This window comes from Halomonas sp. 25-S5, from assembly GCF_029889845.1.
Lineage (GTDB): Bacteria > Pseudomonadota > Gammaproteobacteria > Pseudomonadales > Halomonadaceae > Halomonas.
Genome location: NZ_JARANV010000027.1, coordinates 1 through 52,210, shown reverse-complemented (window position 1 = coordinate 52,210; position 52,210 = coordinate 1). Strand labels below are relative to the sequence as shown.

51 protein-coding genes and 3 pseudogenes are annotated in these 52,210 nt (G+C 59.6%); 28 read left to right on the top strand and 26 right to left on the bottom strand.

The genetic code is table 11. The annotated features are described in order from the left end of the window. Positions 1-442 precede the first annotated feature (442 nt). The 8 genes from OP498_RS16060 to OP498_RS16025 all read right to left on the bottom strand — a co-directional run bounded on the left by OP498_RS16060 (position 443) and on the right by OP498_RS16025 (position 8,918). Complete coding sequence (locus OP498_RS16060) at positions 443-1,165, bottom strand: cytochrome c biogenesis CcdA family protein (protein WP_280549202.1); 723 nt, start codon at positions 1,163-1,165, stop codon at positions 443-445. A gap of 123 nt (positions 1,166-1,288) precedes the next feature. After that, the gene (locus OP498_RS16055; protein WP_280549200.1) at positions 1,289-2,368 is read right to left on the bottom strand and encodes a YncE family protein; all 1,080 of its coding nucleotides are present in this window, start codon (positions 2,366-2,368) and stop codon (positions 1,289-1,291) included. A gap of 195 nt (positions 2,369-2,563) precedes the next feature. Further along, complete coding sequence (locus OP498_RS16050) at positions 2,564-3,298, bottom strand: phospholipase D-like domain-containing protein (protein ID WP_280549198.1); 735 nt, start codon at positions 3,296-3,298, stop codon at positions 2,564-2,566. Positions 3,299-3,426: 128 nt separating this feature from the next. Further along, positions 3,427-3,765, bottom strand: coding sequence for a cation transporter (locus OP498_RS16045; RefSeq protein WP_280549196.1), 339 nt, complete (start codon positions 3,763-3,765; stop codon positions 3,427-3,429). A gap of 493 nt (positions 3,766-4,258) precedes the next feature. After that, positions 4,259-5,137 (bottom strand): VTT domain-containing protein, encoded by an 879-nt coding sequence (locus tag OP498_RS16040; RefSeq protein WP_280554386.1) that lies wholly within the window; start codon positions 5,135-5,137, stop codon positions 4,259-4,261. 284 nt (positions 5,138-5,421) lie between these two features. Beyond that, on the bottom strand, positions 5,422-5,988 hold the full coding sequence (locus OP498_RS16035; RefSeq protein WP_280554385.1) for a hypothetical protein: 567 nt from the start codon (positions 5,986-5,988) through the stop codon (positions 5,422-5,424). 58 nt (positions 5,989-6,046) lie between these two features. Further along, positions 6,047-6,982 (bottom strand): 2-dehydropantoate 2-reductase, encoded by a 936-nt coding sequence (locus OP498_RS16030; protein WP_280554384.1) that lies wholly within the window; start codon positions 6,980-6,982, stop codon positions 6,047-6,049. Positions 6,983-6,998: 16 nt separating this feature from the next. Further along, positions 6,999-8,918, bottom strand: coding sequence for a DNA topoisomerase III (locus tag OP498_RS16025; RefSeq protein ID WP_280554383.1), 1,920 nt, complete (start codon positions 8,916-8,918; stop codon positions 6,999-7,001). 119 nt (positions 8,919-9,037) lie between these two features. Here OP498_RS16025 and OP498_RS16020 point away from each other — a divergent pair, with 119 nt between their 5' ends. Both OP498_RS16020 and OP498_RS16015 read left to right on the top strand, forming a co-directional pair. Beyond that, positions 9,038-9,211 carry a hypothetical protein gene (locus OP498_RS16020; protein WP_280554388.1) on the top strand — a complete coding sequence of 58 codons (174 nt, stop codon included), beginning with the start codon at positions 9,038-9,040 and terminating at the stop codon, positions 9,209-9,211. A gap of 84 nt (positions 9,212-9,295) precedes the next feature. Beyond that, entirely contained in the window at positions 9,296-11,125 is a 1,830-nt protein-coding gene (locus OP498_RS16015) for an SEC-C domain-containing protein (protein ID WP_280549175.1), read from the top strand. A 16-nt stretch (positions 11,126-11,141) separates the two neighbouring features. Here the strand turns inward: OP498_RS16015 and OP498_RS16010 are convergent, their stop codons facing one another. Then, positions 11,142-12,503, bottom strand: a complete 1,362-nt coding sequence (locus OP498_RS16010; RefSeq protein ID WP_280549174.1) for an MFS transporter — start codon at positions 12,501-12,503, stop codon at positions 11,142-11,144. Between the two features lie 374 nt (positions 12,504-12,877). On the opposite strand from OP498_RS16010, the gene rfaH reads away from it, so the two are divergent. The 3 genes from rfaH to ccoM all read left to right on the top strand — a co-directional run bounded on the left by rfaH (position 12,878) and on the right by ccoM (position 14,213). Further along, the gene (rfaH, locus tag OP498_RS16005; protein WP_280549171.1) at positions 12,878-13,420 is read left to right on the top strand and encodes a transcription/translation regulatory transformer protein RfaH; all 543 of its coding nucleotides are present in this window, start codon (positions 12,878-12,880) and stop codon (positions 13,418-13,420) included. A 41-nt stretch (positions 13,421-13,461) separates the two neighbouring features. Beyond that, positions 13,462-13,968 carry a peptidylprolyl isomerase gene (locus tag OP498_RS16000; RefSeq protein WP_280549170.1) on the top strand — a complete coding sequence of 169 codons (507 nt, stop codon included), beginning with the start codon at positions 13,462-13,464 and terminating at the stop codon, positions 13,966-13,968. Positions 13,969-14,096: 128 nt separating this feature from the next. Then, positions 14,097-14,213, top strand: a complete 117-nt coding sequence (gene ccoM, locus OP498_RS15995; protein WP_280549169.1) for a cytochrome c oxidase subunit CcoM — start codon at positions 14,097-14,099, stop codon at positions 14,211-14,213. A 108-nt stretch (positions 14,214-14,321) separates the two neighbouring features. On the opposite strand, the gene OP498_RS15990 is transcribed toward ccoM, so the two are convergent. The 6 genes and pseudogenes from OP498_RS15990 to OP498_RS15965 all read right to left on the bottom strand — a co-directional run. Further along, positions 14,322-14,837 carry a lytic transglycosylase domain-containing protein gene (locus tag OP498_RS15990; protein ID WP_280554387.1) on the bottom strand — a complete coding sequence of 172 codons (516 nt, stop codon included), beginning with the start codon at positions 14,835-14,837 and terminating at the stop codon, positions 14,322-14,324. Positions 14,838-14,991: 154 nt separating this feature from the next. Then, positions 14,992-16,713 carry a proline--tRNA ligase gene (locus OP498_RS15985; RefSeq protein WP_280554381.1) on the bottom strand — a complete coding sequence of 574 codons (1,722 nt, stop codon included), beginning with the start codon at positions 16,711-16,713 and terminating at the stop codon, positions 14,992-14,994. Positions 16,714-16,856: 143 nt separating this feature from the next. After that, positions 16,857-17,612: a DUF3307 domain-containing protein gene (locus OP498_RS15980; RefSeq protein ID WP_280554380.1), complete on the bottom strand. Its 756-nt coding sequence runs from the start codon at positions 17,610-17,612 to the stop codon at positions 16,857-16,859. Continuing rightward, positions 17,609-18,244, bottom strand: a complete 636-nt coding sequence (locus OP498_RS15975) for a hypothetical protein (RefSeq protein WP_280554379.1) — start codon at positions 18,242-18,244, stop codon at positions 17,609-17,611. Before OP498_RS15975 ends, OP498_RS15980 begins: the two co-directional genes overlap by 4 nt. Before the next feature lie 112 nt (positions 18,245-18,356). Continuing rightward, positions 18,357-19,535, bottom strand: coding sequence for a VWA domain-containing protein (locus OP498_RS15970; protein ID WP_280554377.1), 1,179 nt, complete (start codon positions 19,533-19,535; stop codon positions 18,357-18,359). A gap of 3 nt (positions 19,536-19,538) precedes the next feature. After that, positions 19,539-19,874: pseudogene (locus OP498_RS15965) on the bottom strand (ATP-binding protein); the annotation flags it as partial. Between the two features lie 48 nt (positions 19,875-19,922). Between OP498_RS15965 and OP498_RS15960 the strand changes: the two are divergent. From OP498_RS15960 to OP498_RS15890, 15 genes are all read left to right on the top strand, one after another. Next, on the top strand, positions 19,923-21,098 hold the full coding sequence (locus OP498_RS15960; RefSeq protein ID WP_280554376.1) for a site-specific integrase: 1,176 nt from the start codon (positions 19,923-19,925) through the stop codon (positions 21,096-21,098). Between the two features lie 688 nt (positions 21,099-21,786). Next, a complete protein-coding gene (locus tag OP498_RS15955; protein WP_280554374.1) occupies positions 21,787-23,250 on the top strand; it encodes a hypothetical protein in 1,464 nt (487 codons plus the stop codon). 287 nt (positions 23,251-23,537) lie between these two features. Further along, a complete protein-coding gene (locus OP498_RS15950) occupies positions 23,538-23,759 on the top strand; it encodes a hypothetical protein (protein WP_280554373.1) in 222 nt (73 codons plus the stop codon). Between the two features lie 240 nt (positions 23,760-23,999). Continuing rightward, positions 24,000-24,449, top strand: a complete 450-nt coding sequence (locus OP498_RS15945) for a hypothetical protein (RefSeq protein WP_280554372.1) — start codon at positions 24,000-24,002, stop codon at positions 24,447-24,449. 655 nt (positions 24,450-25,104) lie between these two features. Beyond that, positions 25,105-25,473, top strand: coding sequence for a hypothetical protein (locus tag OP498_RS15940; protein ID WP_280554370.1), 369 nt, complete (start codon positions 25,105-25,107; stop codon positions 25,471-25,473). After that, positions 25,466-25,774: a hypothetical protein gene (locus OP498_RS15935; protein ID WP_280554368.1), complete on the top strand. Its 309-nt coding sequence runs from the start codon at positions 25,466-25,468 to the stop codon at positions 25,772-25,774. Before OP498_RS15940 ends, OP498_RS15935 begins: the two co-directional genes overlap by 8 nt. A gap of 3 nt (positions 25,775-25,777) precedes the next feature. Further along, entirely contained in the window at positions 25,778-27,082 is a 1,305-nt protein-coding gene (locus OP498_RS15930; protein WP_280554366.1) for a hypothetical protein, read from the top strand. 2 nt (positions 27,083-27,084) lie between these two features. Next, positions 27,085-27,435, top strand: coding sequence for a hypothetical protein (locus OP498_RS15925; RefSeq protein WP_280554364.1), 351 nt, complete (start codon positions 27,085-27,087; stop codon positions 27,433-27,435). 20 nt (positions 27,436-27,455) lie between these two features. Next, positions 27,456-27,824 (top strand): hypothetical protein, encoded by a 369-nt coding sequence (locus OP498_RS15920; protein WP_280554363.1) that lies wholly within the window; start codon positions 27,456-27,458, stop codon positions 27,822-27,824. After that, positions 27,814-28,140 carry a hypothetical protein gene (locus OP498_RS15915; protein ID WP_280554362.1) on the top strand — a complete coding sequence of 109 codons (327 nt, stop codon included), beginning with the start codon at positions 27,814-27,816 and terminating at the stop codon, positions 28,138-28,140. The genes OP498_RS15920 and OP498_RS15915 overlap by 11 nt, the downstream gene beginning before the upstream one ends. A gap of 26 nt (positions 28,141-28,166) precedes the next feature. After that, positions 28,167-29,180, top strand: coding sequence for a major capsid protein (locus OP498_RS15910; protein WP_280554360.1), 1,014 nt, complete (start codon positions 28,167-28,169; stop codon positions 29,178-29,180). Between the two features lie 78 nt (positions 29,181-29,258). Further along, positions 29,259-30,779, top strand: a complete 1,521-nt coding sequence (locus OP498_RS15905) for a phage terminase large subunit (RefSeq protein WP_280554358.1) — start codon at positions 29,259-29,261, stop codon at positions 30,777-30,779. 20 nt (positions 30,780-30,799) lie between these two features. Continuing rightward, positions 30,800-32,710, top strand: coding sequence for a tape measure protein (locus OP498_RS15900; RefSeq protein WP_280554356.1), 1,911 nt, complete (start codon positions 30,800-30,802; stop codon positions 32,708-32,710). 5 nt (positions 32,711-32,715) lie between these two features. Beyond that, positions 32,716-32,916: a hypothetical protein gene (locus OP498_RS15895; protein ID WP_280554355.1), complete on the top strand. Its 201-nt coding sequence runs from the start codon at positions 32,716-32,718 to the stop codon at positions 32,914-32,916. A 761-nt stretch (positions 32,917-33,677) separates the two neighbouring features. After that, on the top strand, positions 33,678-34,250 hold the full coding sequence (locus OP498_RS15890; RefSeq protein WP_280554353.1) for a hypothetical protein: 573 nt from the start codon (positions 33,678-33,680) through the stop codon (positions 34,248-34,250). Positions 34,251-34,356: 106 nt separating this feature from the next. On the opposite strand, the gene OP498_RS15885 is transcribed toward OP498_RS15890, so the two are convergent. The 4 genes and pseudogenes from OP498_RS15885 to OP498_RS15870 form a co-directional block, all read right to left on the bottom strand. After that, positions 34,357-34,650: a hypothetical protein gene (locus tag OP498_RS15885; RefSeq protein ID WP_280554352.1), complete on the bottom strand. Its 294-nt coding sequence runs from the start codon at positions 34,648-34,650 to the stop codon at positions 34,357-34,359. A gap of 246 nt (positions 34,651-34,896) precedes the next feature. Next, a pseudogene (locus tag OP498_RS15880) lies at positions 34,897-35,454 on the bottom strand (MoxR family ATPase); the annotation flags it as partial. A gap of 113 nt (positions 35,455-35,567) precedes the next feature. Then, positions 35,568-36,464 carry an NAD(P)-dependent oxidoreductase gene (locus tag OP498_RS15875; RefSeq protein WP_280554351.1) on the bottom strand — a complete coding sequence of 299 codons (897 nt, stop codon included), beginning with the start codon at positions 36,462-36,464 and terminating at the stop codon, positions 35,568-35,570. Positions 36,465-36,527: 63 nt separating this feature from the next. Next, positions 36,528-38,321 carry an ABC transporter transmembrane domain-containing protein gene (locus OP498_RS15870; RefSeq protein WP_280554348.1) on the bottom strand — a complete coding sequence of 598 codons (1,794 nt, stop codon included), beginning with the start codon at positions 38,319-38,321 and terminating at the stop codon, positions 36,528-36,530. 158 nt (positions 38,322-38,479) lie between these two features. Here OP498_RS15870 and trxC point away from each other — a divergent pair, with 158 nt between their 5' ends. After that, positions 38,480-38,917 carry a thioredoxin TrxC gene (gene trxC, locus OP498_RS15865; RefSeq protein WP_280554346.1) on the top strand — a complete coding sequence of 146 codons (438 nt, stop codon included), beginning with the start codon at positions 38,480-38,482 and terminating at the stop codon, positions 38,915-38,917. Here trxC and OP498_RS15860 read toward each other — a convergent pair. The 3 genes from OP498_RS15860 to OP498_RS15850 all read right to left on the bottom strand — a co-directional run bounded on the left by OP498_RS15860 (position 38,832) and on the right by OP498_RS15850 (position 42,048). Next, positions 38,832-40,145, bottom strand: a complete 1,314-nt coding sequence (locus tag OP498_RS15860; protein WP_280549151.1) for a GGDEF domain-containing protein — start codon at positions 40,143-40,145, stop codon at positions 38,832-38,834. The two genes, trxC and OP498_RS15860, sit on opposite strands and share 86 nt — an antisense overlap. A gap of 243 nt (positions 40,146-40,388) precedes the next feature. Then, entirely contained in the window at positions 40,389-40,973 is a 585-nt protein-coding gene (locus OP498_RS15855; protein WP_280549149.1) for an NAD(P)H-dependent oxidoreductase, read from the bottom strand. A 67-nt stretch (positions 40,974-41,040) separates the two neighbouring features. Next, a complete protein-coding gene (locus OP498_RS15850; RefSeq protein ID WP_280554345.1) occupies positions 41,041-42,048 on the bottom strand; it encodes a nucleoid-associated protein in 1,008 nt (335 codons plus the stop codon). 207 nt (positions 42,049-42,255) lie between these two features. Here OP498_RS15850 and OP498_RS15845 point away from each other — a divergent pair, with 207 nt between their 5' ends. Beyond that, positions 42,256-42,828 carry a hypothetical protein gene (locus OP498_RS15845; protein ID WP_280549145.1) on the top strand — a complete coding sequence of 191 codons (573 nt, stop codon included), beginning with the start codon at positions 42,256-42,258 and terminating at the stop codon, positions 42,826-42,828. 11 nt (positions 42,829-42,839) lie between these two features. On the opposite strand, the gene OP498_RS15840 is transcribed toward OP498_RS15845, so the two are convergent. The 4 genes from OP498_RS15840 to OP498_RS15825 all read right to left on the bottom strand — a co-directional run bounded on the left by OP498_RS15840 (position 42,840) and on the right by OP498_RS15825 (position 45,157). Further along, on the bottom strand, positions 42,840-43,601 hold the full coding sequence (locus OP498_RS15840; RefSeq protein ID WP_280549214.1) for an ABC transporter permease: 762 nt from the start codon (positions 43,599-43,601) through the stop codon (positions 42,840-42,842). 11 nt (positions 43,602-43,612) lie between these two features. Continuing rightward, complete coding sequence (locus OP498_RS15835; RefSeq protein ID WP_280549212.1) at positions 43,613-44,536, bottom strand: ABC transporter ATP-binding protein; 924 nt, start codon at positions 44,534-44,536, stop codon at positions 43,613-43,615. A gap of 7 nt (positions 44,537-44,543) precedes the next feature. Next, positions 44,544-44,750, bottom strand: coding sequence for a DUF6494 family protein (locus tag OP498_RS15830; protein ID WP_280549143.1), 207 nt, complete (start codon positions 44,748-44,750; stop codon positions 44,544-44,546). 128 nt (positions 44,751-44,878) lie between these two features. Next, positions 44,879-45,157, bottom strand: coding sequence for a peptidylprolyl isomerase (locus OP498_RS15825; protein ID WP_280549141.1), 279 nt, complete (start codon positions 45,155-45,157; stop codon positions 44,879-44,881). A gap of 397 nt (positions 45,158-45,554) precedes the next feature. Between OP498_RS15825 and OP498_RS15820 the strand changes: the two genes are divergently transcribed. The 6 genes and pseudogenes from OP498_RS15820 to OP498_RS15795 form a co-directional block, all read left to right on the top strand. After that, complete coding sequence (locus OP498_RS15820; RefSeq protein WP_280554344.1) at positions 45,555-47,027, top strand: N-6 DNA methylase; 1,473 nt, start codon at positions 45,555-45,557, stop codon at positions 47,025-47,027. Then, positions 47,024-48,307, top strand: a complete 1,284-nt coding sequence (locus tag OP498_RS15815) for a restriction endonuclease subunit S (RefSeq protein ID WP_280554342.1) — start codon at positions 47,024-47,026, stop codon at positions 48,305-48,307. The genes OP498_RS15820 and OP498_RS15815 overlap by 4 nt, the downstream gene beginning before the upstream one ends. Continuing rightward, the gene (locus OP498_RS15810) at positions 48,304-48,486 is read left to right on the top strand and encodes a hypothetical protein (protein ID WP_280554341.1); all 183 of its coding nucleotides are present in this window, start codon (positions 48,304-48,306) and stop codon (positions 48,484-48,486) included. Before OP498_RS15815 ends, OP498_RS15810 begins: the two co-directional genes overlap by 4 nt. Then, a complete protein-coding gene (gene rhuM, locus OP498_RS15805; protein WP_280554339.1) occupies positions 48,483-49,472 on the top strand; it encodes a RhuM family protein in 990 nt (329 codons plus the stop codon). The genes OP498_RS15810 and rhuM overlap by 4 nt, the downstream gene beginning before the upstream one ends. Before the next feature lie 119 nt (positions 49,473-49,591). Then, positions 49,592-52,006, top strand: coding sequence for a DEAD/DEAH box helicase family protein (locus OP498_RS15800; protein WP_280554338.1), 2,415 nt, complete (start codon positions 49,592-49,594; stop codon positions 52,004-52,006). An 80-nt stretch (positions 52,007-52,086) separates the two neighbouring features. Further along, a pseudogene (locus OP498_RS15795) lies at positions 52,087-52,210 on the top strand (IS3 family transposase); the annotation flags it as partial.

Below are 52,210 nucleotides of genomic sequence, written 5' to 3'. Positions count from 1 at the left end.
TTATCGATCTGATGAGGCGAATAGCCCGCTATTTAACGAATCAGATCGAATGAAGTTGGCCGAAAGACCGGTTCTCGCAGTAGATCAGCGTTAAGTCCGACAGGCTCCTAGCTTCCGCCACTGCCCCCAGCGAGGAATAATCATCGGTACCCGCTGCTCAGAGGCGCGATAGGCGTCAGCGAACCGAGCCCGCATCTGCCGTTCCTCGCGGTGGGCTAGCCATGTATAGACAAGCACGACCACCGGAAACAGGCCGGCCGAGGATAGCGTCAGTCAATGCACCACGCCTTCGCCGAACAAGGCGATCGAGTCCGGCTGGCACGAGGGTACGCCCTACGTGCAGGCCTACCAGCCACTGGAGGCACAGGAGAACGTCATGGCAGTGGACGGCGATCCGTGGAGATGACGAAGGAGACGCTGCTTATGCGGTTCGGTTGGCCCCTCAACCGATTGTGGCCAGGGCCGGGAACCAGTCCACCAGGATGCTGGAGAGCCGGGTAAGTGTCCCGGAGACGATCAGCAAGCCCATTAGGACCAGGATCACGCCGGCGACAGGTCGCGCATAGGCACTCCACTTGCCGAGGCGGCCCCGGTAGTGGCTGAACTTGTTGAGCAGCAGAGTGCTGGCCAGGAAGGGCATGGCCAGGCCCAGGGAGTACGTCGCCAGGTAGAGCATGCCGGCCTGTGCATTGGCAGTGGTCGAGGTGGCCATCAGGATCGCCCCCAGGATTGGGCCGATGCAGGGCGTCCAGCCGATGGCGAAGGAGACGCCGAAGAAGGTCGCCGCCATGGGGGAACCCCCTCTCGGCTCGGGTGACCACTGGAAGCTTCGCTGCAGGACGGGTAGTCGGAACATGCCCGTCATGAACAGGCCGAGCACGATGACGATGCTACCGGTGATCCAGTTGAGCTCCTGGCGATAACCGCGCAGGAGCTGGCCAATGCTGGTGACACCCAGGCCCATCAGGATGAAGACCACGCTGAAGCCGAAGACGAAGAAGGTGCTCAGCAGCAACGCCTCGAAGCGCCGGTCCGCCTTGCCGGCACTGCCGCCGGTGACCACCGACAGATAGGCGGGCAGCAAGGGCAGGGTGCATGGCGAGAAGAATGACAGCAGCCCACCGAAGAGGGCGCCGATCAGGCCGATAGAGGAGAGCGTGTCCACGGGGCAATCTACCTGGATGCTATGAAGTGGAAGGAGATCGACCGGCAACCGTCAGGGTTGCCGGTCTGGTTCGGTGAGGCAGCGCCTGCTGGAGGGAGGCGCACATAGGGCAGGCAGTCATCTTCACCTTGGTCGCGACACCTCGAGAGAGATCTGATGACCGATGCCCCCCAGTTCCACTGTCTGCAGTACCTCGAGGGAATCCGGGTCGAGGATCCACAGGTGGGGTTCTGCGCGGCTGGTGACCAGCACCCGACCATCGGTAGTTGCCACGGCGAGATGGTAAGGGGCCGGAGACAGCTCGGCACTATGCCGTGTGCCGTCATTGAGGGAGATCCTGACGATGCGATTATCGCCTTGACTCGTCGCATAGAGTCTCTGGCCATCCGGGCTCAGGTCGATGCCATGAGGTGCCGCGCCGATCTCGTATTCTTCGGCCACACGCCCGGTCGGAAGATCCACCGCCATGACTCTCCCTCCCTCAACATCGTTAACGTATAGGCGTGCCCCGTCCTCCGAGAGCACCATGTGCTCCGGGCTTCCGCCGACGTGGATATTACGCTGCACGAACCAGTGCTGAGTATCGACCTCGCTAATGGTGCCGTTACCCGCATTGCTGACCAGTATCGGGCCACCCGCTTCCTGCTGAACCAGGTAGTTGGGGTTGGGCCCCGTGGGCAAGGAGGCTATCACCTGGCCGCTTTCCAGCGACACCACGCTGATGCCTCCGCCGATGGGATGGGTCGAGACGGCATGGCGTCCATCGCGTGTGACCAGTACATGGTGCACGGGTGACGGCACCTCCAGGGTCCTGCTGATGCGGCTCGTGGCCGTGTCGGCGACGTAGAGCAGGCCGGTACTTGCTTCCTCCAGGGAGACCGTTCCGCCATCGCCATGATGGGCCGCGTGCTCGTCTTCCGTCACCCCTTCGGGGCGAGCGATCTCGCGACCGGACTCATGAGGGGTGAGACTGCCAAGGATGAGTTGCTGGCCGTCGGGCGTGAGGGCGGAGCCGTGCGTGTTGATCGTATCGGTCACGGTCGATACCACCTCCAGACGATCCAGGTCGATGATACCCACGGCATCTGCCGTCCCCATCGGCACGAATGCCCGGTCGTTGGCCGCCATGACGGCAGTCGAGGCTCCCAGGGCGACGCCGGCCATGAGACAAGCCAACCACGGTCTTTGCAGAGAGTTCTTCATGAGATGCATTTCCTGGATGTTGAGGCCCCGGCGGGACGTAGGGGACTACCAGCAGGTGGTCGGAATGTCATGGGGGTGCTTGTGGGGTAACACAATAGACCACTGGCGTGACCGCCCTCTTGATGCGTGTCAATTCAGAGGCTTCCGCCCCCCGGTGTCTTCCCAGTGCAACCCGCAACGGGAATGGCGTCGATATCATAGCCAATGCCTTGCACTCCATCCGATGAATTCAGCCATTCGAGCGCTCAATGGCCGCCGCAACCAAGGTTCTCTCTGAACCTCAATCGACTCGTTCAAGTCAATCTCGAATATTGTCGCCAGGGCGGTGTTCAGTGACTGGCAGTCTGCCGCCAGAGTGAGTTCGTAGTTGATGAACAGGCTTCGGTAGTCGAGGTTGGCAGACCCCACCGTACTCCAGTCATCGTCCACGATAAGAGTCTTGGCGTGTAATACACGGGGCTGGTACTCGAATATCCGGATTCCTGCAGCCAGCAACCTGGAATAGGTCGCTCGTGAGGCCCACTGGACAAAAGGCACATCGTTCTTTCCCGGTACCAGCACTCTGACATCGACACCATCTGATGCCGCGCGGCACAAGTCACGCTGGGTTCCCGCATCCGGAAGAAAATATGGCGTGGTCAGCCACAGCCGATTGCGTGCAGCCTTGAAACGGTCTTTAAGATGGCAGCGCAGGCGATAACGGCAGGTATGGCCGTGATTGGTGAGCAGCTCTATAAAGTGGACCCCGGCGGGCCGGACAACTCGCCCGGCGAATACGCGAACCTGCTCGGCTTCGACAGCCACCTGATCCACGGTCTCGACCGGCCAGACGGCATCGGCACAAGGTCGCCACCAATAGGGCGCGCTCTCTGTCGCGGGCGACCAATGGAAGCTGCGCTGCAGGACGGGAAGTCGGAACACGCCCGTCATGAAAAGGTCGAGAACGATGACGATGCTGCCGGTGAGATGGCTTTCACGTTATCGGCATTCGGTGACACACCCCGTCAGCTCGGCGGCGATCCGTACGATATGGTGGTGGCGGGTGATGACCGGAGCCGTCAATGGCAGCTCCACGGCTCCTTACTGGCATTGTCCTTGATGTTCTGGTCGACGAACCGGTAGTGGTCTTCCTTGAAACGTGTCCACCAGTCGTTGCTGATCTCGATGGCGTGCCGGTCGAGGATCGCCTCGATATGGTCGATGCATAGCCGCGACGCATCATAGGCCAGGCTGAGCCTGCGCTTGTCGGTGTCGTAGTCGACTCTGTCAACCCCGTACACCTCATCGATCTCCCCGATGGCGAGGCCTAACGCTTCCTCATTGCAGGGTTCGAGCTTCAGCTTGCGAGTCACTAGGTTGACCTCGGAGACGCCGAGGCGGCGCTCTTGCTTCGACATGATGCACACTCCCCTCTATCTTTTTTCGTCCTGCACGGTCAGGTGCTTGTCGGGCTGAGGCGAAGGCATTGTCCAGCACCGACACCGTGCTGATCGACCTGGCGACATTGGTACCAGTCCCCATGGCGATACCGACCTGCACCACCGCATGCATCGTCTTCACCTTGCCGGCCTTCTGCTCCGGCAGCACCGCAGCTTGGCTCAGGCGCTTGGGAACTGCCAAGTTGCTCAAAGTCTAAATCCCTTGTGGTACCCAATGGTCAAGCGAAAGGGGAACACCAAGGTGCGGATGGCACCACACCTTGATCGACATCATGCAAATCCCGCCTTCCGGGGTCCCCGCCACCCGCCTGAACGATGCAGTGAAGCCAAGGCGGAAAAGGCGGAGCTTGTGCGTGGTGTCATGGAGATGTCAGCGAGGGATGACAGGGTAGAGAGTGTCGTCACTCCCATGATAATCGGCTCCAGGGGAGCTTGGTGGGACTCAGACTGGCTATCCCAGGTGAAGCCAGCGCCTGAGGGCCGCTCGCACGTGTACTGGCGTGACCTTCCAGGCCAGCGGGAGCAGGGTAATGGTGCCGAGCGCGAGCACGGTGAGACCCGCGCGGCGCAGATCGTCTGAGGCGAGTTCGTCGCCGAAATGCGCCAGCAGGAAGCTTGCTGGTAGCACCCCCAGCAGCGTCGCGACGGCGAAGCGCCAGGCCTTGAGAGGTGAGAGTCCCGCCGCGTAGCTGATGACGTCGAATGAGACGAACGGCATGAGCCGGGTGGCGAAAACGGCGGCCATCAGGGCGTTCTGGGAGTCAATGAAACGGTATAGCAGGTTCGGGGGCGGGCGCACGCCCGACCAGGCCCTCAGGGCGTCATACCCCAGCAGGCGGGCAATGCAAAACGCGATCAGCGCACCGGTACCGGAGCCGATGGCGACATAGAGTGTCCCCCAGGCATGGCCATAGGCCGCGCCGGCGGCAAGCGCGATCGGCGCACTGGGGATCGGACTCATGACGATGGCAAGGGTCATCAGGCCTATGACCAGGATCGGCCCCAATGGACCAAGTCGTATCACCGCCTGCTCGAGGGTATCGCCGGTGAGCAGGGTATCCAGCGTACCACTACGCCACAGCACCAGGGCAATGGCAAGAAAGGCGGCAAGCAGCATAACGCCCAGGAGGATGCGCCGCCTCGAGGTAGGAAAGAAGCGGGAAGGGGCGCCGTCCTCATGCTTCTGATGCCTGGCCATGTCACCCAATCCTGATTTCCTTAACCCCGCCTTGTGGCTGAAAACGTCAAACTCCTCTGCTGTCCGTGGTGACATGATGTGGGCACCCGCGACGATGATCAAGGGAAGGAGCGGCACGAGCAGAAGGGGCAACCGCTCGTTTCGACACTCGTCGGGAAGATACCTGGATCATGCTCAAGGCCAGCGGCACAAGCGTGTTTCGCCACGGCCATTGGGTTGGCGATAATAGGCTCGGTCCGGGGCTGATCGGCTGGTTGCCCGTCGGAGGTGATGGGGGCCGTTGCGACTTTGCTGGCGGTGGCCTTGTGGGGGGACTGAGGCCACCGCCCCGGCAGGCACCGGGGCAATGTTGTTGCCCGTAGACGATTCAGCCGATATTGCGTGAGAGGCTCGGGGTGAGGAGCGCGAGAGCAGGGTCAGAACGGGTAGTGGATGGACGCCGTCATCAGGTTGAGGTGGTTCATGGCCGGGGCTTTGATCTCCTCGAATTCCAGGCGGCTGACCAGGTGGTGCAGCTGCAGGCGGGCCCCGAAGCCCTGCACCCTGGCGGTGCCCCCGCGAAGCGGGTCGCCGTCCCCGACGGGGTCGCCCTGCCACTCCGCCAGGCCCGACTTGGCGTAGAGCCCGAGCGGCCCGAGACGCACGCCGGCCACCAGGCTGCCACCCAGGCTGGTGGTGTCGAGCAGCTGCTGGCCATCGGTGAGGGACACCGGTACGTCATCGCTTTCGCGATAGCTGAATTCGGCGCCCAGATCGAGGCGCGGCAGGTACTGTGGCGTGAAGCCGGCGGTGAGGCGAAAGCCCGAGGTATAGCCGTCGGGCGTCTTGACGCCGCGCCCCTGGATGATCATGCCGTTGTCGAGGTGCATCAGATCCTGCGCCATGCCCCCGTAGGCGGGCATGGGCGAATCGGCCTGCGAGGGCAGCGCCAACAGCGCCAGGACACTAGCCAGTGCGATAACGAGGCGTGAATCCGGTTGCATGATCTCCGACCTTGAGTCGGCAGTGGGGGTGCCGGCCCGGAATCATTGTCTCCCAAGACTAGCAAGTCGCCGGAGGTTCCGCCAATGCCGCCGCCCGGAGGCGCAGGGCGGTCAGGTGATCGGCCAGGCAGGGCGCCGCCAGGCCGTGCCGCTCGGCCGCGGCGAGCAGCGGGGCGAGGATCGCCTCGTGTTCGGTGAGTCGGCCGGCCAGCACGTCCTGCAGCATGGAGGCCCGGTTGCTCGCCGTGGCCTCGACGACCTGCCAGACCAGCTGCCGCCAGCCCTCCTGGCCGCCCCCGCCGGGTGGGGCGACGCCTTCGGCTGCGAGGATCACCGCAACCTCGGCGATCAGCCTCTCGACCAGGGGGCGGAAGGGGCGGTCGCGCAACTGGCCGTTGCGGATCGCGAAGCGGGCGACCAGGGGATTGATGGCGGCATTGACGGCGAGCTTGCGCCATAGCCGCACGCGGATATCGTCGACCGCCTCGGCCGGTAGCCCGGCGGCGGTCAGGGTGCGCGCCAGCGCGGTGGCCAGGTCCGCGTGGGTTCCGTCCAGGGTGCCGAGGTAGGTGTGGCCATGGCCGGCATGGGTTACCCGGTCGTCGGCCTGCACATGAGCGCCCTCGGTGGTGGTGGCGCAGAGTACCGGGCCGCGATGGCGCTCGCTGAGCCGTGGCTGACAGGCGAAGCCGTTCTGCCACAGCACCAGCGGCACCCCGTCAGGCAGCCGGACGGCCAGGGCGGCGTGGGCCGCCTCGGCGCCGTGGGCCTTGGTGGTCAGGTGCACCACGGCCGGTATCTCTGGAGGCAGGGCATCGGCCCGGGCCATGGCAAGCGCCTGGACCCGGGTGTCGCCCTCCGGGGTGACCAGGGTCTGGCGGCCGGGAAGCGGGCGGCGGCCGACCAGCCTCACCGGGACATGGCCGGCCAGCCGGAAGGCGATCAGCCGCCCCAGGGCGCCGGGGCCGACGATCCAGTGCGTCGCTGGGGTCATGGCGCACCTCCCGGGATCATGAGCGGCGGGTGCGTCGTGGCGTGGCCGCCTTGCGGCGCGGCCCGCCGCGGCGCTTGCTGCCAGACACGCGCGGCGTCGGGGCCTGCTCGCCCCGGGCGCCGTGCAGCGCCTCGCGCATCCGGCCCGCGTCGGCGGCGGCGAGCAGGCCATGCAGGTCCTCGATCAGGGCCGCGAGGAAGGGGGCCGGGGCGTCGCCCTGCTCGGCGATGGCGCCCAGGCGCTGCTCCCAGAGCGCGGTCCGCTCGGGGCGGCCCACCGCCTCGGGCAGCGAGGCGATCAGCGCGCTGCCCAGCCGCGTGGCGCGCAGTGCCTTGGCCTGGCGGACCAGGTAGCCGCGCTCCACCAGCGTCTCGATGATGCCGGCACGGGTCGCCTCGGTGCCCAGGCCGTCGTGCTCGCGCAGGGTGCGCCGGACGGCCGGGTCCTCGACATAGCGGGCAATGTTCATCATCGCCTTGATCAGGCTGGCGTCGGTGAAGGGCTCCGGCGGGCGGGTCTCGCGGTCCTCGACCCCGGCCTCCTGGACCCGGCACGCCTCCCCCTCGGTAAGCGCTGGCAGCGGCGGCGCCTCGTCACGGGTGGTGAACAGCGGCTTCCAGCCGGGGTCGAGGATCTCCTGGCCGCGGGCGCGGAAGCATTCGCCGACGATGGTGAATTCCGCCTTCACCTCGCGGGTGGAAAGCGCGGGATAGAACTGGGCCAGCACGTTGCGCACGATCAGCCGGAAGACATCGGCCTCGGCCTTGTCGAGCCGCGTGAGGTCGGCGGGCTTGCCGGTGGGCGCCAGGGCGTGGTGGGCGCCGACCTTGCGGTCGTCCCAGGCCCGGGAGCGCCGCGAGAAATCCGCCCCGGCCAGCCAGCCACGCAGTGTCTCGTCCTGGCGGCAGGCGCCCTCCAGGGTGGCCCGCGCCGCAGCGAAATGCTCCTCGGGCAGGTAGCGGCAGTCCGAGCGCGGGTAGGTGATCAGCTGGTGGCGCTCGTAGAGGCGCTGGCAGATGTCCAGGGTCGCCTTGGCGGAGAGCCCGTAGCGTCGGGCGGCGTCGACCTGCAGGGCCGACAGCGCATAGGGCAGGGGGGCGGCCTGGCGCTTGTCTCGGCTCTCGAGTGCCGTGAGCCGGCCCTCGGCACCGGGCAGGCGCTCGGCCAGGGCGGCGGCCGGTTCCCGGGCCAGCAGGCGCCCCTGGTCGTCGAGGGGATGGGTCTCCCCGGGCACCCACCAGGCGCGCAGCCGGCCCTGCGCGACGGCGAGGTCGGCCCACAGCACGAAGAAGGGCTTGGGAACGAAGTCGCGGATCTCGGCGTCGCGGCGCACCACCAGCCCCAGCACCGGGGTCTGGACACGGCCCACCGAGAGCACGCCGTCGTGACCGGCCTGGCGGCCGATGAGCGTCCAGGCCCGGGTCAGGTTGATGCCGTAGAGCCAGTCGGCCCGCGCGCGGCACTGGGCCGCCCGGTAGAGGGGCTCGAAGCGGCCATTGTCCTCGAGCCGGGCGAGCGCGCGCTGCACCGCCGGGCGGTTGAGGTCGCTGACCAGCAGCCGCGACACCGGCCCCTTCCAGCCCAGGTGCTCGATCACCTCCTGCACCAGCAGCTGGCCCTCGCGGTCGGGGTCGCCGGCATGCACCACCTCGCGGGCGGACTTGAGCAGCCGACGGATCACCGCCAGCTGGCCGCGGGCCTTGGGGCGAGGCATCAGCTTCCAGCGGCTCGGCAGGATCGGCAGGTGATCGAGGCGCCACTGCTTGAGGGCCGGATCGTAGGCATCGGGCGGGGCCTGTTCCAGCAGGTGGCCCAGGCACCAGGTGACCGTGGTGTCGCCCACCACCAGGGCCCCGTCGTCGCGGCGGGGGGCGCCGGGCAGGGCCTCGGCGATGGCCCGGGCCAGGCTCGGTTTCTCGGCGATGATCAGTCGCATGATGGCTCGTCGCGGTGAATGACATGGACATTCTTCCAGTATTCGCCACGCCTCGCCAGGTGTAAGCTTCCCCAATAAGCGTACAATGTTTGTATAACATTGATGGGAGGAGAGCGATCATGCGCGAACGCGGCCGTACCCGGCGTCTGCTGGGACTCGGCGCCCGCACCGGCGGGGCGCTGATCCGCACCCGAATGGGCGGCCAGGCCGACTGGCGGAACCTGGTGCGCCTCGGCGCGCGACTCGACATGGCCGAGCGCACCCGGCCGCTGTTGTCCGGAGGGCATGCCTGATCCTCCGGACAAGCGACTAACCCACCTGCCCAGCCTGGCGCCGGACTGGTAGACTACGGCGTTTTCCAAACGTTGGAGTGCGCGATGCTGGCAGTATGGGTGGAACAGCTGCTGGGCTTTGCCTCGGGTGCCCTGGTGGCCATTCGCCAGGACGAGCGCTACCCCACGCTGATGGCCTGGGCCCGCGACGAAGGCCCGGCTCTGGTCGGCGGCAACCTGGCGCTGGCCCAGGCGCTGGCCCCGGAGCTGTGGTCGCAGACCCCGCTGGCGCGACTCGACTTCGCCGCCGAGCCCCTGGCCCGGCCCGGGCGCAACGAGCCCTGCTGGTGCGATTCCGGGCGCAAGACCAAGCACTGCTGCGGGGCGGTCAGCCTGCCTGGCCACGTGCCACCGCACCTGATGTGGATGCTCTCGCTGCGCGACTGGAAGGGCGATACCCTCAAGGCCGCCCTGGCCAGCGGCCGCGCCCCGGCCCAGGCGCTGCTGGAGGCCGGCCTGATCGCCGCCGAGTCCGGCCAGCGCGGGCGGGCCCAGCAGATCCTCGAGTCGCTGTTCGAGTGTGCCGACTGGCTGACCCTCCCCGAGCAGGCCGAGCCCGCCTTCGAGATCCTCATCGACCTCTACCAGGAGCGCGGCTTCCACCGCAAGCGCGAGGCGCTGCTCGACGCGGTGCTCGACCGTGGCCCGCTGTTCCTGCGCGGCGTGGCCCTGGAGCGGCTGTGCCTGATGCACCTGGACAACGACGACCTGGACAGCGCCCGGGCCGCCTTCGTGCGCGCCCAGCAGGCCCTGCCCGATTCGCCGACCCTGGCCTATATCGAGGCCATGCTGCTGCTCCACGAGGGGCATGAACAGGAGGCCGCCGAGCGCTCGCGCTTCTGGTTCCGGCGCCTGGCCCGCCAGGGTGACCTGGACCCCGACCAGCTGCAGTTCCTGGCCGACCTGGCCGAGAACCCCGGGGCGACGCTCGCCGATCAGCTGCTGAGTGCCGAGGAGGACCTGGCCGAGCCGCTGGTGGCCCTGCAGGCGCTGCTGGAATCACTGCCCGTGGCCCCGCGGCTGGAGGTCCGCCGCGGCGACGACGACGACGGCCTCGAGTACCACACTACCGCCCGCGAGGACACCCTGTTCGCCGCCTGGCACAAGGTCTTCCGGGCTCGGGTCGAGAGCGACGCGCCGATGGGCTTCGACGAGGATCCCTGGCCGCATGCCGGGGAGTGGCTGCCGGCGCTCTGCGCCCATCCCGAGTGGCTGGACGCCCCCGCCGTGGTGCAATCCCTGGCGCTGGCGCTGGCCAGCCGCTTCGGCAGCCTGCCATGGATGGCACCGAGCCTGTTCGAGCCCCTGGCGAGCCGGCTGGAGCGCTGGCTCGAGCAGGTGCGCGCCGAGGGCGAGGGCGCCTTCCTGTGGGACAGCGCCGACAACGCCGTGCTGCTGCGCACCGGCCTGGCGCTGGTGGTGGGCATGGAGCGCGGCGCCCGGGCGCGCTCCCGCGAGCTCGCCGAGCGGCTGCTCACCCTGGACGACCAGGACAGCCTGGGCCTGCGCGAGCTGGTGCTCGACCAGCTGCTCCGGGAAGGTCGCGACCGCGCGGCCCTGGCCCTGAGCGAGCGCGAGCTCGACGGCGATGACGACGAGACCCCGCCGCTGGGGCTGCTGATGGGGCGGGTGCTGGCGCTCTACCGCCTGGAGCGCCGCGACGAGGCCGGCGAGGCGCTGGGGAAGGTGGTCCGCCACAATCCCCATGCCGTGGCCATGCTGTGTGCCGAGAACCCGCGCCCGGTCGGCGGTGGCGATGGCGTCGCCGAGCCCGGCACCCGCGCCGAGGCCTGGCAGTACCGCACCCTGATGCGCGACCAGTGGCGGACCACGCCGGGCGCGCTTGACTGGCTGCAGGCGCGGCCGGCCGACTGACCGATCGGCAAGTCGATCAGGCGGCCCCGGGCGCCGGCACCAGCTCGCGGTCGCGGCTGATCCAGATCGCCAGCAGCACGGCCGGCAGCCCCAGCAGCGTGGAGATCAGGAAGAAGGTGGCATAGCCCTCGCCGCTGACCACCAGGCCGCCGAAGCCGCTGAGGAACTTGCCCGGCAGGGTCATCAGCGACGAGAAGAGCGCATACTGGGTGGCCGTGTAGGCGCGCGAGGTGAGGCTCGAGAGGAAGGCGATGAAGACGGCGCTGGCCAGGCCGTTGGCCAGGTTGTCGCCGATGATCGCCATCACCAGCATCGGCAGGCTCTGGCCGGCCAGCGCCAGGGACACGAACAGCAGGTTGGTCAGCGCCGCGGCCGCCGCGCCCAGGACCAGGATCGGCCCGATGCCGTAGCGGGCCACCAGCAGCCCCCCGAGGATTCCACCGCCGATGCTCATGGCGATGCCGAAGACGTTGGTGACATTGGCGATGGTGGCCAGCGTGAAGCCGAGGTCGATATAGAGCGGGTTGGCCATGGAGGCCATGGCCAGATCGCTGATCCGGAATACCGCCACGAACGCCAGCAGCCACAGCGCCTTGCGCCGATGGCGGGTGAAGAAGTCGGTGAAGGGGCAGACGATCGCCCCGATCACCCAGGCCCCCAGCCGCCGCAGCGGCTTGGGCCGGCCGCGGGAGGCGCGCAGGAAGGCCCGTACCCGCGGCTCATGGATCAGCTGGGTGGTCAGCGAGAGTCGCTCGGGTTCCGGGCGCAGCAGCACCGTGATCACGCCGATGCCCACCAGCGCCGCCATGCTCAAGTAGGCCGCTTCCCAGGAGGCCAGCGAGGCCACGTAGAGGGCGCCGGCACCGGCCGCCAGCAGCCCGCCGCGATAGCCGATGATGTAGGTCGAGGCCATGGCGGCCTGGACATCGTCCGGGGCGGACTCGATGCGAAAGGCGTCGATGGCGATGTCCTGGGTCGCGCTGCCGAAGGCCACCAGCAGGGCGAAGGCGGCCACCAGCGGCAGGTGGCCCAGCGGGTCGACCCCGGCCAGCCCCACCAGGCCGGCGGCGATCATCGCCTGGGCCAGCAGCATCCAGCCGCGGCGCTGGCCGAAGGTGCGAGTCAGCAGCGGCAGGGCGAGCCGGTCCACCACCGGAGCCCAGAAGAACTTGATCGAGTAGAGCATGCCGATCCAGGCGAAGAAGCCGATGGCCGCCACCTCGACCCCGGTGCTGCGCAGCCAGGCCGAGAGGGTCGAGAACACCAGCAGGAACGGCAGCCCGGCGGAGAAGCCCAGGAACAGCATGGTGATGACCGGTGCACGCAGGTAGAGGGCCAGGGCGTCGCGCCAGCTGCGTCGGGCGGTGGGGGGCGGCATGTCGGGCAGGACTCCTTGCGCCGGGGCGTGCGTTGGGACGCGAGGGCGGTCACGCAGGTCCCCGCCATCGATGATAAAATTGTCACTCAGTCGCCGGGCCAGTGGCCGTTCGACCCATGTCGTCCGCGGGCCGTTTCTCGGGTCGACATGCGGAGGGATTGTTGCAGAGCCCCGGCAGTGATACTAGGAGCCTGTCGAACTTAACGCTGATCTACTGCGAGATCCGGTCTTTCGGCCAATTTCATTCGATCTGATTCGTTAAATAGCGCGCTATTCGCCTCACCAGATCGATAAACTTGTCTCGAAATCCGGCTCTCTCGCGACGATCGGTCAAATCCGACAGGCTCCTTGCAGGAACCCTTATCAGGAGCGACATGAGCGATTCAGAGATTCGTCACGACGAGGCCGATGATGCCGTCCCTCGCTGGTACGTGATCCAGTGCAAGGGCGGCGAGTCCTTCCGCGCCGCCGAGCACCTGGCCAACCAGGATTACGAGATCTTCCACCCCGTGCTGCAGGTGCAGAAGAAGCGCCGGGGCAAGCTCGAGTGGGTCAGCGAGCCGTTGTTCCCCTACTACCTGTTCATCCGGCTCGACCGCCTGGCCAGCAACTGGCGGCCCATCCGCTCCACCCGCGGCGTGCTGAAGATCGTTACCTTCGGCCTGGACATGCCGGTGCCGGTCAGCGATGCCCTGGTCGAGACGCTGCTCGCGCATGGCAGCGGGGAGGAGGACGCGACCTCGAACGTCTACTTCCGTGCCGGCGAGCCGGTGGAGATCACCGAGGGTCCCTTCAAGGACCTGCAGGCCGTGTTCGCCAGCCACAAGGGCGAGGAGCGCGCCATCGTGCTGCTCAACATGCTGCACAAGCAGCAGCGCCTGGAGATGCCCGTCGGCCAGCTGCGTCGCCGCGACTAGACACGCTTCCCCGCACTCATCCATTCGCCTGAGGAGACCCCATGACTATCGCCCCGCAACGGGTCGTGAGCCTGCACTATGTGCTCAGCGACCAAGACGGGAGTGTCCTCGACGACTCCCGTGCCCGCCGGCGGCCCCTCGAATACCTGCATGGCCACGGCAACATCATGGCCGGCCTGGAGCGCGCCCTGGCCGGCCAGGGCGCCGGCGCCCAGCTCTCCGTCACCCTGATGCCGGCCGAGGCCTATGGCCTGCGCGACGAGTCGCTGGTGCGCGAGGTCGGCCGCCATGCCTTCCCGGTGGAGGACATCGCGCCGGGCATGCGCTTCCAGACCCCGGGTGACGACGGTCCCGAGATCGTCACCGTGCTCGAGGTCCGCGATGACGCCGTGGTCATCGACACCAACCATCCGCTGGCCGGCCAGGTCCTGCGCTATCGCCTCGAGGTGCTGGAGGTGCGCGATGCCACGCGTGCCGAGCTCGCCAAGGGCCATCCGCTGCCCCCGGGCACCGATCCCGGCGAGGTCGAGGACAAGAAGATGCCGTGAAAACTGACCTGGATCAACGGATTTCCCGTGGCCCGGCGAGGTCGCGGGGAAACTTGATGCAAGTCAGCTTTCCTCTCCAACCGAGGGGCTACAGTGCTCCCAACACATCGGGACGGGAGGACATCACCATGTATCTGGATGACGCCGTAATTTTCGGACTTGTTACCGTCGCGATGATGATCGCTTTCATGGGGGGCTGGGTCGCGTTCATCGTCCGCGACCATCATCGCAAGAAGAAGCACTGAGCCAGCCGCGTCAAGAGTCGTCAGGGGAGGGGGGAGCTTTCCCCCCAGTAGCCGACCCGCTTGGGTCGGCTTTTTTTCGTCTGTCGGGATCGAACGGGCGCCCTGAGGTCAGCGCTCGGCGGTAGTGTGCACCGGGGCGGGGCTCGTCGGCGACCAGTGGCGGGTCAGGGCACGCATCACCCGTTCCGGGTACCAGGTCTTGCCCAGGCTGCCGTTGTAGCGTGCCAGTGCCCGGGTCAGGTCGCCGCCCTCCACGGCCAGGTAATGGGCCAGTATCGTGCAGCCATAGCGCAGGTTGCGGCGCGGGTCCTTGAGGTCGTCGGCCGGCAGGCCCAGCTCGCGGATCCAGAACGGCATGATCTGCATCAGGCCCACGGCGCCGGCCGAGGAGACGGCCTCGGCCTGGAAGGCGCTCTCCACCTGGATCACCGCCAGCACCAGCTCCGGTGCCAGGCCGGCCAGCCGTGCCTCATGGTGGATGCGGCCCAGCAGTTCACGACGCCTTGCCGGCTCCGGTAGGTAGCGGGCAAGGCGCGGCGCCATGTCATTGAGCCACTGGCGAGCGGCCCAGATCTCGGCGGGCGCCACGGGTGCTCCGCGGATGCTGTCGAGGGTACCGCGCAGGCTGGCGGGGGTCTCCGGCAGGGCCCGCACGAAAGGCGCGGGCTGGCCGGGTGACAGCGAGGCAGGCAGGGCGGCGATGAAGTCGTCGCCCTGGGCCAGCGCGTCGCTGGCCCAGAGGCAGCAGGCCGCCGCCAGGGCGGCGGCCCGGTAGCCCTCAGCGAGCGACCTTCTCGCCCAGGAAGTCGAGGATCTGCGCGGCCGGTACCATGGTAGCGTCACTGTCACGGCGTCCCTTGTACTCCAGTTCTCCCTTGTCCAGGCCGCGGTCGCCGACCACCAGGCGGTGGGGAATGCCCATCAGCTCGTGGTCGGCGAACCGCACGCCGGGGCGCAGGTCGCGGTCGTCCAGCAGCACCTCGAAGCCGGCGGCGATGAGGGCCTGATACAGCCGTTCGGACTCCTCGCGCACCCGCTGCGACTTGTGGGCGTTCATCGGCACCATCGCGATCTGGAAGGGGGCGATGGCATCGGGCCAGATGATCCCGGCGGCGTCGTGGTTCTGCTCGATGGCGGCGGCCACGACGCGGGTCACACCGATACCATAGCAGCCCATCCAGGGATGCACGGCACGACCTTCGTCGCCGAGCACGGTGGCGTTCATTGCCTCGCTGTACTTGCGCCCCAGCTGGAAGACGTGGCCGACCTCGATGCCGCGCTTGATGGAAAGCGTGCCCTTGCCGTCCGGCGAGGGGTCGCCCTCGACCACGTTGCGGATGTCATACACCGGGGGCAGCGCCACGTCGCGCTCCCAGTTGATCCCGAAGTAGTGCTTGCCATCGACGTTGGCGCCGGCGCCGAAGTCGCTCATCAGGGCGACCGAGCTGTCGATGATGATCGGCATGTCCAGGTTCACCGGGCCGAGCGAGCCGGGGCCGGCGCCCACCGCGGCGCGGATCTCCTCTTCGCTGGCCATGGTCAGCGGGGCGGCCACCGCGGGGAGGTTCTCGGCCTTCACCTCGTTGAGCTCGTGGTCGCCGCGCACCAGCAGAGCCACCAGGCCGCCTTCGGCGCCGTGGACCATCAGGGTCTTGAGGGTCTTCTCGATGGGCAGGTCGTGCTGCTCCACCAGGGCGGCGATGGTCCGGGCATGCGGGGTGTCGACCAGGCGCAGCTCCTCGGCGGGGGCCAGGCGCCGGGCGTCGCTGCCCAGTGGCGCGGGCAGCGCATCGGCCTTCTCCATGTTGGCGGCGTAGTCGGACTCGGTGGAGAAGACGATGTCGTCCTCGCCGGAGTCGGCCAGCACGTGGAACTCGTGGGAGCCGGTGCCGCCAATGGCGCCGTTGTCGGCGATCACCGGACGGAAGTCCAGTCCCAGGCGGGTGAAGATGCGCACATAGGCGTCATACATCACCTGGTAGGTCGCCATCAGCGAGGCCTCGTCCACGTGGAAGGAGTAGGCATCCTTCATGATGAACTCGCGGGAGCGCATCACCCCGAAGCGCGGCCGGATCTCGTCGCGGAACTTGGTCTGGATCTGGTAGAAGTTGGCCGGCAGCTGCTTGTAGCTGGCGATCTCCTTGCGCACCAGGTCGGTGATCACCTCCTCGTGGGTGGGGCCGACGCAGTAGTCGCGGTCGTGACGGTCCTTGAGGCGCAGCAGCTCCGGGCCATACTGCTCCCAGCGGCCGGACTCCTGCCACAGCTCGGCGGGTTGCACCGCCGGCATCAGCACCTCCTGGGCCCCGGCGCGATCCATCTCCTCGCGCACGATGCGCTCGACCTTGCGCAGGGTCTTGAGGCCCAGCGGCAGCCAGGTGTAGAGGCCGGAGGTGAGGCGGCGGATCATCCCCGAGCGCAGCATCAGCTGGTGACTGATGACCTCGGCGTCGGCGGGGGTTTCCTTGAGGGTGGCGATCAACAGTTGGCTAGCGCGCATGGGTCCGGCGGTTCCTCGAGCGTGTTCGTACAGGTGACGGAATCGGGGGCCGCGCAGGTCGGCGGCAATGACCGAGCATTGTACGGCTCGCCGTCCGAGGCGGCAAAAGCTTGTGCTCACACGGTGTTCCCGCCGAGCCCTGGTCAGCCCTCGAGCAGCAGCAGGCGCACCAGCATGCCCAGCACCAGGGTGGTGGAGACGCTGAGCAGGGTGCCGAGCAGCACGTATTCGGTGAGCTTGCGGTCGCGGGAGTCGCGCAGGTCGCCGAAGCGCAGCACCGACTTGGCGGCGAGCAGGAAACCGACCGCGGTGAGCTGGTCCAGCAGCACCAGGGTCAGCACCAGCAGCCGTTCCAGCACGCCGATGCGCGCTCCGGCGCTGGCCAGGGTGCCGGTCTCCTCGAGCTGCTCGCTCCAGCGCTGCATGACCAGGGCGATGGCGATCGACAGCGGGCGCGTCACCAGCAGGTAGGCGGCCGCCATTCCCAGCACCGTCGGTGAGGCGAGCCAGGCGGCGAGCTCGCGCAGCGGGGCCAGGCTGCCGAGCCAGGCCAGCCAGAGTCCCAGCAGCACCAGCAGGTGACTGGCTTGGTCGAGCAGGAACCAGCGCAGTTCGCCGGCCGGCAGTCGGGCCTTGGCCAGGTCGATCAGCCAGTGGCTGGCGGCCACCGTCAGGGCGCCGAGCAGCACCGCGGCCAGGCCCCGGGGCGTGGCCGCGCTCGCCATCAGCAGCACACCCCCGGCGAGCAGGCCATGCAGGCCGGCATGCTGGAGCAGGCGCGGGGAACGGTGGCGCAGCCGGTAGCGTTCCTCCACCCAGGTACGCGGTTGCAGCAGGAAGTCGCCGACCAGGTGGGCGAGGACCAGCCCCATGAGCAACGAGAGGGCATCGGCGCTCATGGCGTGCCCTCCTCGTCGGCGAGGCGCTGTCGCAGGTAGTCGAGGGTGTCGGAAAGCAGGGCCCAGCGGGCGGCGCGCAAACGCTTGTGTACGCTGGGCTGGCGGATGCCGAGCCGCTCGGCCAGGGCCTGCTGGGAGGCATCATGGCGCAGGCTCAGGCCGACGACCTCGGCGGAGTAGGGCGACCAGCCGTCGAGCAGGTCGTCGATGAAGCGGACCAGCAGGGCGAGGCCGGGGTCCTCGGGCGCGTCCAGCCGGGTCAGCGACAGGTGGGCGCTGGTGTCGGCCAGGGCATCCAGGGCGCGACCCGAGGCCACGAAGGTGGCGCCGTCGGCCGCCGCGATGCCGCGCTCTGCCGGCCCGACCGCCACGGCGATGCGGGCATCCCAGCGCTGGTCGGGCTCGGAGTGCTCGACCAGCGCCGCCCGCAGGGCCACGGCCGCCTCCATGGCCGGCGCCGCCCGGGGCAGGGCGAGCTGGAAGCCGTCGCCACGGAAGCGTTCGCCGTGGCCGCCATGCAGGGAGGCCAGTTCGGCCAGGCTCTCATCCAGCAGCCGGTAGAGGCGAGGTCGGTCGTCGATCTTGCGCGAGTCGATCACGTCGCCGGTCAGCACGGCGATTCGCTGTGGCATGGCAGGTCCTCCGGGGCTCTCGCCTCAAGGATAGCCTTGGAGGGCTATTTATCAATCTAATAGCCTTAAAAGGTTATAATGGCAATATATAGCCCATAAGGGCTATATGCGCCTACCGAGCCAGTTCCCGCATGGCGCTCTCCAGCCCCTCCAGGGTCATGGGGTACATGCGATCGTCGATCAGCTCGCGGATCAGCCGGGTGGAGTGGGTGACCTCCCAGGCGCGCCGCGGCATGGGGTTGAGCCACGCCAGGCGCGGGAACTTCTCCATCAGGCGCCTGAGCCACACGGCCCCGGCCTCGTCGTTGAAGTGCTCCACGCTGCCGCCGGGATGGGTGATCTCGTACGGCGACATGGCGGCGTCGCCGACGATCACCACCTGATAGTCGTCGCCATAGGTATGCAGCACGTCCAGGGTCGGGATGCGCTCATGATGGCGCCTTGCATTGTTCCGCCATAGCCCCTCGTACAGACAGTTGTGGAAGTAGTAGGCCTCCAGGTGCTTGAACTCCGAGCGTGCCGCCGAGAAGAGCTCCTCGCAGGTGCGGATGTGGTCGTCCATGGAGCCGCCCACGTCGAGCAGCAGCAGTACCTTCACCGCGTTGTGGCGCTCGGGGCGCATCCGTACGTTGAGCAGGCCAGCGTCGCGGGCCGTCTCGCGGATGGTGGCGTCGACGTCGAACTCCTCTACCGCCCCCTGGCGGGCGAACTTGCGCAGCCGGCGTAGCGCCATCTTGATATTGCGGGTGCCCAGTTCGAGGCTATCGTCGTAGTCGCGGAAGCGCCGCTCGTCCCACACCTTCACCGCGCGGCGGTGGCGGGAGCCGTCCTGGCCGATACGGATGCCCTCGGGGTTGTAGCCGTGGGCGCCGAAGGGGCTGGTGCCGCCGGTGCCGATCCACTTGTTGCCGCCGGCATGGCGCTCCTGTTGCTCCTTCAGGCGCTGCTTGAAGGTCTCGATCAACGCCTCCAGCCCGCCCAGCGACTCGATCTGGGCCTTCTCCTCCTCGGAGAGCCGCTTCTCGAACTCGCGGCGCAGCCAGTCGTCGGGAATCAGTGCCTCGATGGCGGCGTCCAGGCTCTCCAGCCCCTCGAACCAAGCGGCGAAGGCGCGATCGAAGCGATCGAAGTGGCGCTCGTCCTTGACCATCACCGTGCGCGCCAGCTGGTAGAAGGCCTGCATATCGGCGAACACCACGCCGCGCTCCACCACCGCGTGGAGGTCGAGCAGCTCGCGCAGCGACACCGGCACGCCATGGCGCTTGAGGGTCTCGAACAGGCCGATGAACATCGCTCAGCGCCTCGGGTTGCCCTGGCGGCGCAGCATGAACGCTAGCCGTTCCAGGAGCTGGGTGTCCTGCTCGTTCTTGACGAGTGCCCCGGCCAGCGGCGGGATCGCCTTCACCGGGTCGCGGCCGTAGAGCGCCTCGCGAGCCAGGTCGTCGCTCATCAAGAGCTTCAGCCAGTCCACCAGCTCCGAGGTCGAGGGCTTCTTCTTCAGGCCCGGCGCCTGGCGCAGGTCGAAGAACACCTCGAGTGCCTCGCCGACCAGCTTCGGGGCGATCTCCGGGAAGTGCACGTCGACGATCGCCTGCATGGTCTCGCGGTCGGGGAACTCGATGTAATGGAATTGATTTATAAACCCTAACAAGTTGATTCTTAAGGATTTTGCCATCCCTTGTATACCAAAGTGATACTAAGGGGAATACTAATGGCGTATCTACTAAAGTCTAGGCATGGGGTTTGGTACTTCAGGTATCAAGTTCCTGAGAGCAATAGGCAAGATATTGGCAAACGTGAGATTAGGCAATCACTTGGCACCAAGAGTTATAGGGAAGCTAATAGGAGATTACCAAAGGTATTCATTGAAGTAATGGAATCTTTGAAGTTGGACACAGAAAATACACCAATCAATAGGACACCAATAATAACCGTGTTCTTTGAAGACTATGTTAGACACCTAACACTTGAAGGGATACGCCCCAAGTCTATTATTGATAAAAGGGTAATACTAAAGACTCTTGTTTCTGTTGTTGGTGATAAAAGGATTGATGAAATAACCCTTGATGATGCTAAGAGGTTTAAGCAGGAAGCTTTAAAAATGGACAAGGTGCGGGGTAAGGGTAAAGTCTCTATCTCTACTGTTAATAATTGGTTAAGGAATACTAGTGCTATGTTCGATTATGCACTAAAGGAACAATTGATTCCTGATAATCACTTTAAAGGCTTGGCTATAAAGCAAAGGGTTAATGTAGCTTCCTTAAGGGATGCTTTTAATCCCTCAGAGGTTAACACGATCATTGATTACCTTGAAGATAACAAGGGAACACTAAGAGAAGAACAATATTGGGTTATTCTTATTGGTGCATACTCAGGATTAAGACTTAATGAGGTCTGCCAGATGTATGTTTCAGATGTTATAGAATACCAAGATGTTTGGTGTTTCAATATTACATCTGATAGGGAAGATCAAAACGTTAAGAATCTATCATCTGAAAGGTTAGTGCCAATACACCAACACTTGTTGGATAAAGGGATTCTTACTTATGTTGGTTCTAAGAAAGAACGATTATTCCCTAACTTAAAATATACCAACACCAATGGTTATAGGGGTGGCATAAGTAAATGGTTTTCAACACTGTTAAGAAACATTGGTATCAAGACACCTAACAATAAGGTTTCTTATTACAGTTTCAGGCACTTTGTAGCAACAGAATTAAAACATAAGATGGTAGAGGAACACGTAACAGCACAGTTGTTAGGGCATTCTTCAGGGTCTATAAGTTACTCACGATATGGTAAAAGGTTTGATGTTAAGACACTGAAAGAGGTAATTGATTTAGTTAACACTTAAGTATAAAGCGCCTATAAGAGTCTTTTTAATTGGGGGGATTGTATGACATCAAGTCATCCCCCCTTTTTTAATGTTCGCTGTAGATACCTTTACAAGCCTTGTTGAGAATCTGCCAGAGGCAACACGATCAACAGGATCACTGTAAAGCCCCCTACAAGCCCTTCTAAGGCTTTCTAAGGAAGGGATGCACCCCATGTCATCCATCATCCCTTTTCCCCTGTAAGGGTCGTGTTAGGCTCCCTGGTGATCCTTGTAGAGATAGACAAGGCACCTACAGGCACCGTCACCAAGAAATTAACAACGGAACTTCTAAAAAATAATATCTCTCTTAGGGATGTAGGAAAAATGAAATTAGACCTTTAAAATACTCTAAAAGCCTTGATTTTGCAGGCTTCTGTCACGATCGTGTTAAGTACCTTCCTCGAAATGTACTGATTTCCATTTCCCGGATGTAGGAAAATTGGTTTATACAAATGATAAAGGTTCTCAAAGGGGTTGACAGACTACCCTTTTACATGGTCAAATAGGTATATAGGCATTAGATTTTCAAAAGACATCTACCGGGGCTCTATAGAGCTTTCCGGAGATTCCCTTTTGTATAAATACTAAACCTTAAATTAATGTTCTTACACTGTGTTCAATAACACTGGTGGGGATTTCTATTGTAAAAACCAAAGAGGAAAAATAAATGAAAGTTGAAGTTATGGATATGATTATGGGTGCTGGTAAGTCTACTTCAGCAATCAAGACTATTCAATCAAACGTAGATGATTTCTATTTTGTAGTGGTTCCCTATCTGCATGAAGTAAATCGTTATATTGATGCTTGTAATGGTGTTCTTCCTGAGAATAACCAACTTATTGAACCTTGCGATGAAGAGACTTCTAAAAGTGTTGATCTTCAGAACATTCTTCAAAAGCGTAAAGGTTCTGTTGTAACAACCCATTCAATGTTCGAGAATCTTAAAGCTGATCATATGGGGGCTATTACAAACATGCCTCTTAGGAAAGGTGAGAAGGTGTTGATTCTTGATGAAACCATTGATCTTGTAAAACCTGTTAACAGTAAGAGGCTCCCTAAAGAAGCCCTTCAAGCTGATGTTGAAAATGAATATATCGTGGTCAATGAAACAACAGGGCTTGTTAAGTGGAACAGTTTTAAAGATGAAATGACAGGTAAGTATCCCCATCACGAATATCTTAAAGACTTGTGCGATACTGGTATGCTGTTCTTTATTGATGATCAATATTTGGTGATGGAAGTACCTCTTGATTTCCTTAACTGTTTTGATCGCGTAATTGTTATGACGTATCGGTGGTCTTCAAGCATTATGGCGAATTACCTTGAAGTCAATAATATTGGTTGGAAGATGCTCGATACTGATACCAAAAGTATTCTTGAAGTCTATGAATACATTGCAGAGCATTTGATTATCCCTGATCACTACAGTGTTAGCGGTCTTTCCAAGAATCAGATGAAGAACGTAGACGTTTCAGATTTGAAGAAAGACTTTAACCAATCAATCAAAGCTGCAATGGCTGAATATGATGTTCCTATTGAAGATATCCTTTTTACAACCTTTAGGAATGTCGGCAATGAAGACATGGTTGATTGGTATAAAACTATCAAGGTGGGAAAATGGCAAAGGAAAGACTCTCAGAATCGTGTAGAGCCTGTTACGTTTCTTTCTCATACCACCCTTGGTACAAACGAATATGCTAACTGTCGTCTGATGGTGTACGGGCTGGATAAGCACCTTATGCCGAGTGTTCACAGTTACTTTGCAAAGCGTGGCCATTCTATCAGTGGTGATGCTTGGGCACTGTCCAGCCTTCTACAGTGGCTTTTTAGGGGCTGTATCCGTGATCGTGACAGCGGAAAAGATATGGTGGCGGTGATCCTGTCCCCGAGAATGCGGAAGATGGCTCAGGAGTGGCTTGCAGGGATCAAGAGGCAGGTAGCAGAGGGCAAGGTCGAGGGTACTTCTAAGGTGCTCAGCATGGGCGCTAAAGAGCGTAGGACCAAGATGCAGCAATTTAAGCAATGGAAGAACAACAATCCCGGTGCCGAATGCTTCAGCTTTGAAGATTACATTGAACATGGTGGCCCAGCTCTAAAGCGAAAATTGAAAGCTATGAAGAAGGCAGCATAACAACAAGGTACAACCAAATGAAAAACAACAAGAGATATTGTAGGTTCTTCCTGGTCTGGGGAGAGGATGAAGACAACGTACCAAACCCCTTTGATGACCTTATTTCGATCTACAAGAAGAAGCCCACCAATGATAAGCCCCGTGTTCAATCCGAATAGGGGTTTTATTAGTACAAAAAACACCTTAAAAACCGTTTGAGGTCTTACCCTAGGCAAGCGGGTAGGTTCCTTTTAATCGAAGAAAACAAGGTAAAAACCCTATAGAAAACTTTGAAGGAGATAAATCCAATGTCTAAGCAAGAATGTCCTACCTGTGGTCATGCTGTTGATGAGGCTTACGAACAGTACCGGAAAGAGTATAAGCGGGAATGGTATCAGCAACGTAAGAAGAACATTAACTTTAATAAATGGATTGAAAAAAATCCTGAATTCAAAGACATTAAAGATATCAAAGACCTATACCTTGAATATGGTGGTGTTAAAGCAAAAAAGATTGTAAAATCTAGATGAGAATCATTATTATCTATTGACAATTAATATAATACCCCTTACACTGAGAGGAGTAGGAAGGCTTTTATAAAACCTTATCTAAAGCCTCAAACGAGAATCTTTATTATTTACTTTACAACTAATAAATAATGCTTTATGATAGGGTGAAAGAGCAAACGAAAAACAGCACCCTTTTAAATCTTCCAATCAACCCCCTGTTAAAGTGGGGACTTCAACAGAATTACAACAGGGGTAATTAATATGGCAATAAACAACAACATTGATTTAATCTATTGTATCAGCAAGGGCCTTTCAGTTCAGAATTTTGATAAACTTCCTAAGTTCGACAAGCATACTTACAAGCGGCTTAAAAGACTTTCCGAACTTGTTCAATACGGTTCGAGCTTTACAGTAGAAAGACAGTATCTTTGTGATCACCTTCAAGTAACACCTTATAATCTTATCAATACGCTTTCCTTTCTTGTGAAGAAACAGCTTATTGAATACGAAACAAACAAGACTAATCCTGATATCCCTTTCGGAAAGATTAAAGTTACTATCTGTCCTTCTTATGTCTGGTCTTATCATATGACCAAGACAAGAGAGCAAGCCTGTTCCGAATGGTATCTGTTACGGGATTTAGCAGAGACAAGTAAGACAGACATTACACTTTCACCAGCCTATCAAGACTTGGTTAGAGATATGTCTTAAAAGAATTTGCCGAGGTTTTCCCCTCTTTGGTTCTCCTTGGCAATATTGAGAGTGCAGGAACATTGGGATAAAGGTTGTATCGAGCCTCCCGTTGTAAGACACCTTCACTTTCAATCTTAGAGAGTCGTTCCTTATAAGCTAGGCGGCTTTCTAACGCTGAGTATCTAATCTTAAAAGGCATTTAGGTATTCGGCAAAAGCCCAGCTATTCAAATAATAGTTCTGCGTTCTCCTGCGGCTATCTTCAGCCGTTTAGCAAGGGAGCTATGTAGCTGGGTTTTATCCCTCTGATTAATAGTTCCCCTATAGGCTCCAAAGCCTTACAGAGTCCTTGTTGGCAGCAAGGCGGCATAACTGGTGTCTGTTGACGGTCCCTCCAAGCCCGAGGGCACCAGTTCTTTTTAAGAGCTTATAGGGGAGCTATTTACTGCTCCAAACAAAACCAAAAAACAGTAATGGAGATTACTATTATGTCGCGCAACAAAACTGCCAACGATAACAGAATTACATTCATGAGCAGGGCCGACGCCAAAAAGTACAATATGCGTTACTACATTGGTGGTCATTGCAAGCACTGCAAGCAACAGAAAACCATTAGATATACAGTTAATGGGTGCTGTGTAAATTGCAATGGTAAAACTCAAGGGGGATAAGTAATGTATACCGAACAAGATATTCCTACCCATGTCCCCGAGTTTATTAATTTATTCTTTGTCGGTCTTGATCAACTACAGAATATTAGCCCCCATCTTCCTCTGGGTGTAACTGAAAAGCATACGGGGGAATACCTTCCTGTCTGTTTCTTTGGGGAGTTCTTCGATACCTACGAAAAGGCTTCCTTTGTCGATCCTTACGAATGTCATAGGTACTTTCAAGACCAGACTATCAAGGCTCTTTTCCAGCTTGCCCAGCATCATAATTTTGCATCTACCTACAGTGAAGCAATTGCAACGCTTCTTAGGATGTACCGGGAGAAGATTGAAAAGGAATTGAAAGAGGGGAGGGAGACAACCGTATATGGCTGAGAAACGACGAAGACAAGTTAAAGAGTTTCCTAAGGAACCGTGTACAGATTGCCCCTACCAATCCCTTGAAGATATCGAAACATTGATTTTTCTAGATCGTATGTACAGTGCCCCCGCTACCAGGGGGACTTTCCTGTTTATGGAACATATGTTTAAGCACCATCCCGACGATCTTTATTTTCTTTGGGAAAAATCACAGGAATTCGTAGGGATTAAAGGTTCGCAATACCGAATAGATTTCCCTAGGTGGCTCGGCAAGGTTAAGTCCGGTCTGGATAAATACAACAAAAAAGAGAGGTAAATAATGGTTTCATATACCAATCAGAAAAGTTCCCCGATCCATCTTGAAAATACCGTTTTGAATCTGTCTCGGGAAGAATTGAACATCAACAAGGCTTTCTTCACCTATAAGGAAATGTCCCTCGATCCGATCATCTCGGCTTCTATGAATTTCCTTAAAGGGCTGCTGAACAGGGATTTTAAAATTAGTTACCACCCTGAGAGTACAGAAAAAGAAAAAGCGGTTATTGATGCCCTTAACGAATCGCTGAACAGCCTTAAGCCATACTCTAAGCGAAAGCTACTGAACAATGTTCTTTCCATGCTGGAATACGGTGCTTCACTAAATGAACTGACTATGCACCGTGTAGATAATCGGTATGTCTTCAAGAATATTTCCCCGATTCATCTGACGACAGTTAATAAATTCCGTATGAAGCGTGGCGAGCTTCTCGGCGTGACCCTGAACAAGCCTGACAACGATAGCCTGATTAATGATGTTGCAGCGACTCAGACGAATATTGATGGTTCAAAACTGTTGATGTTCACCCTGCAAGGGGACCAGGATTCACCGCTAGGTCATTCACTGCTTAAAGGCGTTTGGTCAAGCTGGAAGCAAAAGGTCGTGGTAAGCGAATATCAGCTAGTGGGGATTTCAAAAGCCTACGGAAATATTCTTTCTGTTTCTGTCCCGAGTTCTTACATCGAATCTTACCTTAACGATCCTTCAAGTTCTGAGGCGATTTACATGGACCATCTGGTTCAGCAGACAGAACTTTTGCACTCTGGGAAAAGCGCCTATGTAATGCTTCCTTCAGATATTTACGATGGTGGAACACGCCAGTTTGAAGTTAAGCCGGTTTCAGAGACGATCAACAGCGATTACAACGCTAACACCACGATCAATAGGCTTAACGATGAAATGCTTCTAGCACTACAAACAAGCCTGCTGAGCCTTGGCAATTCCGGTAGTGGCTCCTTCGCACTGTCTGAGAGTAAGACAAACCTTCTTTCGATGTTCTGCCGTGCGATTGAAGAAACCATTTCAGATGAGTTCAAAAAAGCTATTGCAGTCGCCTTTGATCTTAATGGACTGGAAGACAAGCGTATCCCCGGCCTTGAATTTGAAGAGATTGAGCCCGTTGATTGGGAAACCGTTTCAAAGTATTGGCAGCGGCTTTGCCAAGCAGGGGCAGTAACCCCCGACGAAACCCTAGAAGGGCACCTTAGGGAAATCGGGAAGGCTCCCCAAGCGGATTACTCAAAGAAGCTTGATACCACCCCCAAGGCAGACGCTACAGACCGCCTAGACGACCGTAAGGAGCTTTAACCATGGCTATTGATCCAACTACAGCGGTAGGCCGTGTAAGGCTGCTGACAGGCGACGTAGAGCCCGATGAACCGTTCTTCGATGATTCTATTTACCAATGGCATCTAGATAGCGGGCTCTCAGAGATTGAAACAGCAATCGAAGTTCTAGAAAGCACCATCAACGTTATCGCACTCAGCCCCACCAGGGAGCGCGCAGGTAGCTATGAGGCATACGGTCAAAATTTAACCTTCCTTCAAAAGCGTTTGAACGATCTTAAAAGTAGACGCTACGGAAAGAAGAAAGCGCCAATCATTATTAATGCCGGACAGAAAGATTGGTCAAAAATTACAGATATTTTCGGGGGTGAATAATGGCGGGAATTATGGAGCTAATGCGGGAGTTTTCCAGCTTTAAAGAAAAGAAAGAAGTTGAAGAAATGGAGAGCGTAGCAAAGGCAGCGGATAACACTTACCTTCGTGAAGAGCTTGTTAAGTATGCTTATTCCGAAGAGATCGTAGATAAGATTATTCCAGCTTTCCAACTTGTTTACGATCATAACCCAGACCTTACAGATGTTCTTTTAGAACTGCTATCGGCAAAAGAAACCGAGATTGAAAAGCTTGTAGAGCATAAAACCAAGTTCGAAGAACAGACCGATCCTGATGCTAAGCAAGAAGACGTTCAGGAAGATACCGAGCAAGTTAACCTTGTAGATAAAATCCTTTCAGAAAAATATGGAGTCCAATCCAATGAAGATTGAAACTAATGTAAAGCAATCAGAAAACTTTATCGTTCAGATGAACGGCGATTACAACATGGCTTTTGATGAAGTCGAAGTTACCGGCACCTTTGCAGAAGGCACCATCCTTGAGAATGCTACAACTGCCGTTTCTAGCACCTCTACTGAAGTGCTCGGCATCGTCGCTAAGGATACTAGCGGTACTGCAAATGTTCGTCTTATGGTTCGCGGAAATCCTTCTAGTGTCGATTATCAAAAGCTTTCCTATGGCACCGCAGTAGAGGCAGATATTAACGCACTTCTGGCGGATGCCGGAATTATTGTAGTTAATCAATAAATATAAAGTAAAAGGATAAAATTAAAATGGCAATTCTAGACAATACCAAAGTTATCGACCAAACCTCAGCAATTTCCAAGGTTCCTTTTAAGCCGGGCCTTATGGGTGCACTTGGCATGTACCGTGCTGAAACCGTGGGGAGCGACGCCATCTCATTCGACGTGCGGGACAACAGCTTTCACGTTCTTGACGATCATCTGCGCAACGTAGCACAGAAGAACACTACCCCTGAAAATGGTTTCGATATTCATACCATCGCCATTCCTCACTATCCGGTAGAACGTACCATCGGACGTGAAAAGCTGGCGGGTGTTCGGGGTTTCAACTCTCAGCAGGAAGAGACTGTTAGCGCAGCCGTGGCTAATGAACTGGAAACCCAAGCAGAAATGCACGATCTTCACGAAGAGTTTATGCTTTCTCAAATGACCATTTCCGGTGTCGTGCCTACTGACCATTTTGGGTCGATTGATATGGCCGCCGAATTTGGTGTTACAAGGCCGACTGAGTCTTTCACCTATACCAACCCCGGTGACACCCTCGCCAGCCTGCGCAGCGCCCAGAAGAAGGCTAAAGCAGGGCTTAACAATGGTGGCCGTGTCCAGGGTTATATCATGCTGGCCGGTGAAGACCTCTTCGAATGGATGATCCGTAACGGTGATGTTGTCCGAGCCTATGAACTGAATCTTGCTTCTCCCAACCCGCTGCTTGGCGAACTGGGCGAGATTGCTAACGGGTACAGCACCTTCAAGATTGGCAATACCACTGTTGTTCTCTATGACGATTCTTTCGGCCTGAAGGACGGTACTAGCGTTCAACCTCTGGCGGCTGACTCTGGTGTGCTCCTGCCCCGTACTACCCTTGGCCGTGTCTTCTATGGCCCTGAGAGCACCCTTAGCGGGCTTGGTCGTGGCGGTGCTAAGCGGTTCGCACGTTCCTACCGTGATCCGAAAGACCGCTATATCGAAGTTTCCAGTGAACAGAATACCCTCCCGGTGCTTGAGCAATTCGGCGCTACGGTGGAAATCTCCTTCACTCCGTAAATAAAGAAGCTTCTTCTAGGGGGATTGGGTCTTTGCCCTTTCCCCTTTTTTTGTATTTGAAAGGAGAGAATAAGAATAATGTATCAGAAAGCACAGCGAGATTTTACCCTCTCGATCCCCCAAGAAGAACTAGCAGATAACGTAGAAGTCCTAGCCCCGCTCTCAATTACTCAAGAAAATTTTATAAATTGCACCTCAGATATTGTGCTCTGGTCAGGTGGTCAGAACTCGGGTAAGTCTTACCTCTGCCTAATTGATCTTCTCATCGGTGCTGTCGATGATGAACACTTCACCTCTACAGTTATCAGGACTTCACAAAAGAAAATCAAACAGTCTGGTGGCTTGTTTGATATGTCTATGAAGCTTTTCCCCAAGTTTGAAGGCTCTTCTAACCAAGTGGAAATGACCTTTAAATTTCCTGTCGGGTCTTCTATCAAATACCACCACCTAGGCAATCATAATATTGGGGATTACCAGGGTTCCAACAATACCCGTATTTTGATTGATGAAGCGGCAGAAGAGGGAATCGAAGAAGAAGACGTTTCCTATTTGATATCGCGTCTTAGGGGTAAGTCTAAACAAAAGAAATCCCTTAAGATGACTGGCAACCCCAACCGTTCTAGCTTCCTTTGCAACTGGCTTGAAAAGGGCGGCTATCTAGATTCTGAGGGCTTCCACCGTGAAGACATGCATGGTGTAGAACGTCTAATGGTGATGGTTGGCGGCTCTTACGAATTCTTCAAGACGAGAGCAGAGATTAAGAGGAAGTACGGTAAGGCTATGGCAGACAATGCCCTTACCTTTACAAGTTTCAATGCTAATATCTTCGCCAATCCTTACGTTCTCAAATACGATAGCTTCTCCCTAACCTCTCTAGAAAACCTTAAAGACGAAGAAAAACAGCGTTTACTTTACGGTAATTGGTACAGCAGCAGTGATTCTAATGGGTACCTAGAAAGGGATATGCTGAAGGTATGCAAGCTTTCCGACGTACCTTTAGGGCTTCCCATCGTAAGGGCGTGGGACTTAGCAAGCACTGCAAAGGCTGAAGAGGGCGAAGATAATTTCGGAGATTATACGGTAGGCATCAAAGCAGCATACGACAAGGAAGATGGTTCTTTTTATATTCTCGATATGCAACGCTTTCAAGAGAATTCCGCTGGTGTCGTTTCAAGGATGATCCAGACAGCTAAGGACGATGGGAAATCTGTATATCAAATCCTGCCGCAAGATCCAGGGTCGGCGGGAAAGATTTTGGCAGACTCTTTGAAGTCCCGTCTAATGTCTGAATGCAAGTCTAGGGTTATTGTTGAAAAGACCTCTAAGAGCAAGCTTAGGAAAGCAGAGCCCTTTCTAATTGCTGCACAGGAAGGGAAAGTTAGTTTTGTTAAGCACGTATTCAATGATGAACACCTTTCCGAGCTGGAGTCCTTCGATGGTGAACGTTCTACCCGTCGCAAGAAGGATGACATTATGGACTCTGTTTCTAGTGCTTATGCCCACCTTTCTACAGGTCGCCTTATCCCTACCATCAAGATTGGTAACACTAAACAGGATATGAAACGGCTATCTAATATTGGCGGTAGAACACTTCTTTAAAATAACAAAGGTAAAATATTATGTCTGGCAATATGGCTAACCTTACGGCCAATCTTAATTTTCGAGTAGATTATAAAAAACTCAAAGAATACGAAAAGCGCCTAGGTATCGCACAGAAGAATATTCAGAAGACAGGGGACAAGGTACAGAAAGCCTTTACCAAAGGTGCTAAGAAACAAACAGCAGCCCTAACAGCTTTGGAACGTCGTTATAATCGTCACCGGGGCGACCTTCAAAGAATCCGCAACGATTATTACAAAGTCAATCAGGCTTACCGCGAAGGTAATATTTCCCTAGAGAAACGTTCACGCCTCCTTAATGAAATTGCTAGGGATTATCGAGAGGTCGGCAGGGCAGCTAATCGAGCGAACAATGCTGAACGATCCAGGGCAACCAACAACATTCTTTCTAACCAGCGTCGCCAAACGATGACCAATGCGGCTAACAATGCTGGGCAAAGGATGCGTTCGGGAATGCTGGCGATTGGTGGCAGGATGGTTGCCGGTCCCCTTGCCGCTGTCGGTGGTGTTATGGGGGCTGGCATGGCCCGTAGGGGGGCTTTGCAGTCTAACCAGCAATACCAGCACTTCGAAGCGATGCAGACGGCTTTAACAGCCATTACGGGCTCCCTGGAAGGTGCTAACGATCAAATCAAGATGCTTGCGGGTATCTCTGAGTATTACGGCACCAACCTTAAAAGCAATCTTGATTCTTTTAGGAACTGGTCGGCTAACCTTCTCGGGACCCCCCTTGCAAGTAATGCTATGGGGTATTTTGAGGCTATTCAGGCATACGGTACATCAATTCAGACTTCTCCCGAAGAACTCCAAAGGGCTATGAAAGCGTTTTCTGACATGGCTTCTAAAGGTGTTATCTCAATGGAGGAAGTTAGAGGCCAGCTTTCAGAGGCTCTAGCGGGCTCTAATCAAATGCTCTTCCAAGCCGGTCAGAATGTCGGCCTCTGGGATAACCTTGAGCAGATGAATAAGCGTATCTCTAATGGTGAGATTCGAGCGGCAAGTGTACTGCCCGAGATGTTCAAGCTTATGCGTGCAAGGGCTTATGAGGGAGATGCCATAGAACAAGCTAGACAGTCCAGCAGGGCACAGCAGAATAGGCTTTCAAATACCCGCTATGCCTCTCATATCATTACCAATAGGGCAGTGCTTGACGAGGCTGTAAAGGAGATGTTCGAAAGCCTTAACGATGCTCTGAAAGCTTCAGAAGATACCCTAAAAGCTATTGGTCTTCTTTCTGAAAACCTTACAAGCAACCTTGGCCCAGCCATTGAAGACTTTGCAGGACGGGTAAACGATCTAGCAGGCTGGTACATCAAGAATCAGGATAAAATTGATAAGGTTACCTCTACCGCTGGTGATATTATCAACGCCCCTAGAAAAGCCCTTATGGCTTTCTTTGGTGGTGTTATTGATACTATTGGAGAGATTAGAACCCTCTGGGGTGATGAGGATAGTAACTTCTTTATCAAGGTCTTGAAGTCAATGGCAGCAATGGCTAACCCGCTTATTGATATGTTCTCTAGCGTTACTGATTCTATTTTCAGTGTTATTGAAAGGCTTACAGGGGTGACTATCCCTAATCCTATGGATGCCGCTAAAGACTTTATGAACCAAGGTTCAATGAAACCCCTTCTTAATCGTCAAGGCGGTGTCGATCCTAACAAGCTTCCCTTTGGTAATGTTGTTATTGATAGGGAATCCGCTAGAAGGGCTCTCAATCCCCCAGCACCCCCCCATATGCTTGCCAAACCTTCTCACCAATACAATATCGAAGCCCCTGTTAGCATTCAAATTGATGGGTATAACCAGGATGCTAGCGAGCTTACCGATATGATCGAAGAGAGGTTTTCAAATAACATCACCAGCCTTATTCGTGGGGCAAGTATGTCAGAGGCTATTACGGAGAAATAACTATAATGAACTTTAAAACTGTTGCTCTTGCTGTATTTCTATCTTTCCTTGTTGGCTCCTTTAGTGCAAACCTGCAAGGTAACTGGTTAGGTGATTACCAAGAGATTCAAGAGGCATTTAACAATGTAGAACAGTATCAAATTGAACTATATAATAGGTATGATGAGATGTATAAACGCCTAGATAAGCTAGAAAGTTATCACTGAGCACCTATGTAGGAGATAAAAGTCTCCGACTATTAAGCCCCTAATTGGTAGAAGCCTTTTAGGGGCTTTTTAATGCTTATAAATATATAGATACAGCTGTGTATGTATTGTTATAATGTTGCATTGCCTGTTAAGTGAGTCCAAAAGCCGGTAACGGGTTACCTATAGCATAGCTTCAGCATAGTGTTAAATAGTCGTGAGGTTATTTTAAATAGGGTGGCAATATTAATTATGGGGTTTGCCCTTAAAATTTCCTGCCATTTAATGCTTCGAATTTCCTTCACAGCTAATATATTAAAAAATCCTCCCCATATCCTTTTTAAGCACCCCCGGCCCTATACAATCAGTTACAAAATAATTCGAAGTAAGATTAGAAAGGCTTCAGTTATAGCTAACGTTTAAACCTTATTTAACATAAGGGTGGTTATACGAACCCATATACAGGGCTTTTCAACGCTTTGAGATACTATTATCGAGTTGCTGTCAAGTTTACTTTCAATGCTTTGTATCTAAATGTAACTGGCGGATATTGTGAAATAATCTTCGAAAGGGGCGGTCGGGCGTGGTTAACCCATCCATCGCCTTTAGCAATTTACGCTTTAAATCACCCTAAAATCCCTATTTAAAAAGCCCTAATAAAGCCTATTTTTTGTGTATGTCTACCGGGGAAGTTGTTGCAAGGGAAGTTCTAAAGGTTTTTGGCATAGATTAGGTGTTTCTGCTAGGCTGTACTGGTCAATTTAGCCAACATGGAGATAAAGATGGCTTCACAGAATCATGATCTAAGTAATATTTTAAGTTCTTACCTGAAAGGAGAGAAGTACGATAATATTAGGGACTTTTATAAAAAACTTGTATTCGCCCTTGAAGTAAATCTAGGGGTAGATAACTTCTTCTTGATAATATCGGGCGATGACCTTGATATAGATTTGCAAGAAGCCTATTTGAAATTTGCTGATTACTTGTCTGATAATTACTCTGAAGAAAATATACAGCGAACAAGGGCTTATTATTGGGTTTCATTGGACTATAACAGGCTTTTGCTCAGAAGCGATGGGGATGAAACAGTAAGAGTGTTGAGAAAGCTTAAGGAAGAGAAGGAGCGTCTTGGCGCTGGTTATACTGAGAGAAGTGCAGAAACAGCGTGGCTTGAGATTGTTGCCCGTGAAGCTGATGCATTAATGCCTTTATTGATGAAGGGTGAAAATGGTGTTAATTTTAACCACTCTTTTAATTTAAGCGATAAGGCACCTGATCCTTTACCCTGTTTTTATGATTTTGCACGCTATGCACTATGTCAGATTCTCCGTTTCCGCAGCTTGAGAATTAACTAGATTAAACAATTAGGGAGAATGTTCGCAGAACAAAAAGTATAGATATTCTTATTCAAATGTAGATATTTTAATAGCCCCTGCCAGATAATTAGACAGGGGCGTTTTCTTAGTCTCTTATATCAAGACCATTATTCCCAACATAAACCACTTCACCAAACTCTATAACCTCAACAACTGAAGCACTAAATGTATTGTATTCCATGGGTATTACTCTGTATTCCTTCTTTGTAATACCACAGCCATCAATAACTTTCCTTACCCCTTGATTAAGATATCTGATTTGTCTGTCGTATGCTTCTTCACTGAAACAGATCAATGTATCTTTTTCTAAATATGTCTCCTGAGCAAATGCACCACTACTTACAGCTAGAAGTGCAACGCTAGCAAGAATCTTTTTCATTCGTTTGTTCCCTGTTTATTTGTATTGCAAGTTCAAGCTAGCAAACAGTTTCTATGCTTGCAAAGTACGCTTTGGATTCAGAAGCCTTTACAGGTGATGAAGGGGGTACTAAAGGGGGTACTATCTTAGGTGTTCTTAGGCAGGATACTGGCAAGGATCTTTGGTATAATGGTTAGGCAGGGATTGGCAAATCTCTTGTAGATCAACACGTTGGGCAGTAATTGGGGAATACCCTGTCGAATACCTCTGCATGGTCTCGCGGTCGGGGAACTCGATGTAATGGAAGAAGCAGCGACGCAGGAAGGCGTCGGGCAGCTCCTTCTCGTTGTTGGAGGTGATGACGATGATCGGGCGGTGGCGGGCGCGGATGGTCTCGCCGGTCTCGTAGACATGGAACTCCATGCGATCCAGCTCCTGGAGCAGGTCGTTGGGGAATTCGATGTCCGCCTTGTCGATCTCGTCGATCAGCAGCACCACCCGCTCGTCCGCGGTGAAGGCCTCCCACAGCTTGCCGGGCCGGATGTAGTTGGCGACGTTCTCCACGCCCTCGACGCCCAGCTGGGAATCGCGCAGGCGGCTCACCGCGTCGTACTCGTAGAGCCCCTGGGCGGCCTTGGTGGAGGACTTGATATGCCAGGTGTGCAGCCGTGTGCCCAGCGAGGCCGCCAGCTCCTCGGCGAGCAGGGTCTTGCCGGTGCCCGGCTCGCCCTTGATCAGCAGCGGGCGCTCCAGGGTCACGGCGGCGTTCACCGCCTGCTTCAGGGCCTCGGTAGCCACGTAGGTGGAAGTGGAATCAAACGCCATGGGTCGTGCCTCGGCAGGTCGCAGATCGGGAAAAGTCAAACGAGTGTACGGAAGCGGGCAAGAGGCGACAAATCTGCCGGCGCCTCACTCCGCGTAGATCATCCTTGGCTCGCTCATGCCTCATCCCCCTCGTCGATGGAGCGATAGGCTTCCACCAGGATCGCCGGGTCGTGCTCGGCGTGGCCACGCCCGGCCTGGGCGCGCATCAGCTGGGCGGCCAGGCCGCTCATGGGCGTGGCGCTGCCGCTGCGCTGGCTCTGGGCCACCGCCATGTCCAGGTCCTTGAGCAAGGTGCGCAGGTGCCAGGGCGGGTCGGCGAAGTCGTTCGCCGCCATGCGCGGGGTGAGGATCCGGAAGGGGGTCGAGTCGGCGAAGCCCCCGGCCAATGCCTCGGTCAGCCGGGTGGCGTCCACGCCACTCGCCTCGGCCAGTGCCACCATCTCGGCCAGCACCGCCGCCTGGCAGCCGACGACCATCTGGTTGCACACCTTGGTCACCTGGCCGCTGCCCACCGGGCCCATATGGGTCACTTGGGCGGACAGGGGGGCCAGCACTGGCCGGATCGCCTCGATATCCTCGGCGTCGCCGCCGCACATGATGGCCAGGCTGCCCGCCTCGGCGCCGGCGACGCCACCGGAGACCGGCGCATCCACCCAGTGCATGCCGCATTCGCTCTCGAGCCAGTCGGCGAAGTCACGCGTCGCGGCGGGATCGCTGCTGGAGAGGTCGACCAGCCGCTGGCCGGCACGGCCGTGCTGGGCCACGCCCCCCTCGCCGAACACCACGTCCTCTACCACGGCGGTATTGGCCAGGCACAGCAGTACCACGTCCACCGCTTCCATCAGTTCGGCGATGGAGCCGGCCACCCGGGCGCCGGCTTCGCGCAAAGGGGCGGCCTTGGCGGGGGTGCGGTTCCACACGGTCACGTCGAAACCCGCAGCCAGCAGTCGACGCGTCATGGGGTGGCCCATCAAGCCGATGCCGATGAAACCGAGGCGAGGCGGGGTCATGGAGGGTCTCCTGGTGAAGGGGGTTGGAGATGCAGCATGCGCGATGGAAGGGTTTTTCAGCAACTAAGAAGGGGAGTCGCTCCTGTCGGCTGCCGGATGGCGCCCGAACTGCAGCTCCGCCAGGTGGCGGTAGAGCGTGCTCGATTCGAGTAGCTCAGCGTGGCGGCCGCTGGCCACCAGCCGGCCCTGGTCCAGCACCAGCAGGCGGTCGGCGGCGACCACGGTGGCCAGGCGATGGGCGATCACCAGGCTGGTGCGGCCCACCATCAGCCGGTCCAGGGCCTGCTGCACCAGCCGCTCGCTCTCGGCGTCCAGGGCGCTGGTGGCCTCGTCGAGCAGCAGCACCCGGGGCTCCTTGAGTAGCGCCCGGGCGATGGCCAGGCGCTGGCGCTGGCCGCCGGAGAGCTGCACGCCGCCGGGGCCGAGCGAGGTATCGAACCCCCGGGGCAGGGCCTCGATGAAGTCCAGGGCATTGGCATCCCGGGCGGCCCGGCGCAGTTCCTCGAGGCTGGCCATGGGCCGGCCGAAGCGCAGGTTCTCGGCCACGCTGCCGGTGAAGAGCACCGGCTCCTGGGCCACCAGGCCCAGTGCCTCGCGCAGTTCACGTGGGTCCAGGTCGCGCAGGTCGATGCCGTCGAGGCGCAGGATGCCCCGGTCCGGGTCATGGAAGCGCAGCAGCAGCGCGAGCAGGGTGCTCTTGCCGGCCCCGGAGGGGCCGACCAGCGCCAGCCGCTCGCCCGGGCGGACTCGCAGATCGAGTGCCTCCAGCGCCGGTGATTCACGGCCGGGATAGGTGAAGCTCACGGCCTCCAGGTGGATCGCCCCGCTCAGGGGGACGGGCAGGGGCACGGGACGCACGGGGGCTCGAATGACCGGCCGTGCCTCCAGCAGTTCCAGCAGGCGCTCGGCGGCCCCGGCGGCGCGCTGCACGTCGCCGGCTACCTCGGCCAGCGTCGCCACGGCGCCCGCCGCCAGCACGGCATAGAAGACGAACGCCGAGAGCTCGCCGGCGGTCATGCTGCCGGCCAGCACCGCCTGGCCGCCCTGCCAGAGCATCACGCCGACCGCGGTGAAGACTGCCAGCATGGCAATGCCCGTCAGCCAGGCGCGCTGGCGGGTGCGGGCCACGGCGGTGGCGAAGGCCTCCTCGACCCGTGCCCCATAGGCCTGGCGATCCTGCGTCTCGTGGGTGAAGGCCTGGACGGTGCGGATGCCGGCCAGGGCCTCCCCGGCATAGCGGCCGAGCTCCGCCACCCGGTCCTGGCTGAAGCGCGAGAGGCGTCGCACCCGGCGCCCGAACCAGAGGATCGGCAGCAGCGTGGCGGGGATGCCCAGCAGCACGATGGCCGACAGCCCCGGCTGGGTCACCAGCATCAGCGCCACCGACCCGACCAGCATCAGCAGGTTGCGCAGCGCCAGCGAGATCGACGAGCCGAACAGGCTCTGCAGCACACTGGTATCCGCCGTCAGCCGTGAGGTGATCTCCCCGGCGCCGCCGCTCTCCCCGGCACTGCTCTCGAAGAAGCCGGGCTCGAGGTCGAGCAGGTGGTCGAAGACCCGGCGACGCAGGTCGGCCGCCAGCCGTTCGCCGATCCAGGTCACCAGGTAATAGCGCAGCGCCGAGGCCATCGCCAGCACCGCCACCACGGTGAGCATCAGGCCGAGGGCCTGGTTGAGCCGTGCGCGGTCCTGCGCCAAAAACCCTTGGTCGATGACCAGGCGCAGCCCCTGGCCGAGCAGCAGCACGCTGGCCGCGGCGGCGAGCAGCGCCAGGGCGGCCAGCACCAGGCGCCAGCGGTAGGGGTGCAGCAGGGTCAGCAGGCGCAGCAGCACGCGGGGGTCGGGTCGTGTTGCCATGGAGGTTTCGGCGGTGTGGTTGGGAGGTGTTGCCGCGACGATAGCAGCCCGGGCACGCCACTGCATGGCCGATGGAACACGCCTGCGACGCGATGCCGCTTGAAGCGCCCGCCGGGCGCCAGCATAGTGCGGAAACCCCTTCTCAGATGGAGAGCGAGATGGCCGATTCCTTGATCCTGGGCTGCCCCCACTGCGGGGCCATCAATCGCGTCGCCAGGGCCCGCTTCGGCCAAGGGCCGAAGTGCGGCAAATGCAAGCAGCGCCTCTTTACCGGCGAGCCGGTGCCACTCACCAGTGCCAATTTCCATGCACTGGTCGAACGCAGCGACCTGCCGGTGGTGGTGGATTTCTGGGCCAGCTGGTGCGGGCCCTGCAAGATGATGGCGCCGATCTTCGCCGAGGCCGCCCGGGAACTCGAGCCGCGGCTGCGCTTCGCCAACCTGAACACCGAGCAGGAACAGGCGCTGGCGGCGCGTTTCGGCATCCGCAGCATCCCCACCCTGATCGTCTTCAGGAACGGCCGGGAAGTCGCCCGCCAACCGGGACTGCTGCAAGGGCCGCAGCTGAGGCAGTGGCTCGAACCGCTTCTGGTGTGACAGCCGTCGGCACGCTCTCCAGCAGGGTCAGCTCTAGGCCTTGAGGCGTCACCACCACGCAGTTGCGCCCGCTCCTCTTGCCGGTATACAGGGCACGGTCGGCGCGCAGCAGGCCCGGGTCGAGGTTGGTCTCGCCATCGTCGACCCGGCTGATGCCGACCGTGACTGTCAGGTCCAGTGTCACGCCCTTGACCTCCAGGGAACGGTTGCATACGGCCTCACGCAGTCGTTCGGCGATTTCCTGGGCGGTGATCAGGTTGGCCAGGGGCAGGGCGATGATGAACTCCTCGCCGCCGTAGCGGCCGATGATGTCGCTCTCGCGCAGTACCGACTGGCAGCGGGCAGCGACCACCGTCAGCGCCAGGTCGCCGATGGCATGGCCATGCACGTCGTTGATGGCCTTGAAGTAGTCGACATCCACCATGCACAGCGCGAGGGGGGTACCGTCACGGTGTGCCCGGCGGCGCTCCTGTTCGGCCAGCTCGAAGAACCGTCGGCGGTTGGTGATCCCCGTCAGTTCGTCGGTCCTGGCCATATGGCGCAGGCGCTGCTCCAGCTGGTTGCGCTCTTCGATCTCATCCTTCAGCCGGCCGTTGTTCGAGCGTTCTTCCAGCAGGCTGGCGAACTGGGCGCGCTGCAGGCGGTGGATCCGGGAGACTGACAGCCAGCACAGCAGGTTGACGAAGCCCAGCAGCAGCAGGGTGTTGACCAGGATCCCGCTGGGCAGTGGTGACCACACGATCGTCGAGGTGAGAAAGCCGCCGATCAGGTAGGCATTGCTGGCCAGCATCCAGGGTAGCCGGTTGGGGATGAAGAGGTAGAGGGCCATGCTGGCGGCCACGATCGAGGCGAGGTTGATCATGACGCCATCCGGCCGCAGGGGGATGGTGAGCAGCAGGCCACTGACGGCCATCAGGCAGGCCAGGTTGATCGGCGCTGGCGCCTGGGCCAGGGCGGGGCGCCGCCATACCGCCAGGGTCAACACCAGGAAGGTCGTGGCGACGGTGGCGCGCATGGCCAGCAGCACCAAGAAGGCATTGCTCGAGCCCAGCAGGCTGAAGTCCGTCAGGCTGAAGGCGAGAAAGAGCCCGGCGGCCACTACCAGGGCATGACGCAGCTGGCAGGCGTCGTAGGCCTGCATGGTCCGGCGGTACAGGGCCTCTCGGGCGGAGTCCCGAAACTCGCCACACCAATCGAGTGCGTTGTCATCCCCTGCGTTGGTGGCCATTCGCACTTCCTCGAGGGACGGCGCCCGTCTTCATGACAACGGCCGTCCGCTTCCCTTCAGTAGGTTTTCTTATGGAAGTCCTGCCGTCGGTGCCTGCTCACCCGGCAGCGTACCCGGGGAAGCATGGCGACAATTTGCGCATCCCGCCAGCCACCTCCTGCAAGTGTCACAGGAAGCTCACGATGTCTGTAAGCGATCGCTTACAGGGTAAGTGTGAGTCACGTATTAGAGGGAACTCAGCGGTTATTCTGCCTTGGCACCCAGCTTCTCCAGGCGGGTGAACCACTTGCGACAGTCGTCCGCGTCGAGTGTCTCCACCGAACCGATCAGCGTCTCACGTACCGGGGCGAAGCCCACGAACCCCAGGATGTTGCGTTCCAGCGACTTCACGCTGTGGGCGCGATAGAGGTGGCGGTAGATCGCCGCCGGCATGCCCATGCTCACCACCACGCGCGCCGAGCGTCCCTTCAGCCCCTTGCGACCCAGGGGATTGCCTTCCTGGTACTCGAAGGCGACGTTCGGACGCATCACCTGTTCGAGGAATCCCTTCACCAGCGCCGGCATGTCGCCGAGCCACAGCGGGAAGAACAGCACCAGGTGGTCGCACCAGCCGATGGCGTGCGCCGCCTCGTCGAGGGAGGCGGGCATGCGCTCCTCGGTCCAGGCCTGCTGGCTGCGCAGCAGCGGGAAGTCCAGGTCGGCGACCCTCACCGTGCGCACCTCGTGCCCCGCCGTTTCCGCGCCCAGGCGATAGTGCTCGGCCAGAACATGCAGCAGATGGGGGGCCGTGGCATCGGGGTGGCCCTGAAGGATCAGGATGCGGCGCATGGTGACTCTCTTCTCGCGGCGGTGTGGGTGCGTGCTTCAGCATAGCCCGCTCCGACATTACCCGGTATCAGCCCTGACGCTTGAGCTGCTCGCGCAGTTGCTTGGGCACCTGCTTGATGATCAGCCGGTCCTGGTCCTCGTCGTACTCCACGCCGGAACCGAGCAGGTGGGAGTCGAAGCTGATCGATACCCCGCCGGCGCGGCCGGTGAAGCGGCGAAACTGGCTGAGGGTGCGCCGGTCCGGCGGGATCTCCGGGGAGAGGCCGTAGTCGGCGTTGCGGATATGATCAAAGAAGGCCTTCGGCTGCTGCTCGTCGAGGACCTCAGAGAGCGCCTCCAGGGTCATCGGCTCGCCGCGGCGAGCCTGGTCGCTGGCGTAGTCGATCAGCGCATCGGTCTTCTCGCGGCTGGCCTCCTCGGGCAGGTCTTCCTGCTCGACGTAGTCGCTGAAGGCCTTGAGCAGGGTGCGGGTCTCGCCGCTGGCGTCCACGCCCTCCTCGGCGCCGAGCAGGGCGGCGAACCCCTCGGCGAGTTTCTTGCCGCCGCGGTCGCGGGTCCAGGAGAGGTACTGCCTCGAGTCGCCGGCCTGCCACTGGTTGAGGTTGAGGCGCGCTGCCAGGGTCATCTGCGCCAGGTTCAGCTGGCGTACCGGCACGACGGCGAGGTGGGCGTCGATGCCGAAGCCCTCCCGATGGTGCAGCAGCGCCAGACTCAGGTAACGGGTGTCGCCGAGCTGGTGGTCGAGCACCAGCAGGTCCCCGGAGAGCGAGAGGTGAGCGCCGACCAGCTCGGCGATGCGCTGCGCCAGGTCGCGGGAGAAGCTGGCGAAGTCGCGGCCCCCGTCGAGGGTGTCGGCCAGCTCGCTGGCGAAGGGCGAGCTCACCTCCCCCTCGGGCGTCGTCTCGGCGAAATGGCCCCAGGCCTTGGGCTTGGCATTGAAGGCATCGTTGAAGCCGGCCAGCAGGTCGTCCAGGGCCGGGGAGGGGGGCAGCTCCGCCGTGGCGGGCACCAGGCGCATCGGCGCCTCGCCGGCGGCCTGGTCGATGCGATGGACGATGCTGTGCAGGATCGGCATGGGAGCTCCGCGGTGAGGTGGCGAGGAGGGCGATGATACCCGCCCCGGGCGCGCCTCGATAGCCGGCCTCGGGGCTCGGAGCGTGCCAGGGTGCGTGGCAGCGCAGCACCGGACTATGCTGATGCAAGGGGACGTCGCCTGCGCCCCGGCCGGGCGCCTGACCCGGCATGAAGGCCCCACCCACACCCACGCCGGAGGCTGCTTCGCATGCGAATCGTGGTAGCCCTGGGCGGCAACGCCCTGTTGCGGCGTGGCGAGCCCATGACCATCGACAACCAGCGCCACAACGTGCGGCGCGCGGCACTCGCCCTGGCCGACCTCGCCGGTCCCCATCAGCTGGTGGTGACCCATGGCAATGGTCCCCAGGTGGGGTTGCTGGTCCTCCAGGCGCAGGCCTACAGCGAGGTGGACGCCTACCCGCTGGACGTGATGGACGCCGCGACCGAGGGCATCATCGGCTACCTGATCGAGGCCGAGCTGCTCAACGAGATGCCACCCGGCGCCAGCTGCGCCAGCCTACTGACCCGGGTCGAGGTAGATGCCGACGACCCCGCCTTCCTGACTCCGTCGAAGCCCATCGGCCCCGGCTACGACCGCGACACCATGCACCGGCTCAAGGCCGAGAAGGGCTGGGCCTTCGTCGAGGAGGCCTCCGGCCACTGGCGACGCGTGGTCGCCTCGCCCCTGCCGCGGCGCATCCTGCCCATCGACATCATCGGTCGCCTGGTCGACGCCGGCCGCATCCTCGAGGGCCAGGTCGGCACCCTGATCAGCGCATGAGGGCTCAGGACTCAGGGCTTGAGGCGGTAGCCGCTCTTGAATATCCAGCGCAGCACCGCCACAGCCGACCCCAGGAACAGCAGGATCACCAGCAGGCTGACGACCGGGCTGACATCGCTGATGCCGTAGAAACTCCAGCGGAAGCCGCTGACCAGGTAGACCACCGGGTTGGCCAGGGTCACCGTCTGCCAGAAGGGCGGCAGCATGTCGATGGAGTAGAAGGTGCCACCGAGGAAGGTCAGCGGGGTGATCACCAGCAGCGGTACCAGCTGCAGCTTCTCGAAGCCATCGGCCCAGATGCCGATGATGAACCCCAGCGTGCTGAAGGTGGTGGCCGTGAGCACCAGGAAGACCAGCATCATCAGGGGATGCTCGATGGAATAGGGCACGAAGAGCCGGGCCGTGGCCAGCACGATCACCCCCAGGATCATCGACTTGGTGGCTGCCGCGCCCACATAGCCCAGCACCACTTCGACATAGGACATCGGCGCCGAGAGGATCTCGTAGATCGAGCCTGAGAAGCGCGGGAAGAAGATGCCGAAGGAGGCGTTGGACACACTCTGGGTCAGCAGCATCAGCATGATCAGGCCCGGGACGATGAAGGCCCCGTAGCTGACGCCATCCACTTCGCTGATGCGCGTGCCGATGGCCGCACCGAACACCACGAAGTAGAGCGAGGTGGAGATCACCGGCGAGACGATGCTCTGCAGCACGGTACGCATACTGCGCGCCATCTCGGCGAGGTAGAGGGTTTTCACGGATTGCAGGTTCAAGCGCTTCATGCTCAGTGACGCTCCCGGACCAGGCTGACGAAGATATCCTCCAGGGAACTCTGGCGGGTGTGCAGATCCTTGACCCGCAGGCCCACCGCTTCCAGGTCGGCGAGCAGCCCGGAGATGCTCGAGCTCTCCTCCTGGCTGGCGGCGTCGTAGCTGTAGACCAGGGCATGGCCCTCGTCGGCGAGTTCCAGCCCATGGCCGGCCAGGGCCGCGGGCACCCCTTGCAGCGGTTCGTGGAGGTGCAGGGTCAGCTCCTTGTTGCCGAGCTTGCGCATCAAGGCGCGCTTGTCCTCCACCAGTACCAGCTCGCCGCGGCGGATCACGCCGATGCGGTCGGCCATCTCCTCGGCCTCCTCGATGTAGTGGGTGGTAAGGATGATGGTCACGCCCTGGTGGCGAAGCTCGCGCACCACCTCCCACATCTCGCGGCGCAGTTCCACGTCGACCCCGGCGGTGGGCTCGTCGAGGAACAGCACCTGGGGCTCGTGGGCCAGCGCCTTGGCGATCAGCACCCTGCGCTTCATGCCGCCGGAGAGCGACAGCAGGCGTTTATCGCGCTTCTCCCAGAGGGTCAGGGCGCGCAGCACCTTCTCGATATGGGCCGGGTCCTTCGGCTTGCCGAACAGGCCACGGCTGAAACTCACCGTGTCCCATACCGTGGTGAAGGCCTCGCTGGTCAGCTCCTGGGGTACCAGGCCGATCATCGCCCGGGCGCGGCGATACTGGCGCACGATATCGTGGCCATCCACGGTCACCACGCCCTCGGTGGGGTTGACCAGGCCGCAGATCACGCTGATCAGGGTGGTCTTGCCCGCCCCATTGGGGCCGAGCAGGGCGAAGATCTCGCCCCGCTCGATCTCGAGGTCGACATCGATGAGTGCCTTGAAGCCGTCGCGGAAGGTCTTCGAGAGGCCTTCCACGCGAATCATGGGCGCGTCACTCAAGGGTGATATCTCCGTCGAAGTCGAGCGCCAGGCTCAGGCCATCCACCTCCACGGTCACCCGTGCCGGCAGCGTCTCGTTGCCCTCGAGGTGCCCCTCGGCGAGCGAGCGCTGCACCGCCTTCTCGATCTCCTGCTGGGTGGTGACGCCCACCGTCTTCAGCAGCTTGCGGATACTCTGTTGAAAGGCCTTGTCGTTCATTCGCGGCTCCTCCTGTGGTGATCGCTGGTGTTCCCTATCCTAGCGCGACTGGCTGGATGATACAGGGGTTGTACAAGAAAAAGCCGTACATGGCGGCCATGCACGGCGTCGATCAAGGCGAGGCGGGGTCAGCTGCGCTCGGTGATCTCCAGCAGGTGGTAGCCGAACTGGGTCTTCACCGGGCCATGCACCTTGCCCACGTCACCCTCGAACACCACCTTGTCGAACTCCGGCACCATCTGGCCCGGGCCGAAGGTGCCGAGCTCGCCGCCCTGCTTCCCGGACGGGCAGGAGGAGTGCTCGCGTGCGACCTCGGCGAAGTCGCGACCGCCCTCGATCTCGGCCTTGAGTTCGTTACACTTCGCTTCGCTGTCCACCAGGATATGACGTGCGCTTGCCTGGGCCATCTTGTTCTCCTCGAAGGTCGGCAGGGATGCCGGTTGATGTGCCTCCGAGCATATCATGCCACTTTCCGGTTTTGGTGGGAGCCCCCACGCATGGCACCCAACCGGTCTTCGTGGGAGCGCTGCTTGCAGCGCGAATCTCCCCCGCCGCCGTGCTCAACTACGGCACCCAACCGGTCTTCGTGGGAGCGAAGCTTGCAGCGCGAATCCCTGTGGTTGCCACCGCCCTCATTCCCGGCACCCAACCGGTCTTCGTGGGAGCGAAGCTTGCTTCGCGATTTGAGCCTTAGTGGTAGTTAAGCTTGCTTCGCGAATCTCTGCTCCACCGGCAATTGGCGCCTCCCGGTGCCGCGGCGTAGCATTGAGCCCAAGATTCTCATCGCAAGGACCCGCGAACCCCATGTTCGAGCAGACCTTCAAGAACATCGACGATGTGCTGTGGAAAGAGGCCGGTTGCGCCACCGAGCTGGACTACACCGAACAGACCTCCTGGCTGCTGTTCCTCAAGTACCTGGATGACTTGGAGCAGCGCCGTGCCGTCAACGCCACCCTGGCCGGCAAGACCTTCGACTTCATCATCGCCACGCCCTACCAATGGTCCACCTGGGCCGCACCCCGCGATCGCGACGGCAACCTCGACCGCAACCGCGCCCTGACCGGCGACGACCTGCTCGACTTCATCAATCACGAGCTCTTCCCCTACCTGCAGGGCTTCCGCGAGCGCGCCAGCGGGCCGGACACCATCGAGTACAAGATCGGCGAGATCTTCGGCGAGGTGCGCAACAAGTTCCAGAGCGGCTACAGCCTGCGCGACGCCCTGGAGCTGGTGGACAGCCTGCAATTCCGCTCCCAGGCCGAGAAGCACGAGCTCTCGCACCTGTATGAAGCCAAGATCAAGAACATGGGCAACGCCGGGCGCAACGGCGGCGAGTACTACACGCCGCGCCCGCTGATCCGCGCCATGATCCGGGTGATCGATCCAAAGATCGGCGAGCGGATCTATGACGGCGCCGCCGGCTCGGCGGGCTTTCTCTGCGAGGCCCACGACTACCTGCGCTACGGCATCAATAGCGACGAGCCGCGCCGGCTCACCACCGAGCAGCTCGACACCCTGCAGAACCGCACCTTCGCCGGCAAGGAGAAGAAGAGCCTGCCGTACGTCATCGGCATCATGAACATGATCCTGCATGGCATCGAGGCGCCCAACCTGGTGCACACCAACACCCTGACCGAGAACCTCGCCGACCTGCAGGAGAAGGACCGCTTCGACGTGATCCTCGCCAACCCGCCCTTCGGCGGCAAGGAGCGCAAGGAGGTCCAGCAGAACTTCCCGATCAAGACCGGCGAGACCGCCTTCCTCTTCCTGCAGCACTTCATCAAGCGCCTGAAGGCCGGCGGCCGCGCCGCGGTGGTGATCAAGAACACCTTCCTGTCGAACGCCGACAACGCCTCCAGGGCGCTGCGCCAGGAACTGCTGGAGAGCTGCAACCTGCACACCGTGCTCGACTGCCCCGGCGGCACCTTCCTCGGCGCCGGCGTGAAGACGGTGGTGCTGTTCTTCGAGAAGGGCGCCCCCACCCGCGATATCTGGTACTACCAGCTCGACCCCGGCCGTAGCCTGGGCAAGACCAATCCGCTCAACGACGATGACCTGGCCGAGTTCGTCGCGCTCCAGGCCAGCTTCGCCGACTCCGACAACTCCTGGAAGGTCAGCGTCGACGACCTGGATCGCGACACCTTCGATCTTTCGGTGAAGAACCCCAATCGGGCCGAGGAAGCCCCGTTGCGCGACCCCGAGGTGATCATCAACGAGATCGAGACGCTCGACCGCGAGGCCGAGGAGATCCTGGAAGGGATTCGGGGGATGTTATGAGTTCTTCTTGGGATAGAAAGCCTCTTGGTGATCTTTGCATCTTTACTAGAGGTTTAACCTATAAAAAGGTTGATGAAGATTATGCCTCAAACAGTATTGTGCTTCGAGCAACCAATGTTGACTTGGCGACCAATTCACTAAATTTCGATGAATTAAAAAGAATAAAAGACAACATTCCAATCCCTGATGGCAAAAAAGTTAAAAAAGGGTCACTTCTAATATGTACAGCAAGTGGTAGCAAAGCCCATCTTGGCAAGGTTGCTTTGATCGATGCAGATTATGGCTATGCCTTCGGTGGGTTTATGGGACAACTTACACCGACGGATTCGCTTGACGCGAAATATTTTTACTATTTGCTCATTTCGGAAAGCTATAAGAAGTTCATTGGTAAGCTGGCGGATGGTGCCAACATCAACAATCTCAAATTCAGTCAGCTTGAAAGTTTCCAAATACCACTCCCACCCCTCCCCGAACAAAAGCGCATTGTCGCCATCCTCGATGAGGCCTTCGCCGGGATCGATACGGTCGTTGCCAATACCGAGAAGAATCTTGCCAATGCGCGTGAGCTATTCGAAGCCTCGGTGGTGCACCGTATATTTGGTGACCCTGATGCCAAGGGTTGGGGCAGGTCCACAGTTGAAGGGCTTGCCCTTCAGAAGAGGGGAGCTATTAGAACGGGGCCTTTCGGTAGTCAGTTGCTGCATAGCGAATTTGTGGATGAAGGCATCGCCGTGCTCGGTATCGACAATGCCGTCAATAATGAATTTTCATGGGGGAAAAGTCGCTTCATTACCGAGGAAAAGTATGAGGCGTTGAAGCGCTATACGGTCAAGCCGGGCGATGTGGTCATTACCATAATGGGGACCTGTGGTCGCTGTGCGATCGTTCCGAATGACATCCCCACGGCAATCAATACGAAGCATCTTTGCTGTATTACGCTCGACCAGGATCGCTGCCTTCCAGAGTTTCTGCATGGCTATTTCCTCTATCACCCGGTGGCGCGTGAATACCTGGAAAAGCATGCCAAGGGCTCGATCATGGCCGGCCTCAATATGGGCATCATCAAGTCCTTGCCTGTCAGGCTGCCTGACCTGAGTGAACAGTCCCGCATTGCGGAAGAGATAGACAACCTTCGAAATGAAGCGCTGCGCTTAGAAGCGATTTACCAGCAGAAACTCACCGCCCTCGCCGAACTCAAGCAGTCCCTGCTGCAGAAGGCCTTCTCCGGCGAGCTGATGGCCAGCAAGGCTGAGGCGGCGGTGGAGGAGGCGACGGCATGAGCGACAACAATCAGGTGCCTATCGTCATGTACCAGGAGGCCGACCAGGATGTAGGCCTGATAAGCCGAAGGCGCATCAGGCGTTGCGGTTCCGCCATCCCACGCCCGGTGTTCTGGCGCTTACCGGGCCTACTGACGGCGAGGCAAGCCGAGATGTCGGTGGAGGAGGCGACGATATGAGCACAGAGAGCCAGACACAACTTGTCATCTACCAGCACGGTGACCATTCCGTCGAGGTGCGGCTGGATACCACACAGGAGACAGTTTGGCTGCGACAAGAGCAGATGAGCGAGCTATTCGGCCGCGAGCGCTCGGTAATCACCAAGCACCTGCGCAACATCTTCCGTGAGGGTGAGCTGGACGAGAAAAGCAATGTGCAAAATTTGCACGTTGCTGGCTCTGACAAGCCTGTGAAGTTCTACAACCTGGATGTCGTCATCTCCGTTGGCTACCGGGTGAAGTCCCATGAGGCCACCCATTTCCGCCAGTGGGCCACCCGGGTGCTGCGCGAGCACCTCACCCAAGGCTGGACGCTGAATCGCCAGCGCTTCGAGGAGAACGCCCGCGAGCTGGAGGCCGCCATGGCCCTGGTGCGCAAGACCGCCGGCAGCCCGGCGCTGGATGCGTCGAGCGGACGGGGCCTGGTGGATATCGTCACCCGCTATGCCCAGACCTTCCTGCTGCTGCAGCGCTACGACGAGGGCCTGCTCACCGAGCCCCGCGCCGAGGCCGGCGGGCGGCTGCCGACGCTGGAGGAAGCCCGCACGGCGCTGGCTTCTCTGAAGGCCGAGCTGATCGCCAAGGGGGAGGCCACCGAGCTGTTCGCCCGGGAGCGTGGCGACGGCCTCGATTCGCTGCTCGGCAACCTCGACCAGACGGTCTTCGGTGAGCCAGCCTACCCCTCGGTGGAGGCCAAGGCGGCGCACCTACTCTACTTCGTGGTCAAGAACCACCCCTTCGCCGATGGCAACAAGCGCAGCGCGGCCTATCTCTTCGTCGACTTCCTCTACCGCAACGATCGCCTGCTCGATGCCCACGGCGAGGTGGTGGTCAACGACGTGGGCCTCGCCGCCCTGACGCTGTTGATCGCCGAGTCGGACCCGGCCAACAAGGAGACCATGGTCCGGCTGATCATGAACATGCTGGCGAGCCCAGGAGACGCCTGACGGACCGGCGCGCCCTGGGAGTCCGAAACTGGCTTTGCCCGGTAGAAACCCATATGTTGTGAAGTGTTACGGAGCCGGAAGGCTCTTGATCGTGCACCGTCCGGACAAGGATTGACCCGATGAACGAAGCCGATACCCGCGCCGAGTTGATCGACCCCGCCCTCAAGGAAGCCGGCTGGGGCGTGGTGGCGGGTAGCCGGGTGCGCCGCGAGGTCATCACCCTGGGGCGGCTGCAGGGCGCCGGGCAGCGCACCCGCGGCGACATCGCCGACTACGTGCTCTTCTACCAGGGCCAGAAGCTGGCGGTGATCGAGGCCAAGAAGCGCGACCTGCCCGTCACCGAGGGCCTGGCCCAGGCCAAGCGCTACGCCGAGCGGCTGCAGGCGCGTTTCGCTTATGCCACCAACGGCCTCGGGCTCTACCGGGTCGATATGCACACCGGCGAGGAAGGCCCGGTGTCCGGCTATCCCACGCCAGAGGCGCTGTGGGCCGAGACCTTCCCCGAGCCCAACGCCTGGCGCGAGCGCTTCGGCGAGGTGGCCTTCCACGACAACGGCGGCCAGTGGCAGGCGCGCTACTACCAGCACAACGCCATCAACCAGGCGCTGGAGGCCATCGCCGCCGGTCGCCAGCGCGTGCTGCTGACACTCGCCACCGGCACCGGCAAGACCGCCATCGCCTTCCAGCTCGCCTGGAAGCTGTTCCACAGCCGCTGGAACCTGGCCGCCTGGCAGGGTGACGAGGCGACCCGGCGCCGGCCGCGCATCCTTTTCCTGGCCGACCGCAACATCCTCGCCGACCAGGCCTACAACAGTTTCTCCGCCTTCCCCGAGGATGCCCTGGTGCGCATCGCCCCCGATGCGATCCGCAAGCAGGGGCGGGTACCCAAGAACGGTAATCTCTTCTTCACCATCTTCCAGACCTTCATGAGCGGCCGCGACGCGCAGGGCAATCCGGCCCCCAGCTTCGGCGACTACCCGCCGGACTTCTTCGACCTGATCATCATCGACGAATGCCACCGCGGCGGTGCCAATGACGAGAGCAGCTGGCGCGCTATCCTCGAATACTTCGCCCCGGCGGTGCAGCTGGGCCTGACCGCCACACCCAAGCGCACCACCAATACCGACACCTACGCCTACTTCGGCGAGCCGGCCTATGTCTACTCGCTGAAGGAGGGCATCAACGACGGCTTCCTGACGCCCTTCAAGGTCCGCCAGATCGCCACCACCCTGGACGACTACGTCTACACCCCGGATGACGAGGTGATCCAGGGCGAGGTGGAGCAGGGCAGGCGCTACGAAGAGCCCGACTTCAACCAGATCATCAGGATCAAGGAGCGCGAACAGTACCGGGTGCAGGTGTTCATGGAGATGATCGACCCGCGCGAGAAGACGCTGGTGTTCTGCGCCAACCAGGAGCACGCCCTGGCGGTACGCGACCTGATCAACCAGGCCAAGAGACACCCCGACCCCAACTACTGCGTGCGGGTGACGGCCGATGACGGAGCGGAGGGCGAGCGCTTCCTGCGTCGCTTCCAGGACAACGAGAAGACCCTTCCCACCATCCTGACCACCTCGCAGAAGCTCTCCACCGGCGTGGACGCGCGCAACATCCGCAATATCGTGCTGATGCGCCCGGTGAACTCCATGATCGAGTTCAAGCAGATCATCGGCCGCGGCACGCGCCTGTTCGACGGCAAGGATCACTTCACCATCCTCGACTTCGTCCGTGCCTACGAGCACTTCAATGACCCGGAGTGGGACGGCGAGCCCATGGCGCCCGACCCCTGTGGCCGCTGCGGCGAGACGCCCTGCACCTGCCTGGTCAGCCCGCCCGAGCCCTGCGAGGCATGCGGCCACCGCCCCTGTACCTGCGAGAAGGCACCGCCGGAGCCCTGCCCGGCGTGCGGCGAGGCACCCTGCCAGTGCGGCGGCGAGGGCGGCAGGCCCGTGGTGGAGATCGAACTGGCCCCGGGCAAGTACCGCCAACTGCAATATATGAGCGCGACCAGCTTCTGGAGCCCGGATGGCACGCCGATCAGTGCAGCCGACTTCATCCGTCGGCTGTACGGCGACCTGCCGGCCCTCTTCCAGGACGAGGAGACGCTGCGCGAGCTCTGGAGCCGGCCGGATACCCGCCAGGGGCTTCTGGATAGCCTGGACGAGAAGGGCTACGGCCCCGAGCAGCTGAAGGAGATCGGCCGCCTGGTCGACGCCGAGAACAGCGACCTCTTCGATGTGCTGGCCTACATCGCCTTCGCGCTGCCGCCGCTCAGCCGCGAGGAGCGGGTGGCCTCCCACCGCGAACGGCTGTTCTCCGACTATGACTACCGCCAGCGCGAGTTCCTCGGCTTCGTGCTGGGCCACTACATCCAGGACGGCGTCGGCGAACTCGCCCAGGACAAGCTGCCCCGGCTGATCGAACTCAAGTACCAGACCCCGACGGACGCCATCGCCGAGCTCGGCAGCGTCGAGAATATCCGCGAGGTCTTTATCGGGTTTCAGGCGAGGCTGTATGAGCCATCACAGGCTTGAGCGAGCGTTCAAACCATATAGTGGACCCTGAAATCCAGACACTGGTTTAAGCTATCGCCTGGCCGATTTCGAAGGGATCGATGATGTCGAATCAGAAACGCAACACCCACTCCCCCGAGCTCAAGGCCAAGGTGGCCCTGGAAGCGATTCGCGGGCTGAAGACGGCCAACGAGATCGGGCAGGACTACGGCGTTCATCCGGTAC

What these genes read in the sequence shown, in the direction of transcription:
- OP498_RS15940 (WP_280554370.1), top strand. Translation starts at nt 25,105, where the DNA reads ATGTATACCGAACAAGATATTCCTACCCATGTCCCCGAGTTTATTAAT.
- OP498_RS16045 (WP_280549196.1), bottom strand. Translation starts at nt 3,765, where the DNA reads ATGTCGAAGCAAGAGCGCCGCCTCGGCGTCTCCGAGGTCAACCTAGTG.
- trxC (WP_280554346.1), top strand. Translation starts at nt 38,480, where the DNA reads ATGGCCGATTCCTTGATCCTGGGCTGCCCCCACTGCGGGGCCATCAAT.
- OP498_RS15915 (WP_280554362.1), top strand. Translation starts at nt 27,814, where the DNA reads ATGAAGATTGAAACTAATGTAAAGCAATCAGAAAACTTTATCGTTCAG.
- OP498_RS15910 (WP_280554360.1), top strand. Translation starts at nt 28,167, where the DNA reads ATGGCAATTCTAGACAATACCAAAGTTATCGACCAAACCTCAGCAATT.
- OP498_RS15925 (WP_280554364.1), top strand. Translation starts at nt 27,085, where the DNA reads ATGGCTATTGATCCAACTACAGCGGTAGGCCGTGTAAGGCTGCTGACA.
- rhuM (WP_280554339.1), top strand. Translation starts at nt 48,483, where the DNA reads ATGAGCACAGAGAGCCAGACACAACTTGTCATCTACCAGCACGGTGAC.
- OP498_RS15875 (WP_280554351.1), bottom strand. Translation starts at nt 36,464, where the DNA reads ATGACCCCGCCTCGCCTCGGTTTCATCGGCATCGGCTTGATGGGCCAC.
- OP498_RS15890 (WP_280554353.1), top strand. Translation starts at nt 33,678, where the DNA reads ATGGCTTCACAGAATCATGATCTAAGTAATATTTTAAGTTCTTACCTG.
- OP498_RS15815 (WP_280554342.1), top strand. Translation starts at nt 47,024, where the DNA reads ATGAGTTCTTCTTGGGATAGAAAGCCTCTTGGTGATCTTTGCATCTTT.
- OP498_RS15955 (WP_280554374.1), top strand. Translation starts at nt 21,787, where the DNA reads ATGAAAGTTGAAGTTATGGATATGATTATGGGTGCTGGTAAGTCTACT.
- OP498_RS15985 (WP_280554381.1), bottom strand. Translation starts at nt 16,713, where the DNA reads ATGCGCGCTAGCCAACTGTTGATCGCCACCCTCAAGGAAACCCCCGCC.
- OP498_RS15835 (WP_280549212.1), bottom strand. Translation starts at nt 44,536, where the DNA reads ATGATTCGCGTGGAAGGCCTCTCGAAGACCTTCCGCGACGGCTTCAAG.
- OP498_RS16020 (WP_280554388.1), top strand. Translation starts at nt 9,038, where the DNA reads ATGCGCGAACGCGGCCGTACCCGGCGTCTGCTGGGACTCGGCGCCCGC.
- OP498_RS15895 (WP_280554355.1), top strand. Translation starts at nt 32,716, where the DNA reads ATGAACTTTAAAACTGTTGCTCTTGCTGTATTTCTATCTTTCCTTGTT.
- OP498_RS15935 (WP_280554368.1), top strand. Translation starts at nt 25,466, where the DNA reads ATGGCTGAGAAACGACGAAGACAAGTTAAAGAGTTTCCTAAGGAACCG.
- OP498_RS15850 (WP_280554345.1), bottom strand. Translation starts at nt 42,048, where the DNA reads ATGCCGATCCTGCACAGCATCGTCCATCGCATCGACCAGGCCGCCGGC.
- OP498_RS15920 (WP_280554363.1), top strand. Translation starts at nt 27,456, where the DNA reads ATGCGGGAGTTTTCCAGCTTTAAAGAAAAGAAAGAAGTTGAAGAAATG.
- OP498_RS15975 (WP_280554379.1), bottom strand. Translation starts at nt 18,244, where the DNA reads ATGCCACAGCGAATCGCCGTGCTGACCGGCGACGTGATCGACTCGCGC.
- OP498_RS15885 (WP_280554352.1), bottom strand. Translation starts at nt 34,650, where the DNA reads ATGAAAAAGATTCTTGCTAGCGTTGCACTTCTAGCTGTAAGTAGTGGT.
- OP498_RS15930 (WP_280554366.1), top strand. Translation starts at nt 25,778, where the DNA reads ATGGTTTCATATACCAATCAGAAAAGTTCCCCGATCCATCTTGAAAAT.
- OP498_RS15945 (WP_280554372.1), top strand. Translation starts at nt 24,000, where the DNA reads ATGGCAATAAACAACAACATTGATTTAATCTATTGTATCAGCAAGGGC.
- OP498_RS16050 (WP_280549198.1), bottom strand. Translation starts at nt 3,298, where the DNA reads ATGACGGGCGTGTTCCGACTTCCCGTCCTGCAGCGCAGCTTCCATTGG.
- OP498_RS15810 (WP_280554341.1), top strand. Translation starts at nt 48,304, where the DNA reads ATGAGCGACAACAATCAGGTGCCTATCGTCATGTACCAGGAGGCCGAC.
- OP498_RS15825 (WP_280549141.1), bottom strand. Translation starts at nt 45,157, where the DNA reads ATGGCCCAGGCAAGCGCACGTCATATCCTGGTGGACAGCGAAGCGAAG.
- OP498_RS15950 (WP_280554373.1), top strand. Translation starts at nt 23,538, where the DNA reads ATGTCTAAGCAAGAATGTCCTACCTGTGGTCATGCTGTTGATGAGGCT.
- OP498_RS15870 (WP_280554348.1), bottom strand. Translation starts at nt 38,321, where the DNA reads ATGGCAACACGACCCGACCCCCGCGTGCTGCTGCGCCTGCTGACCCTG.
- OP498_RS16025 (WP_280554383.1), bottom strand. Translation starts at nt 8,918, where the DNA reads ATGCGACTGATCATCGCCGAGAAACCGAGCCTGGCCCGGGCCATCGCC.
- OP498_RS15845 (WP_280549145.1), top strand. Translation starts at nt 42,256, where the DNA reads ATGCGAATCGTGGTAGCCCTGGGCGGCAACGCCCTGTTGCGGCGTGGC.
- OP498_RS15820 (WP_280554344.1), top strand. Translation starts at nt 45,555, where the DNA reads ATGTTCGAGCAGACCTTCAAGAACATCGACGATGTGCTGTGGAAAGAG.
- OP498_RS16015 (WP_280549175.1), top strand. Translation starts at nt 9,296, where the DNA reads ATGCTGGCAGTATGGGTGGAACAGCTGCTGGGCTTTGCCTCGGGTGCC.
- OP498_RS15905 (WP_280554358.1), top strand. Translation starts at nt 29,259, where the DNA reads ATGTATCAGAAAGCACAGCGAGATTTTACCCTCTCGATCCCCCAAGAA.
- OP498_RS16000 (WP_280549170.1), top strand. Translation starts at nt 13,462, where the DNA reads ATGACTATCGCCCCGCAACGGGTCGTGAGCCTGCACTATGTGCTCAGC.
- OP498_RS16010 (WP_280549174.1), bottom strand. Translation starts at nt 12,503, where the DNA reads ATGCCGCCCCCCACCGCCCGACGCAGCTGGCGCGACGCCCTGGCCCTC.
- ccoM (WP_280549169.1), top strand. Translation starts at nt 14,097, where the DNA reads ATGTATCTGGATGACGCCGTAATTTTCGGACTTGTTACCGTCGCGATG.
- OP498_RS15860 (WP_280549151.1), bottom strand. Translation starts at nt 40,145, where the DNA reads ATGGCCACCAACGCAGGGGATGACAACGCACTCGATTGGTGTGGCGAG.
- OP498_RS15800 (WP_280554338.1), top strand. Translation starts at nt 49,592, where the DNA reads ATGAACGAAGCCGATACCCGCGCCGAGTTGATCGACCCCGCCCTCAAG.
- OP498_RS15855 (WP_280549149.1), bottom strand. Translation starts at nt 40,973, where the DNA reads ATGCGCCGCATCCTGATCCTTCAGGGCCACCCCGATGCCACGGCCCCC.
- OP498_RS16030 (WP_280554384.1), bottom strand. Translation starts at nt 6,982, where the DNA reads ATGACCCCAGCGACGCACTGGATCGTCGGCCCCGGCGCCCTGGGGCGG.
- rfaH (WP_280549171.1), top strand. Translation starts at nt 12,878, where the DNA reads ATGAGCGATTCAGAGATTCGTCACGACGAGGCCGATGATGCCGTCCCT.
- OP498_RS15980 (WP_280554380.1), bottom strand. Translation starts at nt 17,612, where the DNA reads ATGAGCGCCGATGCCCTCTCGTTGCTCATGGGGCTGGTCCTCGCCCAC.
- OP498_RS15970 (WP_280554377.1), bottom strand. Translation starts at nt 19,535, where the DNA reads ATGTTCATCGGCCTGTTCGAGACCCTCAAGCGCCATGGCGTGCCGGTG.
- OP498_RS15900 (WP_280554356.1), top strand. Translation starts at nt 30,800, where the DNA reads ATGTCTGGCAATATGGCTAACCTTACGGCCAATCTTAATTTTCGAGTA.
- OP498_RS16055 (WP_280549200.1), bottom strand. Translation starts at nt 2,368, where the DNA reads ATGAAGAACTCTCTGCAAAGACCGTGGTTGGCTTGTCTCATGGCCGGC.
- OP498_RS16035 (WP_280554385.1), bottom strand. Translation starts at nt 5,988, where the DNA reads ATGCAACCGGATTCACGCCTCGTTATCGCACTGGCTAGTGTCCTGGCG.
- OP498_RS15830 (WP_280549143.1), bottom strand. Translation starts at nt 44,750, where the DNA reads ATGAACGACAAGGCCTTTCAACAGAGTATCCGCAAGCTGCTGAAGACG.